This is a genomic window from Streptomyces sp. NPDC047971 (genome assembly GCF_040653355.1).
GTDB lineage: Bacteria > Actinomycetota > Actinomycetes > Streptomycetales > Streptomycetaceae > Streptomyces.
The window spans coordinates 56751-112981 of record NZ_JBEZNW010000023.1; the positions used below are offsets into that span (position 1 = coordinate 56751).

A 56231-nucleotide genomic window follows, 5' to 3' on the forward strand; every position below is an offset into this window, starting at 1 on the left:
CCACGAAGAGACCCACCGCACCCAGTTCACCGCCGTCCCCTGGCTTCGCGACCACCTCCAGGGCGAGATCCAGTCCTTCCTCGGCGCCACCGAGGTCGACCCCTCCACCGTCGTCGAACGACTGCGCGAAGCCGCCCAGGCCCTCGCCGGCGGCCGCCCCGAGGGCGAGGAGGGCGAGCCCGGCCCCTCCCTCGTCGAACTCGTGCAGACCCCCGAACAGCGCGAGATCCTCGGCCGCCTCACCGCCGTCATGTCCCTCCTCGAAGGCCACGCCGACTACGTCATGGACGGCGTCGGCCCCCAGGTCGTGCCCTCCGTCGCCGAGATCCGCGAGAAGTTCCAGCAGCGCCGCGCCCGCGGCGCCTCCCGCCTCGACCTCGCCCTGCGCAAGCTCCTCGGCCTCGACGCCAAACTCCGCCAGTACCGCGACGGCGAACGCTTCGTCCGCGCCGTCGTCGACGAGGTCGGCATGGACGGCTTCAACCGCGTCTGGACCTCGCCGAACACACTTCCCACCAAGGCCGAGATCGCCAAGCCCGCCGACTGGGTCGCGAGGGTGCACCGTAGGGCAGACTCGTGAGACGGGTGCGGCGTACGACGGAAGAACACACCACCAATCACCCATCCGAGGGACCCTAGGCAACGGGTGGGGCGTGCAATGCTCGGGTAACGGCCAGGTTCTGTCACCATCGACGCACTCTGAGTGACCGAAACCCCTCTTCCGACCGTTAAGACTCCGACCGAGGCACCCCACCCCATCACGAAGGGCACCGGACATGGGTCCCCATCCTGCGGTCGCGGCGATACGCCTGGCGGTCCGCCGCGTACTCCACGACGTCATCACCGAGCACCGGACAGACCCCGCCGCGACACCCGGCGAGCACCCCCTCGTGCTCGTCGCCTGCTCCGGCGGCGCCGACTCCATGGCGCTCGCCTCCGCACTCGCCTTCGAGGCCCGCAAACTCGCCGTCCGCGCCGGCGGCGTCACCGTCGACCACGGCCTCCAGGACGGCTCCGACCAGCGCGCCGCCGAGGTCACCGGACGCATGGCCGCACTCGGCCTCGACCCCGTCGAAGCCGTCGCCGTCACCGTCGGCCGCGAAGGCGGACCCGAGGCCGCCGCCCGCGACGCCCGCTACGCAGCCCTCGACGCCGCCGCCGAACGCCACGGCGCCACCGCCGTCCTGCTCGGCCACACCCGCGACGACCAGGCCGAAACCGTCCTGCTCGGCCTCGCCCGCGGCTCGGGCATCCGCTCCCTGTCCGGCATGGCCGCCGTCTCCGGCGCCGCCGGCCGCTACCGCCGCCCCTTCCTGGAGCTCGACCGGCAGACCGTCCGCAAGGCCTGTGTCGCCCAGGAACTGGCCGTCTGGGACGACCCCCACAACACGGACCCCGCCTACACGCGCTCCCGGCTCCGCCACGAGGGACTCCCCGCCCTGGAGAAGGCCCTCGGCAAAGGCGTCGTCGAAGCCCTCGCCCGGACGGCCCAGCTCTCCCGCGACGACGCCGACGCCCTCGACTCCTGGGCCGCCGACGCCGAGACCGCCGTACGCGACGAATCCGGCCGGCTCGAATGCGCCAAGCTCTACGGACTCCCGCCCGCCGTCCGCCGCCGCATCCTGCGCCGCGCCATGATCGCCGAAGGCGCGCCCGCCGGATCCCTCTTCGCCCGCCACATCGAAGAGGTCGACCGGCTCATCACCGGCTGGCGCGGCCAGGGAGCCATCAATCTGCCCGGCCGCGTCGAGGCACGACGGCAGGGTGGCAGACTGGTCATTCGGCAAGGCTGACGCAAGCTGCAACGAAAGTGACCCGGGTGAACGAGAAGGACATGGGCACCGACCTCAAGTCGGTGCTCATCACCAAGGAAGAGATCGACGCGAAGCTGGCCGAGCTGGCCGCGAAGATCGACGCGGAGTACGCGGGCAAGGACCTGCTCCTCGTCGGCGTCCTCAAGGGCGCCGTGATGGTGATGGCGGACCTGGCGCGTGCGCTGTCCACCCCCGTCACCATGGACTGGATGGCCGTCTCCTCCTACGGCGCCGGCACCCAGTCCTCCGGGGTCGTCCGCATCCTCAAGGACCTCGACACCGACATCAAGGGCAAGCACGTCCTGATCGTCGAGGACATCATCGACTCCGGCCTGACCCTGTCGTGGCTGCTGTCGAACCTCGGCTCGCGCGAGCCGGCCTCCCTGGAGGTCTGCACCCTCCTGCGCAAGCCGGACGCCGCCAAGGTCGCGATCGACGTGAAGTGGATCGGCTTCGACATTCCCAACGAGTTCGTCGTCGGCTACGGCCTCGACTACGCCGAGAAGTACCGCAACCTCCCCTTCGTCGGCACGCTCGCGCCGCACGTCTACGGGGGCTGACACACGGGAACCCGTACCGCCCTCCCGCCGTTGGAGCAAGGGAAGGCGGTCACGGGTCCCCGTGCTGAGGTACCTTCCGAAGAACAGCTTTTTTCTCACAGCAGCTCTCACAGCAGCATTTACCTACGGGCAGGAGGGACGGAGCGTTCTCGCTCCGTATGGATGGACGTGAAGCGATACTTCCGTGGGCCGGTCATGTGGATCGTGCTGGCCGTCCTCGCCGTGGTCGTGCTGATGCAGGTCGTCGGCTCGTCCGAGGGCTACAAGACGGTGGACACCAGCAAGGTCGTCCAGGCGATCAATGACAAGCAGGCCAACCAGGTCAAGCTGACGACCGGCGACGAGCAGGTCATCAAGGTCGAGCTCAAGAACGGCGCCGACAAGAACAAGTACGGCGGCAGCACCAAGATCCAGGCCAGCTACATCGGTGACCAGGGTGCCAACCTGACCACCACGCTCCAGGCGCAGGCCGCCTCCGGCGACCTCGACAAGGGCTACACCGTCTCCCCGGAGCGGCAGAGCCCGTTCCTGTCGGTGCTGCTCTCGCTGCTGCCCTTCGTCCTCATCGTGGTCGTCTTCCTGTTCCTGATGAACCAGATGCAGGGCGGCGGCTCCCGAGTCATGAACTTCGGGAAGTCCAAGGCCAAGCTGATCACCAAGGACACCCCGAAGACCACCTTCGCCGACGTGGCGGGCTCCGACGAGGCCGTCGAGGAACTCCACGAGATCAAGGAGTTCCTCCAGGAGCCGGCGAAGTTCCAGGCCGTCGGTGCCAAGATCCCCAAGGGCGTGCTGCTGTACGGCCCGCCCGGAACCGGCAAGACCCTCCTCGCGCGCGCCGTCGCGGGCGAGGCCGGCGTGCCGTTCTACTCGATCTCCGGTTCCGACTTCGTCGAGATGTTCGTCGGTGTCGGTGCCTCCCGGGTCCGCGACCTCTTCGAGCAGGCCAAGGCGAACGCCCCGGCGATCGTCTTCGTCGACGAGATCGACGCCGTCGGCCGACACCGCGGTGCCGGACTCGGCGGTGGCCACGACGAGCGCGAGCAGACGCTCAACCAGCTCCTCGTCGAGATGGACGGCTTCGACGTGAAGGGCGGCGTCATCCTGATCGCCGCCACGAACCGCCCCGACATCCTCGACCCGGCGCTCCTGCGCCCCGGCCGCTTCGACCGGCAGATCGCGGTCGACCGCCCGGACATGCAGGGCCGTCTGGAGATCCTCAAGGTCCACCAGAAGGGCAAGCCGGTCGCCCCGGACGTCGACCTCGGCGCCGTCGCCCGACGCACCCCCGGCTTCACCGGTGCCGATCTCTCCAACGTCCTCAACGAGGCGGCGCTCCTCACCGCCCGCTCGGACAAGAAGCTGATCGACAACCACTCCCTGGACGAGGCGATCGACCGTGTGGTCGCGGGCCCGCAGAAGCGGACCCGGATCATGTCGGACAAGGAGAAGAAGATCACCGCGTACCACGAGGGCGGTCACGCCCTGGTCGCGGCGGCCTCGCCGAACTCCGACCCCGTCCACAAGATCACGATCCTGTCCCGCGGCCGCGCCCTGGGCTACACGATGGTGCTCCCGGACGAGGACAAGTACTCGACCACCCGCAACGAGATGCTCGACCAGCTCGCGTACATGCTGGGCGGGCGCGCGGCCGAGGAGCTCGTCTTCCACGACCCGACCACGGGCGCGGCGAACGACATCGAGAAGGCCACGGCCACCGCACGCGCGATGGTCACGCAGTACGGCATGACCGAGCGGCTCGGCGCGATCAAGTTCGGTGGCGACAACACCGAACCGTTCCTCGGCCGTGAGATGGCGCACCAGCGCGACTACTCGGAAGAGGTCGCCGCGCTGGTCGACGAAGAGGTCAAGAAGCTCATCGAGACCGCGCACAACGAGGCGTGGGAGATCCTCGTCGAGAACCGTGACGTCCTCGACAACCTGGTCCTGCAGCTCCTGGAGAAGGAGACGCTGGGCAAGGAGGAGATCGCCGAGATCTTCGCCCCGATCGTCAAGCGCCCGGCCCGCCCGGCCTGGACCGGCTCCTCCCGCCGCACGCCCTCGACCCGTCCGCCGGTGCTCTCCCCCAAGGAGCTGGCACTGACGAACGGCGCGAACGGCAGCGCGCCGGTGGACACCACGAAGGCGATCGAGGTCGCTCCCGAGGAGGCCCCGGAGGCCTGACCTCCGACCACCCGGAATGGATGCCGCGCCCCCACAGGTTCTAGCCTGTGGGGGCGCGGCACTTTTCGCGCCAAGGCTCAGACGGAACGAGGCACAGATGACCGACCCGGTGACGCTGGACGGCGAGGGCACGATCGGCGAGTTCGACGAGAAGCGCGCCGAGAACGCCGTACGGGAGCTCCTCATCGCCGTCGGCGAGGACCCCGACCGCGAGGGGTTGCTGGAGACCCCTGCGCGCGTTGCACGTGCATATAGGGAACTATTGTCAGGGATGCGTCAGGAGCCTGAGGATGTTCTGACCACGACTTTTGACATCGGGCACGATGAAATGGTCCTCGTGAAGGACATTGAACTCGTAAGCTTCTGTGAACATCATTTGCTCCCATTTCATGGTGTGGCACATGTGGGCTACATCCCGGCCGAGAGCGGGAAGATCACGGGGCTCTCGAAGCTGGCGCGCTTGGTCGACGTCTTCGCTCGGCGTCCACAGGTGCAGGAGCGGCTGACGACGCAGATCGCCGATTCGCTGATGAAGATCCTTGACGCGCGGGGCGCGATCGTCGTGATCGAGGCCGAGCACATGTGCATGTCGCTGCGCGGCATCCGTAAGCCGGGCGCGAAGACGACGACCTCGGCGGTACGTGGGCAACTTCGTGACGCTACTACACGAGCCGAGGCTATGTCCCTGATATTGGCTCGTTAGTGGCGAGCTGTCCGCCTTGCTCCATACCGTCCCCGATCAGTGGAGTTGATCGCTGATCAAGGGGGATCGGTATGGGGTACGGGCTTTCCAGCAAGCAGCTGGTGAATCTGGTCGGCGGCAGCGTCCAGGCGAAGCGCGTGGCGCCCGGCAGCGTGATGTGGACGCTGGACGGCGACCGGACCGTGCAGACCACGGTCGTCGGGGTCACCGCAGTGAAGGCGCGCACGGCTGTCGAGGTGGTCACCGACCACATGGCTTTCGTCAGCAGCCCGGATCTGCTGCTGGCCACGCCGGACGGGTGGACGCACGCCGCGGACGCGGCGGGGACGACGATCGCCTGGACGCATGCACGGAAGCTGTGCCGGGAGCGGCTGACGATCAGGGCGGGCTATGAGTTCGGCTACTTCGTCGGTGCCACGTGCGCCGATGGCACGGTCGGCAAGAACTACGTCTCGCTGGTCGTCAACGAGGAGCACTTCGCGACCCGGTACGCGACCGCGCTGACGGCCTGTACGGGGCTTCCCGCACGCCTCGAGGCGGTGACCCGGCCGTCCGGCTATCTGAAGCGGGATCTGCCGGGCTTCCGTGTGCGGGTGGTCTCCTCGTACCTCTCCGACGCGATGCGGCACTACGTGGGCGGCGATGCCCACCACATGCGGCAGCGCTTTCCGCGGGTGGTGCTGCGGGACATCGACACTTTCAACGGGTTCCTCGATGGATACATCGCCGGTGACGGTTGCCGCATCAAGCGCTGGCCGGCGAACATGATCGCGAGTGCCAACGTCCCATTCCTCGCGGAGCTGGCGCGGCTCATCGGCGCGCGGTTCACCCCTTCGAAGCGCGGACCGGCCTCGCAGCTTGTCGTGAGCGATCGCTGGCAGAGTCGCGGCACCTTCGTCTCCGAGCACCACCCCATCGACCCTCCGGAGTCCTCCTGGATCCAGGTCCACGAAATCCGCCCCCGCCCCGCCCTCGGTACCAAGCCCTTCACGTTCTACAGCTACCGACTCGAACCCCACCCCACCTTCCTCGTGAACGGCCACCTCGTGCGGGAGCCCTGGTAGGCCGGGGTGTCAGTGGGGGTCGTTAGCCTGCGCTCATGATCGAGACGACCGGCGACGACCGCCGATTTCCTGCCGCGTTGGCCGATGTCGCCCGGGCGGAGTTCGACTACGACGAGGGGCAGGGCGTCGACTTCGAGCCGTACGACGCCTTCGACTCCGCCGAGGAGACGACGGACTGGCTGCGGCACTGGACCGGCAACCACGAGCTCGACGGCGGTGACTACCGGGTCTTCGGGCAGGACGGGACCGGTGGGCTCGCCGCGATCTGGTGTGTGCGGGTGGGTCGGCCGCTCACGGAGCAGCCCGTGGTGTTCATGGGCTCGGAGGGTGAGCGGGGCGTCGTGGCCGGGAATCTGTCGGACTTCCTGTGGGTCCTGGCCGACGGCTTCGGGCCGATGGAGGCCGCTCTGTACGCGGAGCGCGAGGCGCGGCCCGATGGGGCGCTGGCCGAGCTGGCGGGGCGGCATGCCGTCACCCCGCGCCGGGCGGGCCGGGACATCGTCATCGAGGCTCAGGCGGAGTTTCCGAGCTTCTCCGACGACATCGACGAGCTCTGCCGCTGAGCCTCACGCGACCGGCGCCGCGCCCTTGCCGTTGTGGTCCTCGTCCTCGGGGAGTTTGCAGACGCGCTCCAGGAAGAGGGCCGCCGCGATCACGGCGATGCCGGCCAGGACGGAGAAGCCGGCGTAGATCGCCTGGTCGCGGCGGGCCGGGATGTCCAGGGAGCCGAGGAGGAAGACGCCCGTGCCGCCGTACATGCCGGCGACCAGGGCGGCGACGAGGGCGCTCGCCTGGCCGAAGACCACCGCGCGGGCCGCCATCAGCGGCTCGACGCCCTTCGCGCCGGGGCGGCGCTCCCGCTGGGCCTTCAGGCGGGCGCGGATGGAGAGGGCCGTCGCGGTCAGGACGACCGCGATGGCGGCGAGCACGATGGGGGCGGCGAGCGGCACGCTCGGCAGGGTGCCCACCGCGTCCCAGAGGCGTGCCGCGCCCCAGGACAGGACTCCGGCGACGACGAACAGTCCGGCGAGAACCTTGAGCCGCAGTTGTTTCACCGGGTGTCCTTCGTGTCGTCGTGGGGGCGATGTTCCACGAGCGTAACGACTACTCGGGCAGACGGAGTTCCAGGTCGGCGCGCGGCACGACGCCCTCGCTGCCGACGGCGGTGAGCAGGTCGGCGACGGAGCCGTGCCCGGCGAGGCTGGCCTCGGGGTCGACGTCGTGCCAGGGGGCGAGGACGAAGGCGCGCTGGTGGGCGCGGGGGTGGGGGAGGGTGAGGACCGGGTCGTCGGAGACCACGTCGGCGTAGGCCACGATGTCGACGTCGATGGTGCGGGCGCCCCAGTGCTCCTCGCGGACGCGGTGGAAGGCTTCCTCGACGGCGTGTGCCCGCTCCAGGAGGGAGCTGGGCGGCAGGGTCGTCTTCACGAGGGCGACCGCGTTGAGGTACGAGGGCTGGGAGCCGGGCTCGACGCCCCAGGGCTCCGTCTCGTAGACGGGGGAGACGGCCTTGACCCGGAGGCCCGGCGTGTCCTCCAGGGCGTCGACGGCCCCCTGGAGCGTCTCCAGGCGGTTGCCGAGGTTGGAGCCCAGGGCGATGACGGCCCACTTGGGGTTGGAGAGCGTCACGTCGGCGGCGTCGACCGCTTCGACGACCGAGGCGGGTACGGGCTGCACGGTGGGGTCGCTGTGCGTGCTTTTCATACTCGGCTCCGGGTGATGGTGATGGTCACGTCGTCGAAGGGGACCGTGATCGGCGCGTCCGGCTTGTGGACGACGACCTCGACCTCCTGGACGCCCGCGTGCTTGAGGCACTGCTGGGCGATGCGCTCGGCGAGCGTCTCGATCAGGTCCACGGGCTCGCCCTGGACGACATCGACGACTTCCTCCGCGACGACGCCGTAGTGCACGGTCTTCGTCAGGTCGTCGTCGGCTGCCGCGGGTCGGGTGTCCAGGCTCAGGACGAGGTCCACGATGAAGGTCTGGCCTTCCTCGCGTTCCTTGGGGAAGACGCCATGGTGTCCTCGGGCCTTGAGGCCGCGCAGCGCGACACGATCCACGCGAATCACTCCTGCTGTCGTAGTTCTTGTGGCCACGCAGCCGGGTGCGGACGGCCGGGTGTCCAGCATCGAATCTACCTGCGAGCACCGACAGCGCTTGCCCATGGGGGGTTGCGGCGACGGCCACAGGGGCTGGGAGCGGCCCCTACCCAGAGCGCTGGATTCCAATCCACCGGGTCACCCGAAAGGACGGTGGAGCCCGTCAGGAGCCGGGTTCCTCGTCCTCCTCGTCGTCCGTTTCGGTGAGGACGGGGGAGCCGTGGTGGGACCAGATGCGCCAGCCGTCGAATGTGCGGCGGAACACATTGGTGGCGACGACGAGCTGGCCCACGAGGGGTCCGAGTTCGGCGCCGTCCTCGGCGGGTCCGCCGCTGAGGATGTTCTCGGTGCAGGTGACGACGGCCACATCGCCGGCGAGGGAGATCTTCACGTCGGTCAGGAAGAACTGGATGTACTCGGTGTTCGCCATGATCAGGGCGTACGAGCGCAGGACCTCGCCGCGTCCGGTGAGGACGGGCCAGCCCGGGTGGACGCAGCTGATCGGGGTGGCGCCGTCGTCGAGCCAGAGTTCGGAGATCTCCTCGAAGTCGCCGCGCTCCATCGCCTCGTAGAAGGCGGTGTTGGCGGCCTCGACCGCTTCTGTGTCGGTCTGGTGGGTCACACGGCTCCTTCGACGGCTCGGGCGACCCGGACGGCGTCGGCGGTGGCCCGGACCTCGTGGACGCGGACGGCCCAGGCGCCCTCGTGGGCGGCGATGGCGGAGACGGCGGCGGTGGCGGCGTCGCGTTCGCGGGCGGGGGGCGGGGTGGCGCCTTCGCGGGTGAGGACGTGGCCGAGGAAGCGCTTGCGGGAGGCGGCGACGAGCAGTGGCCTGCCGAGGGCGCGCAGCTCGGGGAGGTGGGCGACGAGGGCCAGGTCGTGGGGGGCGAGTTTGGCGAAGCCGAGTCCGGGGTCGATGACGATCCGCTCGGGGGCGACCCCGCCTTCGACCACGGCCTCCATGCGGTGGCGCAGTTCGGTGACGACCTCGCCGACGACGTCGTCGTAGACGGCGAGGCTGTTCATGTCCTGGCTGAAGCCGCGCCAGTGCATGACGACGAAGGGGACTTCGGCGGCGGCGACGGCGGGGACCATCCCGGGGTCGGCGAGTCCGCCGCTGACGTCGTTGACGAGGGTGGCGCCGGCCGCGACGGCGGCGTGGGCGACGGAGGCGCGCATGGTGTCGACGGAGACGGTGACGCCTTCGGCGGCGAGGCCGCGGACGACGGGGACGACCCGGCGCAGCTCTTCCTCCTCGTCGACGCGGCTGGCGCCGGGGCGGGTGGATTCGCCGCCGACGTCGATGAGGTCGGCGCCTTCGGCGACGAGGTGGAGCCCGTGTTTGACGGCGGCCGTGGTGTCGAACCAGCGGCCGCCGTCGGAGAAGGAGTCCGGGGTCACGTTCACGACGCCCATGACCGCGCAGCGGTCCCACTCCGGCAGGCCCCGGGCCGTGCCCCGGCCGATCAACGTACTCATATGTCCAGACTAGGGGCTGGCCGCGTCGGGGGTGCCCGGGTCGGGGGCGCGTCCGGGTGGGGTGGCGTGGTCGTCGTGGTCAGGCGGCGCGGATCTCGCGGTCCGGCTGCGGGGCGACGATGTGGGCGCAGGGGCGGGGTTCGGCGGTGGTCCTGCGGCGGGCGAAGGGGCGGGGCAGCGCGAGGTTGACGAAGCCCTCGGCCTGCATGGCGGCGAAGCCGATGCGGGGCAGGTCACGGCTCTTGCGGTACACGACGAAGCGGGGTTCCCAGCGGGGCCGGAACTTCGCGTTGAACTTGTACAGGGACTCGATCTGGAACCAGCGGGAGAGGAAGACGAGCAGGCCGCGCCAGAGGCGGAGGACGGGGCCGGCGCCGATCTTCTCGCCGCGGGCGAGCGCGGAGCGGAACATGGCGAAGTTGAGTGAGACGCGTTCGATGCCGAGGCGCGGGGAGTCCTGGAGGGCGGCGACGATGAGCAGTTCGTTCATGCCGGGGTCGGCGGAGCGGTCGCGGCGCATGAGTTCGAGGGACATGCCGTCGGTGCCCCAGGGCACGAAGTGGATGATCGCCTTGAGGTCGCCGTAGGGGGAGTCGGGGTCGTCCTTGTGGGCGGTGGCTATGACGGCGTCTCCGTCACCGGGGTCGCCGATGCGGCCGAGCGCCATGGAGAAGCCGCGTTCGGTGTCGGTGCCGCGCCAGTCGGCGGCGGCGCGGCGGATGCGGGCCAGTTCGCCGTCGGAGAGGTCACGGACCCGGCGGACCTTGGTGGTGTAGCCGTTCCGTTCGATCCGCTTCACCATCTGGCGCACGTTGCGCATGGCGCGCCCGGCCAGGGAGAAATCCGCGACGTCCACCACCGCCTCGTCGCCGAGTTCGAGGGCGTCGAGGCCGGTCTCGCGGGTCCAGACCTCGCCGCCGGTCTCGGAGCAGCCCATGACGGCGGGGGTCCAGGAGTGGGCCTTGGCCTCGTCCATGAAGCGGTCGATGGCGCCGGGCCAGGCTTCGACGTCGCCGATGGGGTCGCCGCTGGCGAGCATGACGCCGGAGACGACGCGGTAGCAGACGGCGGCCTTGCCGCTGGGGGAGAAGACGACGCCCTTGTCGCGGCGGAGGGCGAAGTGGCCGAGGGAGTCGCGGCGGCCGTGCTTGTCGAGGAGGGCGCGCAGCTTGGTCTCGTCGTCCTCGGTGAGCCGCGCGGCGGGGTGTTCGGGGCGGAAGGCGAGGTAGATGGTGGTGAGGGCGGTGAGCATGCCGAGGGCGCCGAGGGAGTAGCCGACGGTCCAGTCGACGCTGCCGGTGTAGCCGACGGGGCCCTCGAAGCCGAAGAGTCCGTAGAGGACGTGTTCGAGGCGGTCGGTGAGGCCGGGGCTGCCGATGACGCGGCGGGGGTGGGCGCTGACGATGACCAGGCCGAGGGCGATGGATCCGGCGCCCATGAGGACGAAGTTGGCGAGGGCCTTCCAGCGGCTGCGGGGGTCGGGCAGGGCGGCGAACTGGCTCCGGTGGCGCAGCAGCAGGGCGAGCAGCGCGAGGGAGAGCACGGCGCCGAGGATCGAGTGGCGCCAGACGAACTGGGCGGCGGCGCCGAGCGGCAGCAGGACGACGGCCGCGCGCCAGGCGCGGCGCTTGTGGCGCTTGAGGCCGTGGGCGAGGAGCAGGAGCAGGACGCCGGCGCTGAGGGAGAGGGCCGCGGAGAGCGGTCCGAGGGTGCCGGGCAGGACCTCGGCGACGGCGTGCATCCGGCTGGCCCGGAAGCGCGGGAAGACGCCCGCGGCGATGTCGATCAGGCCGACGAGGGTGCAGGCCGTACCGACGAGGGAGGGGACCTTCTCGGGTCGAGGTCCGCGCAGAATCCGGCGTACCCGATCCGGAACCGATCCTGATTTGTCCCCATCTACCGTGACAGACATCGCTTCCCGTGCTTCCCGTGGCTCCGCGAAAGATTGACTTCCGGCGGCCGCGCGGTGGTCAGGGGCGGGCCGGGCCGGAGGTTTTGCGCCCTCTAGGACGGCATCGTGGCGGAGCGGGTTCATTCGGGCACGGGAAATTCTCGGCAAGCAGGATCAGGAAGAGGGCTCGGGGCGTCTCATGGGTCTCACCAGCAACAAGGTTCTGGCGCTGGCCGTCGTCGTGGCGGTGGTGCTGTTCGTGGCCACGGTCTGGCTGTGGCCACGGCTGGCGCGCGGCGGCGTGCGGTCGGTCGTCGGCCGGATCGGACTGCTGCTCGCCACCCAGCTGGCGCTGTTCGCCTCGGTCGGTCTGGCGGCGAACAACTCCTTCCTGTTCTACGGCTCCTGGGCGGACCTCTTCGGGCAGGAGCAGGACCTGGGGGTGGTCGTCGACCACTCGGCCGGGTCCAAGGACATCAAGGTCGTCGGGACGCAGGCGATGGACGTGCCCGGCGGTGGCCGTCCGGAGGTCGGCGGACAGATCCAGAAGATCGTCGTCGCCGGCGAGAAGTCGAAGATCGACTCTCCCGCCTACGTGTATCTGCCGCCGGAGTACTTCCAGAAGGAGTACGCGAAGAGCACCTTTCCCGCCGCGGTGGTGCTGACGGGCTACCCGGGCACGGCCGAGAACCTCCTCAAGGGGCTGAAGTACCCGAAGACGGCCTTCCTCCAGGCCAAGGAGAAGAAGATGCGGCCGATGATCCTGGTGATGCTGCGGCCGACCGTGGCGCCGCCCCGGGACACGGAGTGCGTGGACATCCCCGGTGGGCCGCAGACCGAGACGTTCTTCGCCGAGGACCTGCCGAAGGCGGTCTCGGAGACGTACCGGGTGGGGACGAAGGCGCGGAACTGGGGCTTCATGGGGAACTCGACCGGCGGCTACTGCGCCCTGAAGATCGCGCTGCATCACCCGGACCGGTTCGCGGCGGGCGCCGGTTTCTCGGCGTACTACAAGGCCGCGGAGGACGTGACGACCGGCGATCTCTTCCATGGCGACGACGCGGCGCGCAAGCGGGCCGACCTGCTGTGGAGCCTCGACCACGCGCCGCAGGGGAAGTCGTCGTTCCTGGTGACGACGTCGAAGGAGGGGGAGGGGAACCGCGGGCCGACCCTCGCGTTCGTCAATAAGGTGAAGGCGCCGGCGCGGGTCTCCTCGATCACGCTCGACAGCGGCGGGCACAACTTCAACACGTGGAACCGCGAGATCCCGCCGGGTCTGGTGTGGATGAGCGGTCGGCTCAGCGCGAACTGACCGACGGGCCCGCCGGTCGGGCTCGGCGCGCGCTGACCGAGGAGCCCGCGGCGAGGCTCGGCACGAACTGACCGAGGAGCCCGCGGCCGGGCTCAGCGTGAGCCGACCGGCAGGTCCCCGGCCGCCTCGGTGGCCGCGCGCAGCGCCCGGTGGACGCCCGCCGGGGTGAGGACGCCGGCGAACCGGCCGCCGTCGGCGGGGTCGGTGACGGGGAGCCAGCCGGTGTCGTGCTGGAGAAGCGCGGCCAGCGCCTCCCGCAGGGAGGCGCCGAGGGGGACCGGTTCGGGCGTGGGGCGCGTGCGGCCGGGCTCGTCCGCCGACACCCAGCCGAGCGGCCGGCCGTCGGCGTCGAGGACGACGGACCAGGGCGCGTCGGGCGCGGTGTCGCCGGGCCGCGTGACGGGGGCCTCGTCCAGGGCGGCGGAGTCGACGGGGGTGACCGAGAGCCGCTTGAGGCCGCGGTCGGCGCCGACGAACTCGGCGACGTACGGGGTGGCCGGGGCGCCGAGCACCCGGGCCGGGGTGTCGAGCTGTTCGATCGTGCCCTGTCCGTAGACGGCGATCCGATCGCCGAGGCGGACGGCCTCCTCCAGGTCGTGGGTGACCAGCAGGACGGTCTTGCGGACCTGCGACTGGAGCCGGAGGAACTCGCTCTGCAGCCGCTCGCGGACGACGGGGTCGACCGCGCCGAAGGGCTCGTCCATCAGGAGCACGGGCGGGTCGGCGGCGAGCGCGCGGGCCACACCGACGCGCTGGCGCTGTCCGCCGGAGAGCTGTTCGGGGTAGCGGTCGCCGTACGTCTTCGGGTCGAGGCCGACGAGGTCGAGGAGTTCGGCGGCGCGGGCGCGGGCCCGGGCGCGCGGGGCGCCGAGGAGGTGGGGGACGGTCGCGGTGTTGTCGAGGACCGTTCGGTGCGGGAAGAGCCCGACCTGCTGGATGACGTAGCCGATGCGGCGCCGGAGTCGGACCGGGTCGATCGTGGATATGTCCTCGCCGTCGAGGAGGATGCGCCCCTCGGTCGGCTCGATGAGCCGGTTCACCATCTTCATGGTGGTGGTCTTGCCGCAGCCGGACGGGCCGACGAGCGTGACCAGTTCTCCCTCGGCGACCTCGAAGGAGAGGCTGTCGACGGCCGTCGTTCCGTCCGCGTACCGCTTGGTCACCTGTTCGAACCGGATCATGTCCCCATTCTTACGTCCGGCGGCGGGGTCCGTGTGAAGGGGGTGTTGCCGCATTGTGGCGGTCTTCGGAGATTGTCGGTGGCGGGGGTTAGGGTCGCTGGACATACGTTCGGCAGGGCGGGCGACCGGGGGGAGGACGGATGAGCGCGGCGAACTGTCTGGTGACGAACGACTGGATCTGCGGGGAGTATCTGCGCACGCGCAGCGAGGAGTTGACGAGCGCGCTGCTCCAGCACGTGGGGATCACGGCCGTGTCCGTCCTGATCGGACTCGCCGTCGCCTTCCCCCTGGCGCTGCTGGTGCGGGCCCGTCCCCGCCTCGCCGGGCCGGTCCTCGGTCTGACGACGCTGCTCTACACGATCCCGTCGCTGGCGATGTTCTCGCTGCTGCTCCCGTTCCTCGGGCTCTCCGCCGCGCTCGTGGTGACGGGACTCGTGCTGTATTCGCTGACGATCCTGGTACGGAACATCCTGGCGGGCCTCCAGGCGGTGCCGGCCGAGACGCGAGAGGCCGCGCTCGGCATGGGGTACGGCTCGGGAAGGCTGCTGTGGGAGGTCGAACTGCCGCTCGCGCTCCCGGCCCTGATGGCCGGCGTGCGCATGGCGACGGTCTCCACGATCGCGCTGACCACGGTCGGCTCGATCGTCGGCCGCGGTGGCCTGGGCAATCTCATCGAGGACGCGCTGCCGACCTTCTTCAAGGCGCAGGTGCTCGCCGCCTCCGTGCTGTGCGTGCTCCTGGCGGTCGCCGCGGACCTGCTGCTCCTGGGCGTGCAGCGGCTGCTCACGCCGTGGACCCGCATACGCGCCGTGAGCGGGGGCGAGTGACATGAGGGTGATGGCGGACGCCTGGAGCTGGCTGACGACCGGAGCCAACTGGGCCGGTGACGGCGGGGTGTGGCACCGGCTCGGTGAGCATGTGTACGTGAGCGGGTTGGCGCTGCTGCTCGCCTGCGCCGTCGCGCTGCCGCTGGGACTCGGGCTCGGACACCTCGGCAAGGGCGGCGCGGTCGCCGTCAACGTCTCCAACGCCGGACGGGCGATCCCGGTCTTCGCGGTGCTCGCGCTCTTCATGGTGTCGCCGCTGCGCAACGCGGGGTACGTCCCGACGGTGATCGCGCTGGTGCTCTTCGCGGTGCCCCCGCTGCTCACCAACGCGTACGTGGGGATGCGCGAGGTGGACCGGGCGGTGGTCGAGGCGGCCCGGGGGATGGGGATGTCGGGCGGACAGCTCTTCCTCAGGGTCGAACTGCCCCTCGCCCGCCCGCTGGTCATGACCGGGCTGCGGTCGGCCGCCGTGCAGGTGGTCGCCACGGCGACCATCGCGGCGATGGTCGGCCAGGGCGGTCTCGGCCGGATCATCACCGCCGGGTTCAACACGTACAACACCCCGCAGGTGGTCGCGGGCGCGCTTCTCGTGGCGCTGCTCGCCCTCCTGGTGGAGGCCGTGCTCGTGGGGGCGGACAGGCTGCTCGGCCGCCGGCCGCTGTGACTTCGGAACGACGAATGGAATGGGTGATCTCGTGAGCAGGATCTCGCGCACCGCGGGTGCCGTGCTGGGCGTGGCGGCGCTGACCGCCGGCCTCGCCGCGTGCGGCGGTGACAGCCTGGAGCAGAGCAACGCGCCGTCGACGGGTTCGGGCAAGGGCAAGGGCTCGCTCGTCGTGGGCGCCGCCGCCTTCACCGAGTCCAAGGTGCTCGCCGAACTGTACGCACAGGTGCTGAACGACGCCGGATACTCCGCGAGCGTCACCACGGTGAAGAACCGCGAGCTGTACGAACCCTCGCTGGAGAAGGGCGAGATCGACGTCGTACCCGAATACGCGGCGACCATCGCGGAATTCCTCAATGCCAAGGTGAACGGTCCGAAGGCGCCCGAGGAGAAGCCGGTCGCCTCCGGAGACGCCGTGGCCACGGTGGAGGCGCTGAAGAAGCTCGCGGAGCCGCGCGGACTGAAGGTTCTCGCGGTCGGCGAGGCGGTCGACCAGAACGCCTTCGCGGTCTCGAAGGAATTCGCCGAGAAGAACAAGCTGAAGACGCTTTCGGATCTCGGCGCCGCGAAGCTGAAGGTGAGGATCGCGGCGGGCGACGAATGCGAGATACGGCCCTTCTGCGCGCCGGGTCTGAAGAAGACCTACGGGATCGACGTGACCGGGATCGACCCCAAGGGTGTCGGTACGCCGCAGTCCAAGCAGGCGGTCAAGGACGGCGTGGACCAGTTGGTGCTGACCACCACGACGGACGCGACGATCGACAGCTTCGGTCTGGTCTTCCTGACCGACGACAAGAAGCTGCAGAACGCCGACAATGTGCTGCCCGTCGTCAATGCCGAGGACGCGGGATCGCCGGAGATCGCCGCCGCCCTCGACAAGATCACAAAGGTCCTCACGACGGCCGATCTCGCCGAACTGAACCGCAAGGTGGACGCGGAGCGGGCCAAGCCCGAGGACGTCGCGAAGACCTATCTGGAGTCGAAGGGGCTGGTCAAGAAGTAGGGGCCCGGTAAGGGGAGTCGGCCCGGTCCGGCGGGGGCGCGGGCCCGGCGTCGAGAACGACGGCGAGAAGTGGCCAAGAGATTGCCGGGCCGACACCCCATACAGCGCCTACGCACGGTAAATTTCAGGCCATGCCACGTGGACGCCACCGCCATTCACCTCCTCTGCACAAGCTCCTGCCGCCCTCGGCGGTCGCCGGAGCGTCGGTCGTCTGTGCCGCGGGCGCCTGGCTGCTCGCCGATCCCGTGGCGCTTCGGCTGCTCGTGGCGGCCGCCGCGGCGGCCGCGGTCACCGGCGGTGTGATCATGCGCAGTTGGGACCGGAGCGCCGGCCGGCAGGTCGCCGAGCTGACCCGGGCCCGGACCGCGGACGAGTGGAAGACCGAGGAGCGGATAGCCGAGCTGGAGGCCGACCTCGACGAGTCCCGCGAGCTGCGCGCGAGGCTCGACGCGAAGCTGCGCGCCAAGCGGGTCGAGCTCGCCGGGCTGCGCGGTGAACACGCGGCGCTGCTACGCCGGTACGCCACCGCCGAGACGGAGCGCGCCAGCGCCCTGGAGGGCCGCCGGCAGCTCGCCCTGGAGTCCGCGGCGCCCGCCAAGGAACTCCCGACCGCGGGATCCGCGCCCACCCCGGCCGCGTACCGCCAGGCCGCCGAGGCCCTGCGCAACCTGGCGCGCAACGCCGCCGCCCAGGAGGCCCGGCGTACGGCCGAGGCGGCCCGTAGCCGCGATCTCGCCGAGCGCGCCCGGGAGACGGAGGAGCCGCAGGGGAAGCACGCGGCGGCCGCCGGCGCCGAGCAGCACGCTCGCCCGTCGACCGCCGTGGTTCCCGCCCTCGCCCCCGCCGCCCTGCCCGCCGTCCGGGCCGTCCCGGTCGCGTCCGCGATCGTCCCCCACGCCTCGCGCCGCGCCCCCCGCCCCGAGGGAGGCTTCGACTTCTTCGGCATGCAGAAGGCGGCGGCCGCCATCGAGGCCGTGCAGGACGCCGACCTCGCGGACGTGGTGGGCGAGGAGGTCCTGGCGTCGGTCGCCCGCCGCACCCCGGAACAGCGCGCGATCGGCCAGGTCATCGATCTGACCGCACACGACGAGACCGAACAGATCGACGTCGTCGAGCTCCGCGGGGCCGTCAACTCGTGACGCTCCGGGCGCTCGCCGCGGAGGAAGTGACGTCGCTGCGGGACGAGTTGATCGCCCTGTGCGCGCAGGCGTTCTGCGGTCCGCCCTGGCACGAGCCGCCGCGCGGAGCGCTGCGGACGGTGGAACGGCTGCTCGGCATGGCGTCCGGACCCCAGCCCGGCTTCCGTTTCGTCGCCTCGTTCGACCCGGACGGCGCACTGACCGGGTTCGCCGCGGGCTGGCTCGACAACGCGCTCTCGGGCGAGGACGTGACGTTCGAACTCGCCGAACTCGTCGTCGCCCCCGCCCACCAGGGGAAGCGCCTGGGCCGCGCCCTGCACGACACCCTTCTCGCCCGGGCGCCCGCCCCGGGTCTGCTGATGACGCTCGACGTGCCCGAGCTGCGCGAACGCTACGAGCGGTGGGGCTGGAGCGTGGTGGAGCGGCGGTGGCCGGAGAAGGACCCGAGGGAGTTCGTGGTCATGGGCCGAAAGGACTGACCCGGCCTGCGGCGACCGCCCTACTTGTCGATGTCGCCGACGACGAAGAACAGCGAACCCAGGATCGCCACCATGTCGGCGACCAGCGTCCCCGGCAGCAGCTCGGTCAGCGCCTGGATGTTGTTGAAGGACGCCGAGCGCAGCTTGAGGCGGTACGGCGTCTTCTCGCCCTTGGAGACCAGGTAGTAGCCGTTGATGCCGAGCGGGTTCTCGGTCCAGGCGTACGTGTGGCCCTCCGGCGCCTTGAGCACCTTCGGCAGCCGCTGGTTGATCGGCCCCGGCGGGAGGTCGTCGATCCGGTCGAGGCAGGCGTCGGCGAGGTCCAGGGAGTTGTGGGTCTGCTCCAGGAGGCACTCGAAGCGGGCGAGGCAGTCGCCCTCCTGCCGCGTGACGACCCTCAGCGTGTCCTGAAGCTCCCCGTAGGCGAGGTACGGCTCGTCGCGGCGCAGGTCGAAGTCGACGCCCGAGGCGCGCGCGATGGGCCCGGAGACGCCGTACGCGTGCGCCGTCTCCGCGGTCAGGACGCCGACGCGCCGGGTGCGGCCGCGGAAGATCTCGTTGCCGAGGACCAGCTTGTCGTACACGTCCATCCGCGACCGCACGTCGGCGACGGCGGCGCGGGCCCGGCCGAGCCATCCGGCGGGGAGGTCCTCCTTGAGGCCGCCGACCCGGTTGAACATGTAGTGCATCCGGCCGCCGGAGACCTCCTCCATCACGGCCTGCAGCTCCTCGCGCTCCCGGAACGCGTGGAAGACCGGGGTGATACCGCCCAGTTCGAGGGGGTACGACCCCAGGAACATCAGGTGGTTGAGCACCCGGTTCAGCTCGGCGAGCAGCGTGCGGGTCCACACGGCCCGCTCGGGAACCTCCATGCCGAGCATCCGCTCGACGGCCATGACGACACCGAGCTCGTTGGAGAACGCCGACAGCCAGTCATGGCGGTTGGCGAGCATGATGATCTGCCGGTAGTCGCGCGCCTCGAAGAGCTTCTCCGCGCCGCGGTGCATGTACCCGATGACCGGCTCGGCGTGCTGGATGACCTCGCCGTCGAGGACGAGACGGAGGCGGAGCACACCATGGGTGGAGGGATGCTGCGGCCCGATGTTCAGCACCATGTCGGTGCTCTCCGCCGCGCCGCCGATTCCGACCGTCGTCTCCGTCATGGGCCCAGTATCCCTGCCGGGCCCGTCGGCCCGGGAACCCGTCCACAGGACGGCGGGACCCAGCGCGTGTGCCAGGCGTCGCGGGGCAGGCGGGACGTTCGATACACGCCCTACCGCCCCCGAACCCTCCGCGTCAGCCACAGGAAGTCCCCCAGCCCGCCACGCGCCGTCAGCTCGGCCGCCTCGCCCGCGCCGGCCAGCGCCCGCACGTAGGCGCCCGGATCGCTGGACGCCAGCGAGAGCGGCGGCCGCTCCCCGCGCACCCCGAGCCCCGTCAGCGTCTCCCGCTGCGTCGTCACGTCCCCGCCCCCCACGGCGCACGCGTCCATCGCCACGTGTGCCGTGATGTCGCGGGACCCGTCCGGCACCGCCGCCACCTCCCGCCCCGCCCGGAACCCCGTCAGCGTCCCGAAGGGCGGCCTGGACTCCCGTACGTGCCCGTAGTCCACCGCCACCGCCGTCCCCTCCGCGAGCGCTCCGACCGCCGCCGCCCACGCCTCGTCCCGGGGCCACCCGATCTCCGCCCGCTCGCCGGGCTCCGCGAGCGGCCACCACCGCTCCAGCCACTGCGCGTCCCGGCCCGCCACGACCCTCCCCAGCCGCTCGGCCCCGTCCGCCGCCCGCACCTCGACGTACCGGACCGCACCCGACTCGTCGACGGCCGCGACGTCCACCGGCACGTTGTCGAGCCATTCGTTGGCGAAGAGCAGTCCGCGGAGCCCGTCGGGGACCCGGTCCGTCCACTCCACCCGGGGGTCGAGCCCCGGCGGCCGGTCCGCCCGCTCGACGCCGTACGCCCGTACCGACAGCCCCGCGGGCGCGGCCGCCAGCACGCCCGTCAGCAGTTCGCCCCGCCCCGCGCCGACGTCCACGAACGCGACCTCGTCCGTCCCCAGCTCCTCCGCCACCCCCGCCAGGAGCCGGGCGACGGCCCGGGCGAAGAGCGGCGAGGCATGCACCGACGTGCGGAAGTGGCCTGCCGGGCCCTCGGGGCGCAGGAAGAAACCCCCCGGGCCGTACAGCGCCCGCTCCGTGGCCTCGCGCCACCCCTGCCACTGACACGTCTCATCCGTCACAGGGCACAGTCTCCACCTTGCGGAGTACGGTCCTCCCGTCAAGGATCGACCCCACGGTTGACCCCTGCACCTATCCGCCTTCCCTACGCTGGGTGACGTGCAGCGCCTCTACGACTTCATCCGCAGACACCCGACGGGCGTCGACAGCTTCTGGGCCGTCGTCCTGCTCGGGTTCTCCGTGCTGTGGGTGGGCACCTCCTACCCGGCGGTCGGCAACGCCGCCGCGTACGGCGTGGTCGGCGCGCTGTTCTCCCTCGTCGTCGCGTTGCGCCGGCGCGCGCCCGAGAAGATGCTGCTGCTCGCCGTCGCGCTGGGCCTGGTCCAGCTCGCGTTCGGGCTGCAGCCGTTCTTCGCGGACTTCGCCATGCTGGTGATCATCTACACCGTGGCGGCGCACGACGGACCGCGCTGGGCGTCCCGTCTCGCGCTCGCCGGCGGTCTCAGCGCCGCGACGCTCTCGATGCTGAGATGGCCCGCCGAGACCAGCCCCGGCTCCACGCTGGCGCACGTCTTCTTCACGGTGATCATGACCGTGCCGTTCGCCCTCGCCTGGGTGCTCGGCGACTCCCTGCGCACCCGCCGCGCCTACTTCGCGCAGCTGGAGGAGCGCGCCTCCCGCCTGGAGCAGGAGCGCGAGGCGCAGGCCAAGGTCGCGGTCGCCGCCGAGCGTGCCCGGATCGCCCGTGAACTGCACGACGTCGTCGCGCACAACGTGTCGGTGATGGTGGTCCAGGCCGACGGCGCCGCCTATGTCCTGGACTCCTCCCCGGAGACGGCCAAGCAGGCCCTGGAGACGATCTCCTCCACCGGCCGCCAGGCGCTCGCCGAGATGCGCCGGCTGCTCGGCATCCTGCGCACGGGCGAGCACAAGGAGGCGGGGGAGTACGTGCCCCAGCCCGACGTGGAGCAGATCGAGGAGCTCGTCGAGCAGGTCCGCGGGGCCGGTCTGACCGTCGACTTCCGGATCGAGGGGACGCCACGGCCGCTGCCCAGCGGCGTCGAGCTCACCGCCTACCGGATCGTGCAGGAAGCCCTCACCAACACGCGCAAGCACGGCGGTCCGGACGTCGGGGCCAGCGTCCGCCTGGTCTACTTCGACGACGGCCTCGGGCTGCTCGTCGAGGACGACGGCCGGGGCGCGACGCACGAGATGTACGAGGACGGGGGCGCCGACGGCCGGGGCCACGGCCTGATCGGCATGCGCGAGCGGGTCGGCATGGTCGGCGGCACCCTGGACGCGGGACCGCGTCCGGGCGGCGGCTTCCGCATCAGCGCCCTGCTCCCCCTGAAGCCCGCCCACTGACGACACGAAGGAACCCCACATGTCCATCCGCGTGATGCTCGTCGACGACCAGGTGCTGCTGCGCACCGGCTTCCGCATGGTGCTCGCCGCCCAGCCGGACATGGACGTCGTCGCCGAGGCGGGCGACGGCGTGGAGGCGCTGGAGGTGCTGCGCTCCACGGCCGTGGACGTCGTGCTGATGGACGTACGGATGCCCAAGCTCGACGGTGTCGAGACGACCCGGCGGATCTGCTCGGAGCCCGACGCCCCCAAGGTGCTGATCCTGACCACCTTCGACCTGGACGAGTACGCCTTCTCCGGGCTGAAGGCGGGCGCGAGCGGCTTCATGCTGAAGGACGTGCCGCCGAGCGAGCTGCTCGGCGCGATCCGCTCGGTGCACAGCGGCGACGCGGTCGTGGCCCCGTCGACCACGCGCCGGCTGCTCGACCGTTTCTCGCCGATGCTGCCGTCGTCGGGGAAGGAGCCGCAGCACAAGGAGCTCGACCGGCTGACCGACCGGGAGCGCGAGGTGATGATGCTGGTCGCGCAGGGGCTGTCGAACGGCGAGATCGCCGCCCGGCTGGTGCTCTCGGAGGCGACGGTGAAGACGCACGTCGGCCGGATCCTGACCAAGCTGGACCTGCGCGACCGGGTCCAGGTGGTGGTCCTCGCGTACGAGACGGGCCTGGTGCGGGCGGGCGGCGGGACGGTCTGAACCGTGCCGCTGCTGTGGATCAACGGACCCTTCGGGGGCGGCAAGACGCAGACGGCTCACGAGCTGCTGCGGCGGCTGCCCGGCAGTGTGGTGTGCGATCCGGAGCATGTCGGCTTCGGCCTCCACCGTGCCCTGCCGCCGGCCCTCCGAGGCGACTTCCAGGACCTGCGGGCGTGGCGTCGGGGCGTGTACGACGTCCTGGACCTGGCTCTGCGGGAGCACACGGCCGGTCCGGTGATCGTGCCGATGACGCTGGTGGAGCCCGCGTACTTCGAGGAGGTCGTCGGCCGGCTGCGCGCGGCGCACGGCGCCGACCGGGTGCACCACGTGGCGCTGCTCGCGCGGCGCGAGACGGTGCTGAAGCGGCTGACGGAGCGGGGGCTCGGGCGCGGACTGAAGCGGGAGAGCTTCGCGGTGGGCAGGCTGGACGGCTGCCTGGAGCGGCTGAACGGACCCGAGTTCGCGCACCACATCCGTACGGACCGGCTGACCGTCCCGCAGGTCGCGGACGAGGTGGCGCGCACGGCGGGGCTGCGGCTCGCGCCGAACACGGACGGGCCGCTGCGGCACCGGCTGCGCCGACTGCGGGTCGGGCTCGCCCACATCCGCTTCGACTGAGTCCGCTTCGGCCGAGGGCGGGCGGGTCCGCGCGGGTCGGGCACGCCACCGCCCTCGGGCCGAGGGCGCCTCACCGCCCTAGCGCAGGACCGCTTCGAGGAAGTCGCTGCCCAGGCGGGCGACGACGCTCACGTCCAGCTGGTGCAGGACGTAGCGGCCACGGCGCTGGGTGGTGAGCAGCCCGGCCTTCTTCAGGACGGCGAGGTGGCGCGAGACCTCCGGCGCGGTGATGCCGTACGCGTCGGCCAGCTCGCTCGTCGTGTAGGAGGCCCGGGCGAGGTTGCGGCACATCCGCATCCGCATCGGGTGGGCGACGGCCTCCAGACGGAGCTTGACCGTCTCCACGGGGGCGGTGCCGGCGAGCTCGCGGGTGGAGACGGGGTACTGGATCACCGGCTGCCAGCCCCGTGCGTGCAGGGCGATCAGGTGGGGCGAGCCGAAGGCGGTCGGCACGAGGGTGAGCGCCGAGCCCTGGGTGTGCGTACGGCCGTGGACCAGCTTGTCGATGACGATCCGGGAACCGTGGGCGTCCACTTCGAGGCTCATCGCGCCGGAGACCGCGGTGACGGCGTCGGCGAGGCCCTTGCGGTGCAGGAGGTCGGTCTTGTGCCGGGCGTCGGCGGCGAGCTGCACCCGGACCCGGCGCCAGGTGTCGGCGAAGAACGCGTCGTCGCAGTCCTCCAGGAGCCGGCGGATCCACGCGCGCGTGCCGGTGGGATCGGCGAGCATCCGCTCCACGAACGCGTACTGGCGCGGGCCGCGCGCCGCCGCCAGGTCGAGGGCGCGGCGCCGGGAGTGCGCGTCGACGAGCGGCGAGGGCAGTCCGTCGGCGTACTGCGTGCTGCAGGAGATCTCCAGCGCCGCCCCCACGTAGGTCTCGTCGTCCATCCGGTCGAGGTCGTCGAGCTCCTCCGCGAGCGTCTCGCGCGGCTGTGCGGGCAGCAGGAAGTCGGACCGGGTGGACCGCCACATGAAGTCGGCCTCGTGCAGCCGGTCGGCGAGCTCGGGCTTGAGCGCGGCGGCCGTGGTCGTGGCCCAGCCGTGCAGCCCCGCGTGGTGCGCCGGCTCGGACAGCGCGTGCAGCGCGGCGCCGAGTTCGGCCAGCGGTGAGGGGCAGAAGGAGATGCGCTCGTGCGGCAGTCCGGTGATGTCGATGGTCAGGCTCACCCCCCTATGGTGCGGGTCGGGCCGGGCACCGCGCCGCCCGTTTGACGGTGGCCGTCAATCGGCGCGACCGCGCACCCCGCCCGGCGCATGGTGAAGGCATGAACGCACTCCACCAGTACCTTCTCGACAGCTACCGGGCCGAGCAGCGCGGCGAGCGGATGCCCCCCGTGCCCGGGACGCACGACATCGAGACCCTCCGCGCGGTCCGCGACGCCCGCCGCTTCGAGGCCGTCGTCGCCGGGCGCCCCGCCCGAGGGCGGCTGCGCGCGGCGCTCGCCCGGTGGCTGCATCCCCGGGCGCGGGCGTGCTGAGACGGGAGCCGTGCGGGGGCCCGGTTTCCCCGCGGGCGCGCCGAGGCGGGGCCGGTTTTCCCCGCGGCGCGAGCGGGGGGTGTCCGCCCTTCCCGCGAGCCGGGTCCGCCCTTCCCGCGCGCGCCGAGGCGGGCCGCCGGCTCCCCGGGGGGCTCACGCCAGGCGCGACAGGAACTCCCGCACCGCCTCCCGGACGTCGTCCTCCGTCCAGCCCAGACCGGGCTCGGCCACGGTCACCTCCGTCACCGCCACCCCCGGCGGTCCCCCCGCGCCCGGACCGCGCCACCGGCGGAAGAGGACCGTGTCCGTCTCCTCCGCCTGCGCCACCGACGCGGCCGTCAGCGCCTCGGGGTCGTACGGGAGCCACACCTGGAACTGATGGGTGTGCGGGGTCGCGGGGTGGATCCGGAACCACGGCACGGCCGCCTCCTCGAAGCCTGTCCGCAGCCCCTCGGCCACCACGCGCGCGTGCGCCACGTACGAGGGCAGTCGCGGGAGTTCCACGGCGAGCCCCCGCAGCGCCGACACCGCGGCCGGGAACTGCTGGAAGAGCAGCCCTCCGTACCGGTGACGCCACACCCGGGCCTCCTCCATCACCTCCTCGGGGCCCGCCAGCGCCGCCCCCGACAGACCGCCCAGGGACTTGTAGAAGGACACGTACACGCTGTCCGCGAGCCCCGCGATCTCCCGCAGGTCCCGGCCGAAGTGAGGGGCGCACTCCCACAGCCGCGCGCCGTCGACGTGCACCACCGCTTCACGTTCGCGCGCGGCCTCCACCACGGCCACCAGCTCCTCCCAGGAGGGCAGCACGAACCCCGCGTCCCGCAGCGGGAGCTCCAGCATCAGCGTCCCGAACGGCTCCGGATGGTTCCGTACCTCCTCGGCCGTCGGCAGCCGCGGCTCGTCCGTCGGATGAACGGTGCGCAGCCCGCTCACCACACCCAGCGCGCCGCCCTCGTGGACCTCCGGGTGCGCCAGCGGATGCAGGGCCACGACGGGGCTGCCGGTCCGTCCCGACCAGCAGCGCAGCGCCACCTGCTGGGCCATCGTCCCGGTCGGGAAGAACACCGCCGCCGGGAGGCCGAGCGCGTCGGCGACCCGGCGCTCGACCTCCTCGACGAGACCGTCGCCGTACACATCGAGCCGGCCCCCGTCGTCCTCGCTCTCGGCCGCCCAGTCGGCGAGCTGCCGCAGACGTTCCCCGACCGTGCCCTCCACCGGCGAGTGCCACAGCCTCCGCCGGGCCGCGCCCCACGCCTTCGCCTGGATCAGCCGCGCTTCCGTTTCGTCCATGGGCCGATCATCACACCACCACCCACACCCTGTGGACAGCCACGGAGGAGCGCGAAACGCTGGCGTAGCATGACCAGAAATCGTCCGGTACCCCCCGCGGACTGGAACGGAAGGCCGTTGCCGCGTGAACCAACCAGCAGAACCCCGAGCGGAAGACCGACCCGCGCGACTCACCGTCGGAGTCGTCGGAGCCGGCCGGGTGGGACCCGCCCTCGCCGCCGCGCTCCAGCTCGCGGGTCACCGCCCCGTCGCGGTCTCCGCCGTCTCGGACGCGTCCGTACGCCGCGCCGCGAACCTGCTCCCCGACGTGCCGATCATGGCGCCCGCGCAGGTGCTCGCCCACGCCGACCTGGTGCTCCTGACCGTCCCCGACGACGCCCTGCCCGGCCTGGTCGAGGGCCTCGCGGAGACCGGGGCCGTACGGTCCGGTCAGCTGCTCGTGCACACCTCGGGGCGGTACGGCGTGCAGGTCCTGGACCCCGCGCGGCGGGCCGGCGCGCTGCCGCTCGCCCTGCACCCGGCCATGACCTTCACCGGGACCTCCGTCGACGTCCAGCGGCTGGCCGGCTGCTCCTTCGGGGTGACCGCGCCCGTGGAGCTGCGGCTCGCGGCCGAGGCCCTGGTCATCGAGATGGGCGGCGAACCCGAGTGGATCGAGGAGCAGGCCCGCCCGCTCTACCACGCGGCCCTCGCCCTCGGCGCGAACCACCTGGTCACGCTGGTCGCCCAGTCGATGGAGCTGCTCCGCACGGCCGGGGTCGCCGCCCCGGACCGGATGCTCGGCCCCCTCCTGGGCGCCGCCCTGGACAACGCCCTGCGCTCGGGCGACGCGGCCCTGACCGGCCCCGTCGCGCGCGGAGACGCGGGCACGGTCGCCGCGCACGTCGCCGAACTGCGCAAGCACGCGCCGGGCACCGTCGCCGGCTATCTGGCGATGGCGCGCACGACCGCGGACCGGGCGCTCGCCCACGGTCTGCTCAAGCCCGAGCTGGCCGAGGATCTGCTCGGTGTGCTCGCAGAGGGGGAGACCCGATGAGGTCCACGTCGTCCGCGACGTTCGCACTGGTCCGCACCGCGGACGAACTGCACGCGCTGGTGGCGGGCCGGACGGGCGCCGGCCGGACCTCCGTCGCGGCCCCGGGAGCGGCCGAAAACAGCCGTACCGCTGTTGTCATGACCATGGGCGCCCTCCACGAGGGGCACGCGACGCTCGTCCGCACCGCCCGCGAGTACGTCGGACCCGACGGATTCGTCGTCGTCACCGTCTTCGTCAACCCGCTCCAGTTCGGCGCGGGAGAGGACCTCGACCGCTACCCGCGCACGCTGGACGCCGACCTCGCGACCGCCGAGGCGGCCGGCGCCGACACGGTCTTCGCGCCCGCCGTCGACGAGGTCTACCCGGGCGGGGAGCCCCAGGTCCGGATCAGCGCGGGACCCATGGGCGAGCGCCTCGAAGGCTCCTCCCGGCCCGGCCACTTCGACGGGATGCTCACCGTCGTCGCCAAGCTGCTCCACCTCACCCGCCCGGACCTGGCCCTGTTCGGCCAGAAGGACGCCCAGCAGCTGGCCCTGATCCGCCGGATGGCCCGCGACCTGAACTTCCCGGTCGAGATCGTCGGCGTGCCGACCGTCCGCGAGGCCGACGGCCTCGCCCTGTCCAGCCGCAACCGCTACCTGTCCCACGGCGAGCGCCGCACCGCCCTCGCCCTCTCCCGCGCCCTGTTCGCCGCGAGCGACCGGCTCTCCGCCCAGCACGCGCTGCGCGCGCGTGCCGACTCGCTCCCCGGGGCGCAGAACCGCGCCGAGACCCGGGCCGAGGCGCTCTCCCGGCTCGGTGAGGCCCGTGCCGCGGCCGACGCCCACGCGGTGGCCCAGGCGACCGAGGGCAACGGAGCGGAAGCCGTACGGGCCGCGGCCCGCGCGGTCCTCGACGAGGCCGCGAAGACCGAGCCGCCGCTCACCCTGGACTATCTGGCCCTGGTCGACCCGGCCGACTTCACCGAGGTCGCCGACGACCACGAGGGCGAGGCGATCCTCGCCGTCGCCGCGCGCGTGGGCAGCACGCGGCTGATCGACAACATCCCGCTGACGTTCGGAGCCTCCAAGTGACCGGAATACGGCTGCAAGCGCCCGCGCCGGGCTGGTCCATCGACGCCGATGTCGTCGTGGTCGGCTCCGGTGTCGCGGGACTGACCGCGGCCCTGCGCTGCACCGCGGCCGGACTGCGCACCGTCGTCGTCACCAAGGCCCGCATGGACGACGGCTCCACCCGCTGGGCGCAGGGCGGCATCGCCGCGGCGCTCGGCGACGGCGACACCCCCGAGCAGCACCTCGACGACACCCTGGTGGCCGGCGCCGGGCTCTGCGACACCGACGCGGTACGGCTCCTCGTCACCGAGGGACCGGACGCCGTCCGCCGGCTGATCGCCACCGGCGCGGACTTCGACAAGACCGCCGACGGCGAGATCGCGCTGACCCGCGAGGGCGGCCACCACCGCCGCCGCATCGCGCACGCCGGCGGCGACGCCACCGGCCTGGAGATCTCCCGCGCCCTCGTCGAGGCGATACGGGACCGTGGCCTGCGCACCATCGAGCACGCCCTGGTCCTGGACCTCCTCACCGACGACGAGGGCCGCACGGCGGGCGTGACCCTGCACGTCATGGGCGAGGGCCAGCACGACGGCGTCGGCGCCGTCCACGCCCCCGCCGTGGTCCTCGCCACCGGCGGCATGGGCCAGGTCTTCTCGGCCACCACCAACCCGGCCGTCTCCACCGGCGACGGCGTCGCGCTCGCCCTGCGCGCCGGTGCCGAGGTCTCCGACCTGGAGTTCGTCCAGTTCCACCCCACCGTGCTCTTCCTCGGCGCGGACTCCGAGGGCCAGCAGCCGCTGGTCTCCGAGGCGGTACGGGGAGAGGGCGCCCATCTCGTCGACGCCGACGGGGTCCGGTTCATGGTCGGGCAGCACGAGCTGGCCGAACTCGCCCCCCGCGACATCGTCGCCAAGGCGATCATGCGCCGGATGCAGGAGCAGGGCGCCGAGCACATGTACCTGGACGCCCGCCACTTCGGCGCCGAGATGTGGGAGAACCGGTTCCCCACGATCCTCGCCGCCTGCCGGGCCCACGGCATCGACCCGGTCACCGAGCCGATCCCGGTGGCGCCGGCGGCCCACTACGCCTCGGGCGGCGTCCGCACCGACCTGACGGGCCGGACCACCGTCCCGGGCCTCTACGCGTGCGGTGAGGTGGCCTGCACGGGCGTCCACGGCGCCAATCGGCTCGCCTCGAACTCGCTCCTGGAGGGCCTGGTCTTCGCCGAGCGCATCGCCGAGGACATCGCCACGAACGGCCCGCACCGCGAGGGCCTGCCCCTCGTGTCCCCCACCGCCTCGGTGCTGCCGCTGCTCGCCCCGGAGACCCGGACCCGCGTCCAGCGGGTCATGAGCGCGAACGCCGGAGTGCTCCGCTCCGCCGAGAGCCTCACGGCCGCCGCCGAAGCCCTGGAGGCGCTGAGCCTCCCGGCGGCCGAGGGCCGGCCGGGCAAGGCGGCCGAGCCGGGCGTGGAGTCCTGGGAGACGACGAACCTCCTCTGCGTCGCCCGTGTGCTGGTGGCCGCCGCCCGGGAGCGCGAGGAGACGCGCGGCTGCCACTGGCGCGAGGACCACCCCGAGCGCGACGAGGGCTGGCAGCGCCATCTGATCGTGCGCCTCACCTCGGACCGGCGGCTCGTGGTCCGCCGTACCGCCACCGCAGACTTTCCCTCCGTAACCCCCGAAGCCCCCAGGGAGCCGCAACCGTGAGCACGCCAGAGGAACGCCGTCCCGAGCCCGTGGACGTACCCCTGATCCAGATCAGCGCCCCCTCCGAGGACGCGGGCGGCTGCGGTGACGGCTGCGGCTGCGCCGGGGGCGACGAGGTCTACGAGTGCGGCCTCGACCCCGCGCTCGCCCAGCTGCTCGCCGACGCCGGGCTCGACCCGGTCCAGGTCGAGGACATCGCCCACCTGGCCATCGAGGAGGACCTCGACGGCGGTGTGGACGTCACGACCGTCGCGACCGTCCCCGAGGACGCGATCGCCACGGCCGACTTCACCGCCCGCGAGGCGGGCGTCGTCGCCGGTCTGCGGGTCGCCGAGGCGGTGCTGTCCATCGTCTGCACGGAGACCTTCGAGGTCGAGCGGCACGTCGAGGACGGCGAGCGCGTCGAGGCCGGCCAGAAGCTGCTCTCGGTCACCACCCGCACCCGCGACCTGCTCACCGGCGAGCGCAGCGCGCTGAACATCCTGTGCCGCCTCTCCGGCATCGCCACCGCCACGCGCGCGTGGGCGGACGCGCTGGAGGGCACCGAGGCCCGGGTCCGTGACACCCGCAAGACGACGCCGGGCCTGCGGGCGCTGGAGAAGTACGCGGTGCGGTGCGGCGGTGGGGTCAACCACCGCATGTCGCTGTCCGACGCGGCCCTGGTCAAGGACAACCACGTGGTGGCGGCCGGCGGGGTGGCGCAGGCGTTCAAGGCCGTGCGGGAGCAGTTCCCGGACGTGCCGATCGAGGTCGAGGTCGACACGCTGCACCAGGTCCGCGAGGTCCTCGACGCCGGGGCCGACCTGATCCTGCTCGACAACTTCACGCCCCTGGAGACCGAGGAGGCCGTCGCGCTGGTCGCCGGGCGGGCCGTCCTGGAGTCCTCGGGCCGCCTCACGCTCGACAACGCGGCGGCGTACGCGGCGACCGGCGTGGACTACCTCGCGGTGGGCGGGCTCACCCACTCGTCCCCGATCCTCGACATCGGCCTCGACCTGCGCGACGCCTCCGAGGCGGCGGTCTGATGCTCCTCACCATCGACGTCGGCAACACGCAGACCGTCCTCGGGCTCTTCGACGGCGAGGAGATCGTCGAGCACTGGCGCATCTCCACGGACCCGCGTCGCACCGCCGACGAGCTGGCGGTCCTGCTCCAGGGCCTGATGGGCATGCACCCCCTGCTGGGTGTGGAGCTCGGTGACGGCATCGGCGGCATCGCGATCTGCTCGACCGTCCCGTCGGTGCTGCACGAGCTGCGCGAGGTGACGCGGCGGTACTACGGCGACGTCCCCGCGGTCCTGGTGGAGCCCGGCATCAAGACGGGCGTACCGGTCCTCACGGACAACCCCAAGGAGGTCGGCGCGGACCGCATCGTCAACTCGGCGGCGGCGGTCGAGCTCTACGGGGGCCCGGCGATCGTGGTCGACTTCGGCACGGCGACGACGTACGACGCGGTCACGGCACGCGGCGAGTACGCGGGCGGGGCGATCGCGCCGGGCATCGAGATCTCGGTGGACGCCCTGGGCGTCAAGGGCGCGATGCTCCGCAAGATCGAGCTGGCCCGCCCGCGCAGTGTGATCGGCAAGAACACGGTCGAGGCGATGCAGTCGGGCATCGTCTACGGGTACGCGGGCCAGGTCGACGGCGTGGTGTCCCGGATGAAGCGCGAACTGGTCGGCCCGGACGGTGACCCCTCCGACGTCACGGTGATCGCGACGGGCGGCCTCGCCCCGATGGTCCTCGCCGACTCCAAGGAGATCGACGAGCACGAGCCCTGGCTGACCCTGATCGGCCTCCGGCTCGTCTACGAACGCAACATGTCCCGCCTGTAGCCGCTCCCGGGCCGGGGCCCACCACCCCGGCCCGCGGCCGTCCGCCCCACCGGCGGTCCCGCCTCCGAGGGCAACGCGCCGAAATGATCGGTAAACGAAATTTGTCCGATTAGCGCGTATCGTCACCCCATGCCCACGCCATACGGATCCCGCGGCGGCATGGCGTTCAGTGCGGACGAGCTGCGTGTGCTCCGACGCGCCCTTGCCACCGCCCTCAACCCCGCCCCCCTTCAGGACGAGGACGTCCAGGACTGCCTGCGCCTCGCCGAATCCGTGGACGACGCCGTCCGCGAGGCCGGCCGGCTGCGCGCCTTCCTCGTCGCCGATCTGGCCCGTTACCGCGAGGCCCTTCCCGGCTCGCGCCCGGGCTATCTGGAGCTCCTCCAGGACGCCCTCGCCGACGGCTACGAACCCGTCGCCGACGACCTCTCCGCGCTGCGCACCCTGCGGGCGCACCCCCGGGCCGCCCACCTCCTGGAGCGCTGCCAGATCCTCGTCGAGCGCTCCGTGCGCGCCCGCCTCGCCCGGGTCTCCCAGGCCGTGGCCACCGCGCCCCGCGCCCGGCTGCTCGCCCTCGCCGGCGGGCGCGCCGCCGACGAGCCCAAGCCGTCCACCCCGAAGCCGCCCGCCCCCGTCAAGCGACCGGCGCCCAAGCCCTCCGAGGTGTTCCCGCCGCGCCGACGCCCCGTACCCCCGCCCCCGCCCGAGGAACGCGTCGCCGGATAGCTACTCTGGTCGGCATGGACTACGTATCCGCGCTCCTGCCCCCCATCGTGATGGCCACGTTCTTCATCTGCCTCGTCGTCACGATCGTGAAGAGCCAGGGCGGCCCGAACAAGGCCAAGGAGGACGCGGCCGTGGACGCGGCCCTCGCCCGCGCCGAGGCCACCCGCCAGGTGGACGGCGGCAGCGCCTCCTAGTCCCGCCCGCATCGAGGACGTACGACGGTTTCCCCGTCGTGCGTCCTTTTTGTTGCGTTTCCTCCGCCAATAACCAGCCATTCCCGGTTCGCTTGACTAAGGTGGCAGTTGTGCCCCGCCAATTGGGAGAGCTGGAAGACGCCGTCATGACACGCGTCTGGCAATGGAACCGCCCGGTGACCGTCCGGGAAGTCCTGGAGGATCTCCAGCAGGAACGGTCCATCGCCTACACCACCGTCATGACGGTAATGGACAATCTCCATCAGAAGGGCTGGGTGCGCAGGGAAGTCGACGGCCGCGCCTATCGATATACCGCGGTCTCCACCCGCGCCGCCTACTCGGCCGCACTGATGAACGAAGCGTGGTCCCAGAGCGACAACCCGGCCTCCGCGCTCGTCGCCTTCTTCGGGATGATGTCCAGCGAGCAGCGGGAAGCCCTCAGCGACGCGATCCGCATCGTCGGGTACAACGTCCCCGAGACCCCCGCCCCGACCCCGGAGGGCGGCGGCGACCGGACCGCGGGCGAGGGCGGCGCCGGTACGGCCGGCGAGGGGCGATAACGTCCCCCCATGTCGTCGTCCTCCACCGCTTCAAAAGCCGTCACCGTTCGCCGTGCACGCACCAGTGATGTCGCCGCGGTCCGCCGCCTTGTCGACCCGTACGTCCGCCGCGGCATCCTGCTCGACAAAGCGACCGTGACGCTTTACGAGGACATCCAGGAGTTCTGGGTCGCCGAACGCGACGAGGACGCCGTCGTGGTCGGCTGCGGCGCACTCCACGTGATGTGGGAAGACCTCGCGGAAGTCCGCACTCTCGCGGTCGATCCGGAGTTCAAGGGCGGGGGCGTCGGACATCACGTGCTCGACAAGTTGCTGCACACCGCCCGATGGCTCGGGGTGCGCCGGGTATTCTGCCTCACCTTCGAAGTCGACTTCTTCGCGAAGCACGGCTTCGTCGAGATCGGCGAGACCCCCGTCGACGGAGATGTCTACAGCGAGCTCCTGCGTTCCTATGACGAGGGTGTCGCCGAGTTCCTCGGTCTCGAACGAGTGAAGCCGAACACCTTGGGCAACAGCCGGATGCTTCTGCATCTGTGATCCTGCCGAGCGCGCGCGGAACCCTATGTCCGAATCGCGCACGTTTCCCGCGTTGCCGGGCTTCTGAACCTCTCCCAGGGGTTTGTGTTTTTCCGGGAAAAGCGGTTTCCTTTCCGCGTACTGCATTTTCGATGAAAGGAAATCCGGTGGCACAGAAGGTTCAGGTCCTTCTTGTCGATGACCTCGACGGTGTCGAGGCGGACGAGACCGTGACGTTCGCGCTGGACGGCAAGACCTACGAGATCGACCTCACCACCGCCAACGCGGACAAGCTCCGTGGCCTGCTCGAGCCGTACACCAAGAGCGGCCGTCGCACCGGTGGCCGCAGCGCCGGTACGCGTGGCAAGGGCCGCGTCGCCACGGGTGGCAGCCCGGACACCGCGAAGATCCGCGCGTGGGCGAAGGAGAACGGATACAACGTGAACGACCGCGGCCGTGTCCCCGCGGAGATCAAGGCGGCCTACGAGGACGCGAACCGCTGAGGCGTCAGCTGCTGAGGCGCCGATCCGTGAGGGCGCGCACTCAGCAGCCGCACCCGATGGCACTCCGCGGCCGCGACGGCGACGAGCCGTGCGAGACAGGGGGCGCCCGCATCGCCCCGCCTGGCGGTCCGCAGCGCGGGAAGCGAGCCCTCCCAGGCCCCGCCGGGCTCGGGGGCCCGCAGCCACACCGCGGCGCCCGGCGCGCCGGAACCGCTCCGTCCTGGGGGAATGGGAGCGGTCATCCGGCCGCCCGCGCCCAGGGCGACGAGATCCAGTGAGATCCCGCCCCATTCGAGCCAGTCGAGCAGCCCCGGCAGCTCCTCCGCGCTCCCCGCGGCCGTGAGCAGCCGCATCCTGCGCCCCATGAGGGCCACCGGTCCGGTGGCGGGGCCCATCCTGCGCAGCACCGCGCGACCGGCCGTCGCCGGCAGCTCGAGGACGTCGAAGCGCACCCCGGTGACCAGCTGCGCCGGCGGCCCGTCCACGGCCGCCCAGCCGAGCTCCCGCTCGTACCACCGCGCCACGCCGTCGTCGATCGGCGAACGGGGGAGCGGGACGGTGAGGGCCATGTCCGGGGAACTCCCGAGAGCGCCGGTTGGTTACGCCGGTGATGACACAGTGTCCTCGATCCGATGCGCAGAGTGTCCGTGATGGGTGCGTACGGGCGCATTCGGCAGCGCAAGGATGTTCGCCCGTAGCGGAGGGAACGGGGGTGTGCCGCATGGAGTGTCAGTGCTTACGGGTAAGACATTCCTAGTGAGGAGGGACGACTTGCGGGCTTTGGCGTCTCACGTTCGCCATCGGCGTACAGATGGCGGGGGTAACTGCTTGGCCTGCGGGAACATCGTCTCGCACCATCGGGTTGGAGCATTTGTCGGCTGTTCGGCAGCAGGTCTCCCCGCTTGAGAGGGGGTGATCCGGACGGATGTCGGCAGTTGGAATGAGCGGTCCCCGCTTGCGGGACTAAGCTGCGGAAGGACAGGGAGGGGATCGACCCCTAACTGACTGACCGCTCTGAGGAGCGATTAACGATGTTCGAGAGGTTCACCGACCGCGCGCGGCGGGTTGTCGTCCTGGCTCAGGAAGAAGCCCGGATGCTCAACCACAACTACATCGGCACCGAGCACATCCTCCTGGGCCTTATCCACGAGGGTGAGGGTGTCGCCGCTAAGGCCCTGGAGAGCCTCGGGATTTCGCTCGAGGCGGTCCGCCAGCAGGTTGAGGAGATCATCGGCCAGGGGCAGCAGGCCCCGTCCGGTCACATCCCCTTCACCCCGCGTGCCAAGAAGGTCCTGGAGCTGTCGCTCCGAGAGGCCCTCCAGCTCGGCCACAACTACATCGGCACCGAGCACATCCTGCTCGGCCTGATCCGCGAGGGCGAGGGCGTCGCCGCCCAGGTCCTCGTGAAGCTGGGCGCCGATCTCAACCGGGTGCGGCAGCAGGTCATCCAGCTGCTCTCCGGCTACCAGGGCAAGGAAGCCGCCACGGCCGGCGGTCCTGCCGAGGGCACGCCCTCGACGTCCCTGGTCCTCGACCAGTTCGGCCGCAACCTCACCCAGGCGGCCCGCGAATCCAAGCTCGACCCGGTCATCGGGCGCGAGAAGGAGATCGAGCGGGTCATGCAGGTGCTGTCCCGCCGTACGAAGAACAACCCGGTCCTCATCGGCGAGCCCGGCGTCGGCAAGACCGCCGTCGTCGAGGGCCTGGCGCAGGCCATCGTCAAGGGCGAGGTGCCCGAGACCCTCAAGGACAAGCACCTCTACACCCTGGACCTCGGCGCGCTGGTCGCCGGCTCCCGCTACCGCGGTGACTTCGAGGAGCGCCTGAAGAAGGTCCTCAAGGAGATCCGCACCCGCGGCGACATCATCCTGTTCATCGACGAGCTCCACACCCTGGTGGGTGCGGGTGCCGCCGAGGGCGCGATCGACGCCGCCAGCATCCTCAAGCCGATGCTGGCCCGCGGTGAGCTCCAGACCATCGGTGCGACCACGCTGGACGAGTACCGCAAGTACCTGGAGAAGGACGCCGCTCTCGAGCGCCGCTTCCAGCCCATCCAGGTCGCGGAGCCGTCCCTGCCGCACACGATCGAGATCCTCAAGGGTCTGCGCGACCGGTACGAGGCCCACCACCGGGTCTCCATCACCGACGAGGCCCTCGTCCAGGCCGCGACCCTGGCCGACCGGTACATCTCGGACCGCTTCCTCCCGGACAAGGCGATCGACCTGATCGACGAGGCCGGCTCCCGGATGCGCATCCGCCGGATGACCGCGCCGCCGGACCTCCGCGAGTTCGACGAGAAGATCGCCGGCGTCCGCCGGGACAAGGAGTCCGCGATCGACTCCCAGGACTTCGAGAAGGCGGCGTCTCTCCGCGACAAGGAGAAGCAGCTGCTGGCGGCGAAGGCCAAGCGGGAGAAGGAGTGGAAGGCCGGCGACATGGACGTCGTCGCCGAGGTCGACGGCGAGCTGATCGCCGAGGTCCTCGCGACCGCCACCGGCATCCCGGTCTTCAAGCTGACCGAGGAGGAGTCCTCGCGTCTGCTCCGCATGGAGGACGAGCTCCACAAGCGCGTCATCGGGCAGAAGGACGCCGTCATCGGCCTTTCGCGGGCGATCCGTCGTACGCGAGCCGGTCTGAAGGACCCGAAGCGTCCTGGTGGCTCGTTCATCTTCGCCGGCCCGTCCGGTGTCGGTAAGACCGAGCTGTCCAAGGCTCTCGCCGAATTCCTCTTCGGCGACGAGGACGCGATGATCTCCCTCGACATGTCGGAGTTCAGCGAGAAGCACACGGTTTCCCGTCTCTTCGGTTCTCCCCCCGGATACGTGGGCTACGAAGAGGGCGGCCAGCTCACCGAGAAGGTGCGCCGCAAGCCGTTCTCCGTCGTCCTCTTCGACGAGGTCGAGAAGGCCCACCCCGATATCTTCAATTCCCTTCTCCAGATCCTGGAGGACGGTCGACTGACCGACTCCCAGGGCCGGGTCGTGGACTTCAAGAACACGGTCATCATCATGACGACCAACCTCGGGACCCGGGACATCTCGAAGGGCTTCAACCTGGGCTTCGCGGCCCAGGGCGACACGAAGTCCAACTACGAGCGGATGAAGGCCAAGGTCAGCGACGAGCTGAAGCAGCACTTCCGCCCGGAGTTCCTGAACCGTGTGGACGACATCATCGTCTTCCCGCAGCTCACCCAGGACGACATCCTGCAGATCGTCGACCTGATGATCAGCCGGGTGGACGAGCGCCTGAAGGACCGGGACATGGGCATCGAGCTCTCCCAGTCCGCGAAGGAGCTGCTCGCCAAGAAGGGTTACGACCCCGTCATGGGCGCCCGGCCGCTGCGCCGGACGATCCAGCGCGAGGTCGAGGACTCGCTCTCCGAGAAGATCCTCTTCGGCGAGCTGCGCCCCGGCCACATCGTGGTCGTGGACACCGAGGGCGAGGGTGAGGAGAAGAAGTTCACCTTCCGCGGCGAGGAGAAGTCGGCCCTGCCCGACGTCCCGCCGATCGAGCAGGCCACGGGCGGAGCGGGCCCGAACCTCTCGAAGGACGCGTAACACCGCCGAGCGGTGGAAGCACAGGGGCTGCCCCCGACCTGCAAGGGTCGGGGGCAGCCCCTTGTCGTCAGCCCCCCTCGTTGTCGAAGAAGAGACGGTCGCCCAGGGCGGACCGGCCGTGGATCTTCTTCGCCGAGACGTCGACGACACACACCCTGAGGTCGGGGGCTCCCACGAGCGGGGTGAGGTCCAGCCGGTCGTCGTCGAGCCGGGGCGTGTCCAGCGTCAGCAGCCGCAGGGCCGGCATCCGGGCCACCGTCTCCAGCGCGGAAGGGGCGACCCGCAGGGAGCCCAGACGCAGGCGCTCCAGCGCTTCCAGGCCGGTGAGCGCGCCGAGATCCGTCAGTTTCGGGGTCGACGTCACCATGAGCTCGCGGAGAACCGTCGTGTTCAGCGCGCGCAGCACGCTCAGATCGGTCAGGAGGGTGCTGCGCGCGAGCGCCAGATACTCCAGCGGGCGCCCGCCGATCACCTCGACGAGTTCGTCGGGTGCGACATCGCCGGAGACGAACAGTCGGGTCTGGGGCAGGTGCCGTACGTGCCGGAGCTGGTCCCCGCCGTGCACGGCGAGGATCTCGTGGCGTCCGAGGTACGGGAGGACCCGACGCGCGAACCCCTCGGTGGGGAAGCCGCTCCAGTGCTGCTGGAGCGGGGCCGCGTCCCCCGCCCGGGCCAAGGACTCCGCGTAGGGGAGGGCCTGCGGCCCGCCGATCGCGGCGATCAACTCGATCACGCGGGCCTTGGCCTCGGCGGGAATCCGGTCCGGCGCCGGCAGCAGCGGCAGCACGAACGAGCCCAGTCGCGCGAGCTGCCCCACCTGGGTGTGGTTCATGGGGGGTGTCACCGAGCCGACGGCCGCCTCGACCCTGCCGTGCAGGTGCTGGTCCAGCCAGGCCGCGTGCTGGGCGCACAGGGCCGCCAGGACGTACAGGCTCGTCTTCTGGTCTCGTCTCCGCGTGGCGGAGCCCGCGGCGAGGATGCCCTCCACGAGGACCGGGAGCTCCCGGCGGGAGCAGTGGCCCGCCGCCAGCAGGAGGACGTCGTGCCACTGCTGCTCCCGCGCGTGCCGCAGCAGCTCCGGTACGAGGTCGTCCTCCACGAACTCCTTGGCGGCCAGGAAGTCCTGGAAGGTGCGGTGCGCGAACTGGAAGACGTCGTCCCTCCGCTCCTGGAGGAGGCCGCTGCGGTTGAGGAGATGGGTGAGGATCTCCTCGGGCGTGCCCTGCCCGGCGACCCTCGGCATTCCCGGCAGCGCCCGGTTCAGCCGGTGCAGGGCCTGGTCGCGGGTGAACTCCGTCTGGCCGCCCCGGACCAGCCAGGCCGCCAGCCGCTGGAGGAGCTGCCGGCTCTCCTCCACCGACATGCGGATGCCGTCGGGGGCGTCGATCCGGCGCCGGTCGTCGCGGGCGCCGAGGAGCATCTGCAGCGCGGAGTCGTAGAGCGCCCAGCGGGTCTCGGGCAGGAACCCCTCCCGTAACCGGTGCAGGGCGCAGATCACCCCGCACAGGAGCGGGGTGCGGGCGAGGTCGGACAGGGTCGGGTTGTGGCGGAACTGCTGGAGCAGATCCTGTGCGAGCTCCTTGAGGACGTCCGCGTCCTCGCCGTCGAGGCCCGCAGCGTCGTGCCAGGCGGTGACGAACGCCTGGATGTCCGGGTCCCGCATGGGCAGGAGGGTCAGCTCCTCGAAGCCCTCCGCGGCCAGCCACGCGGGCTCCACCGCGAGCGGTCGTACGGTCGCCACGCAGCGGGTACGGGGGTAGCGGGCGAGGAGCCCCGAGAGCCAGGCGTAGGCGGCTTCCCGGTCCTCCTGGGGCACCTCGTCGAGTCCGTCGACGAGCAGCAGCCCCCGGCCGCCGGCCAGCACCCGGCCCGCCCAGCCGTCGGGCGCGGGGTCGACCATCAGCCCGGCGACGGCGGGGAGTTCGGCGGGGGAGGGGAAGCCGGAGCCGCGGGCCCGGAGGGTCCGGAGCGGGACGACGAACGGTACGAGTCCGTTCAGCTCGGCGAGTCGGGGGCCGAGGGTGCCGGCGGCGGCGTGGGCGGCGAGCCACCAGACCAGGGTGGTCTTGCCGGCGCCGGCGTCTCCCCGGAGGAGGACGCGGGGGCGGGCGGCGAGGAGTTCGTCGATGCGGTGGGGGACGGGCGGGGACCCGGGCTCCTCGGAGGCGGCCTCCAGGGAGAGGTAGGCGGTGTCGAGGTCCCACTCGGACGCCCGCCGGCCGAGCTCGTCGAGCCCGAAGATCCTGGTGCGGCGGTACGCGGCGGCGAGGGCTTCGGCGTACTCCTGCTCGTGCGAGGAGTCGACCGAGGTGTGGCGCGTCTGGGCGGCCGGCTCGGGCGGCAGGCTGCCGGTCGCCTTGGCGTACGCGCCTCTGAACCCGTCGGCGGCCATGATCATGGCCAGAGGGACGCATTCGACCCGCCGGTGGCCGCGGCCGCGCGGGACCCCCTTGACGATCCCGAGCAGCCCGCTGCCCGCGAACACCGGCGCTCCGGACAGCCCCGCGAGAGGGGAGCCGCCGTCGGCCCGTTCGGTCGCCGGGGCCCGGTCCAGTTCGAGGACCATGGTGCGGCGGATCAGTCCGGCGAGGGGGAGGACCGTGCCCGTGTACTGGTCGCACTCCAGTCTGCGGCCCTCGTCGTACCGCTGGATCCGTGGAAAGCCGACGATCTCGCAGTCGGGCAGGGGGCGTTCGGTGGCGACTTCGGCGAGTCGGAGGGCGGTCGCGCCCACCAGGGTGGTGACGAGTCCGGCGACGAGGCTCTCCGGCGCCTGGAGCAGCGCGGCGTCGAGCTGCGGATCCGCCCAGATCACCCGGCACAGGGCCCGGTCACGGAGCCCGGGCACGGACACCCAGGCCGAGTAGCCGGCCTCCAGCACATGGGCGCAGGTGAGGACGGTGTCGTCGGTGAGCAGCACGCCGCTGCCCTGCCGTCCGGAGTGCTGGGAGTGGACGGCGACCGCACGCCGACCGGGCGGCAGCCCCATCAGTCACCGAATCCCGAGGTGTCACCGGCGTCGTCGTTGCCGACGAGCCAGGGACCGTTCGTCGTCGCGTCGCGGGGCTTGAGGGTGAAGCAGACGCGATGGGTCTCGCCGCGGGTCCGGGAGGCGTCGGCCCCGGCCTCGACGACCCATGCCTTGACCTTGGTGCCGCCCTTCACCTCCTTGCGGAGTTCGATCGTGAACTCCATCTCGATGTCGCCCACTTCGAAGGCGAGGGGCTTTCCGGTGGCGCGGGTGGCGGCGTCGACGAGCTGGTCGCGCACGGACTCGATGGCGTCGGCGAGTTCGATGTCGGTCATGGGCGGGACCCTTCCGGGCTGGTGGGGGTGCGGCTCACGAGGAGCTCGACAGCGGGGCGGAGGTGTTCGGTTCCGGTGAACTCCGCGCCCAGGGCGGTGACGTGGGTGAGGTGCTCCAGCGGGGCGAGGGGCGTGAGGTCGTGCACCGTGCCCACGGCGAGGAAATCTCTGATGCTCAGGGTCTCCAGGCGGGGGAAGGCGCGGCCGACCGTCTTCAGGAGCGTGTCGGTGCCCCGGCCGGTCAGGTGCAGGGCCCGCACCGGAAGTCTCAGCGAGCCCGGCATCCCCCGCAGGGCCAGGGCGGGTGCGGAGAGCGTCGCCAGCGATCGGAGATCGGCCAGTGCCTCCCAGTCCGCCGGGGCCATCGGGAGGTCGGAGGAGAACGAGAGATGCCTGAGGCCGGTCAGGCGACGGAGCACGCCGAGTCCTCCGTCGGGGTACGTGTCCAGGCTGAGGGTCTCCAGCTCGTTCTCGGCCGGGACGGACTCCAGGACCTGGGCGACGACCCCGCTCAGGCGAAGCAGCCTGACCTCCCCGAGCGAGGCGCCGAGCAGGGCGACCCCCTCGGCGGTGAGGCCGCCGCGGAGGTCGAGCCGCTCCGGTCGCAGCCCGAGGCGCGCGAGCTGGGCCGCGTGCTCGTCGGTCGTCACCGTGACGTCGAGTCCCGTCAGGTCCAGCCGGGCGATGATCTCGTCGGCGTACGTGGCCGGGTCGAACCGGCTCCAGCCCCACATGAGTTGGGAGCGGACCGTCAGATCGCCATGGCGGGCGAACCGGGCGAGGTAGGGCAGCGCCGTGTCGTCGACGACGTGGGTCGCCGTGATCACCACGTTCCGCGCCGCCTCGGCGTCCAGGTCCTCGGGCCCCGGCAGCAGGCCGAGGACCGCCCGGCCCACCGACGCGAGCTCCCGTGCCTCCTCCACCCCGCTCGGCGGAATCACCGCCGCCGTCCTCGCCAGGATCCGTTCCCGGATCTCCGGTGCCACCTCCGTCGCGTGGTCCAGCGCCGTCGCCGCCACCACGAGGACGCGGAGCCGCGTACCGCGGTCCGGCGCCGCGTCCGCCGCCTTCAGCAACTCCTCGAAGATCTCCGCGCATTCGCGTGGCCGCGCGTGGCCGACGGCCATGCGGATGACGTCCTCCCACTGGTCGTCCGCCGCGTGCCGGACGAGGACGCCGATGTCCCAGCGGTCCACCAGGGCCTTCGCGGCGAGGTAGTCCTGGAAGGTGCGGTGGACGAAGTCGACGGTCTCCGCGGTGGGCTCGCGGAGCAGGCCGCTGCGGTGGAGGAGGTGGGTGAAGACGGTGTCGGGGTCGTGGCCGGCCGCCTCCGTGATCGCGGGCACCGCCTCCCGCACGACCGACTCGGCGCGGGAACGGTCCATCGTCGTACGCCCGTTGAGCGTGAGCCAGTACGCGATCCGCTGGATCAGCTGGATCTGGGGGGCCTCGCTCAGCTCGATCCCGTACGGCGTCCCCATGTCCCGCTCGCGGTCCCGGCGGGTGAGCAGCATCGAGAGCGCGGCCTCGTACAGCGCCTTGCGGCCGCGGGGCAGGAAGCCGCGGCGGCCGCGGTGCAGGGCGCAGATCAGACCGCACATCAGGGGGTTGGTGGCGAGCTGGGCGACGTCGGAGGTGGTCCGCAGGGCGTCGAGGAGGGGCTGCTCGTACGGCGCCGCCTCCGGCCCCGCGGCCGTGTGCCAGCGGCGGACGAAGGTGCCGACCTCGGTGGTGGACATGGGGGCGAGGCGGAGCTCGGTGAAGCCGTCCGACGCCAGCCAGTCGTCGCGTACGGCGGTGGGGCGGGAGGTCACGAGCCAGCGGTTGCCGTCGTAGGTGTCGAGGAGGTCGCGGAGCCAGCGGCGGGCGCGGTCGCGTTCGGCTTCGGGGATCTCGTCGATGCCGTCGACCAGGACGAGGCCGCGACCGGCCGCGAGGACGCGGTCGGCCCAGCCGTCGGGCGGGGTGAGGGGGCAGCCGACGGCGGTGAGGAAGCGGTCGGGGGCGGGGAGCCGCTCGCCGTGACGGGTGAGGGTACGGAGCGGGAGGACGAAGGGGATCCGGTCGCGGAGGTACGCCATGTCGTCGGCGAACTCCTCTCGCGTGGCCGAGACGGCCAGCCACTGGACGAGCGTCGTCTTTCCCGAGCCGGCCGTTCCGCGCAGGAGCACGCGGGCGTGGCGGGCGAGGGCCTGGTCGGCGGGGCCGCCCGCGTCCAGGGCGTGGAGCAGGGCCTCCTCCGTGAGCCTCGTCCCCGTCGCCTCCAGCGACAGGTACGCGACGTCCAGCGGCCACTTCTCCTGCGCGCCCTCCAGGTCCACCCCGTAGATCGTGAGGCTGCCGTGCTTCCTCGCCACGTAGGCCAGGTAGCGCCGCTCGAACTCCGCGTCCCGCGCGTCCACCCGGGGCGTCCGGCGGATCACCTCGTCGACCTTGGCGGTCAGCTCCTGCCGGCCGCGGCTCTGCTCCACGAGCGTGCGGGCCACGAACGTGGACCGCTGGGTGAAGAACTCCAGGATGTGCAGGCAGGCCCACTCGGTGAGCGAGCCGAGGAAGTGGACGGAGTCCGCGGAGAGGCCGTCCGGGGCCGGGGCCGCCGTGCGCAGGCTGCGGGCGAGGGCCGGGGCGCCGAGGTGGACGGCCTGGACGTCGTCCATGTCGAGGTCGCCGAGGGCGAGGAGCGTGGCGGCCAGGGTGTCGGTGAGCGCCTCGGTCTCGTCGGCGGGGAACGGCGGCTCCCCGGGGCCCGCGGCGGCTCGTTCGACGAGGGTGGCGGCGAGCTTGCGGACGTCCTTCTCCGTGAGCGTGCGCTTCTCGCCGCGGAAGGAGACGAGCCCGGAGAGCCGGATGCGCCGGGCCGAGCCCGGTATGCCGGCCCCTGGACCGTCGCTGACCAGCAGTCTCTTCAGGAGCGGTCCCATCGCCGACGAGGCGAGACGGGTGCCCACGAGTAACGGATCCATTGGTGTCCCCCCGGTGGTTCGCGACGTCGTCAGCGTAGTGCGGGACGTGATCGAAAAGCCCGTGGTTGCGTGACCCAGGTCGCAATGGGGGCGGGCGCGCCGTGACAAGGCGCACAGGCGTTTTCAGGGGTACTAACGGGATTAGTGCCGGCGTTTGGTGTCGTTTCGGGACGTTCAGGGCCGGGGCGTCGGGACTTTGGTCCCAGGGGTGCGCGAACCGTGCGAGAAGCGGCCTGTCGGTCCGATCCGGGCAGGTCCGACGTGCGCATAAACCGTTTCTCTTGTGCCGGTATGTCCGATTTCAAGGAGGGGTGTCCGGGGTCGTCAAGACCCGAACATCCCTGGAGATCGCTACGACGCAATGTCGTAGATGGGGCGGTTTACGCCGAATGGGGGTCCGGGTTACCAAGGATGAGCAACAGCCCGCCCGGCGCAGCGAACGCGTCGGGTCCCGTTCTGTCCGGAGGTTTTCCCCCGTATGTCGAAGCGCGTCATGAACCCCGCCCGTATCACCGCCGTCGCCCTTGCCACCGCCGGTCTGGGAGCGTCGCTGGTGGCCGGAGCCGGGTCCGCCTTCGCCGCCGAGGGCAAGGCCGCCACCATCGCGACTGCCGCGACCGGTGCGTCCGCTGCCGTCGCCGCGCAGGCCGATGCCCAGGCGCTCGCCGCCACCAAGGCCGTCGCCGCTCAGGCCGCCGCCAAGAAGGCCGCCGTCGCCAAGGCCGTCAAGGCCGCCCCCGCCGCCGCCAAGAAGGCTCCCGCCTGGGTCAAGCCGGTCGGTGGCTACACCCTGACCGCCAGCTACAACCAGGGCGGCGCCATGTGGGCCCACAAGCACTCCGGCCAGGACTTCGCCGTCCCGGTCGGCACCCCGGTCAAGGCCGCCGGCGCCGGTACCGTCGTGAAGGCCGGCCCGAACGGCGGCGGCGACGGTCCCGCGTACGGCAACGCCATCGTCGTCAAGCACGCCAACGGCAAGTACTCGCAGTACGCCCACCTGTCGAAGATCAACGTGCACATCGGCCAGAAGGTCGGCGCCGGCCAGAAGATCGCGCTGTCGGGCAACACCGGCAACTCCTCCGGCCCGCACCTGCACTTCGAGATCCGTACGACCCCGAACTACGGCTCGGCCCTGAACCCGGCCGCGTTCCTGCGCTCCGTCGGCGTCACCATCTGACCCGAGGAACGCCTCACGGCGCGCTGTGCGCCTGCGTGATCAGATCGAGGGCGACCTCGAGGACGGCTTCGTGCTTCTCCTCGACGTCGCCCTCGACGTTGTCCATGAAGAACATCCCCGCGTGCAGGGTGAAGATCGCGCTGACGCAGCGCACCCGGTCGATCACGGCGAAGTCCGGCTCCTGGATCAGACCGCTCAGTTCGAGCATCCGCTCCTTGAAGGTCAGGCCGATGCTGAGATCGCGGACGGCCGCCTGGTTCTCCTGCATGAAGCGGAACAGCGGCGCCGCGCCGAGCAGGGACTGCTGGTAGCGGCGCAGGATCTCCTCCCTGACCTCCAGCGTGCGCGGCTGCTCGCGCGCCCATGCGATCAGCTCGTCCATGGGCCGGGTGAGGTCCTGGAAGATGCCGATGATGATGTCTTCCTTGGTCTTGAAGTGGTAGTACAGCGCGGCCTTGGTGACATCGAGGTGCTCGGCGATCTCGCGCAGTGAGGTCTTCTCGTAGCCCTGCTCCGCGAAGAGTTCGAGGGCCACGTCCTGGATGCGCTGCCGGGTGTTGCCTCTGGCCATGGTCCGCTCCCACACACTCTTACTTACTTGACGACCGGCTAGTTACGGGTCTACCGTCCCCAGTGTAGTAACTAGCCGGGCGGCAAGTAAGTGCCCGAAGGGCTTATGGGGAGCGGGACATGGCGACGACCGAAGCAGTCAGAACATCCGGGGAGGAAGAGGCGAAGCAGCCGCGCAGCGTCCGCGTCGTTCTCCTCGCCCTCATGATCGCGATGCTGCTCGCGATGCTCGACAACATGATCATCGGCACCGCGATGCCGACGATCGTCGGCGAGCTCGGCGGTCTGGAGCACCTCTCCTGGGTCGTCACCGCCTACACCCTCGCCACCGCCGCCTCCACCCCCATCTGGGGCAAGCTCGGCGACATGTACGGCCGCAAGGGCGTCTTCCTCACCTCGATCGTGATCTTCGTGATCGGCTCGGCGCTCAGCGGCATGGCCCAGGACATGGGCCAGCTCATCGGCTTCCGCGCCGTCCAGGGCCTGGGTGCCGGCGGTCTGATGGTCGGCGTCATGGCGATCATCGGCGATCTGATCCCGCCCCGTGAGCGCGGCAAGTACCAGGGCATGATGGCCGGCGTGATGGCCCTCGCCATGATCGGCGGACCACTGGTCGGCGGAACCATCACCGACCACTGGGGCTGGCGCTGGTCCTTCTACATCAACCTGCCGCTCGGCGCCGTCGCCCTCGCGATGGTCACCGCCGTGCTCCACCTGCCCAGGAAGGAGCGCGACCGCTCCACCAGGATCGACTTCCTCGGCGCCGCGCTGCTGACCGTCGGCATCACCGCGATCGTCCTGGTCACCACCTGGGGCGGTACGGAGTACGCCTGGGGCTCCGCGACCATCGTCGGCCTCGCGGTCGCCGGTGTCGCCGCGCTCGCCGCCTTCCTCTGGGCCGAGAGCCGTGCGAGCGACCCGGTCGTGCCGCTCCACATCTTCCGCAGCCGCAACTTCACCCTCATGTCGGTGATCGGCTTCCTCACCGGCTTCGTGATGTTCGGCGCGGTCCTCTTCCTGCCGCTGTTCCAGCAGTCCGTGCAGGGCGCCTCGGCCACCAACTCCGGCCTGCTGCTCCTGCCGATGCTGCTGTCGATGATGGTCGTCTCGCTGATCTCCGGCCGGATCACCACCACCAGCGGCAAGTACAAGATCTTCCCGATCATCGGCACGGCCCTGATGGTGATCGGCCTGTTCCTGCTCGCGCAGATGGACACCGGCACCTCCCGCCTCGTCTCCGGCGTCTACATGGCGGTGCTCGGCGCCGGCATGGGCTTCCTGATGCAGATCACGATGCTCGTCGCGCAGAACAGCGTCGAGATGAAGGACATGGGCGTCGCCTCCAGCTCGACCACCCTCTTCCGCACCCTCGGCTCCTCCTTCGGCGTCGCGATCATGGGCGCGCTCTTCACGAGCCGCGTCCAGGACGAGATGGCGGCGCGCGGCGGCTCGGCACTGACCCAGCAGTCCGCCCAGCTCGACGCGGCCTCCCTGGCGAAGCTGCCCGAGGCGCTGCGCGAGGCGTACCAGCACGCGGTCGCCGCCGGCACGCACTCCGCCTTCCTGGTCGCGTCCGCCGTCGCCGTCCTCGGTTTCGTGCTGGCCTTCCTCGTCAAGGAGGTGGCGCTGCGGGGCGCCGGACCCGAGGCGAAGCCGAAGGACGCCTGAGAGCGGCCGACGGCCGCCGAGACCGTCCGACCTCGCGCCCGCACGTGAGAGGGCCCCGGCACACCAGGTGTGCCGGGGCCCTCTCCGTACGCCCTACTCCGCGAACTTGATCATCGGGAAGCTGCCGGTGTTCGTCGGCGCGTGGTCCGGCAGCCAGAGCACCGCGATCGAGCCGCCCGCCCCCTGCGGCGTCCCCTCCGGCGCGGCGTTGCGGAACGTCAGCCGCGCCCCGAGGACCCGGGCCTGCCCCGCCGCGATCGTCAGCCCCAGCCCGTGGCCCTGCCCCGCGCGGTCGCTCGCGCCGGTACGGAAGCGGCTCGGGCCCTCGCGCAGCAGCGCCTCGGGGAAACCGGGCCCGTGGTCCCGCACCCGGACGACCCTGCCCTCGACCGTCACCTCCACCGGCGGCTTGCCGTGCTTGGCCGCGTTCGCGAGGAGGTTGCCCAGGATCCGCTCCAGCCGCCGCGGGTCGGTGTTCACCCAGGACTCGTGGACGACGTGCACGACCGCGTCCGGGTCGAGCGCCCGCACCCGGCGCTCCACGAACTCGCCGAGCGCGATCTCCTGGAGCTCGGCCCGCTCCGATGCGCTGTCGAGCCGGGCCACCTCCAGCACGTCCTCGACCAGCGTCCGCAGGGCCTGCGCCCGGTCCCGTACGAGCTCGCTGGGGCGCCCCGGCGGCAGCAGCTCGGCCGCGGTGAGCAGGCCGGTCACCGGGGTGCGCAGTTCGTGCGCGATGTCGGCGGTGACCCGCCGCTCCGCCTCGATCCGCTCCTGCAGGGCGTCGGTCAGGGCGTCCACCGCGCGCGCCAGCTCGTCGGTCTCGTCGCGGACGACTCCCCCGATCGCCTTCCGCACCCGTACGTCCGTGTTGCCCTGCGCGACCCTGCCTGCCGCCGCGGCGGCCTTCCGCAGCCGGCGCGAGAGCTGGCCGCCGATGAGCACGCCGAGCGCGCAGCCGCCGAACACCACCGACACCGAGCCGATGACCAGGGCCCGGTCGAGATCCTTCATGATCGCCGTGGAACGGTCGGCGAACGGGATGTGCAGCGACAGCACGTCCCCGTTGGCCAGCGGTACGGCCGCCCAGACGTCCGGCGGACCGCCGTGACGGTGCTCCTGGACGTACGTACCGCGCCGCTTGTCCCGCATCAGCTGGTCCAGCTGCGGCGGCAGCATCGGGTCGTTGATCTTGGTGCCGAAGCGGGGCTCCTTCGGCTTGGAGCTCTCGTACATCCGCTGGGCGAAGAGGAGCCGCTCCATCTGCACCTCGCGCGCGTTGTCGAGCATCGAGACGCGCGCCGAGTTGTGGACGACGAGGCTGAGGGTGACCGCGATCAGCGCGCCCACGGCGGCGATGGCGACGGCGATCTTCCAGCGGACCCCCGTACGGAGGGCGAGCGGCCTCACCTGCTGCCCCGCTTCACCGGCTGACCTGCTTCATCCCGCTGACCCGCTTCATCCCTTGAGCTTGTAGCCGAAGCCGCGGACCGTCTCGATCCGGTCCTGGCCGATCTTGGTGCGCAGCCGCTGGACATGGACGTCCACCACCCGGGTGTCGCCGCCCCAGCCGTAGTCCCACACCCGCTCCAGGAGCTTGTCCCGGGACAGAACGGTGCCCGGCGCGGAGGAGAACTCGAGGAGCAGCCGCATCTCCGTCGGGGTCAGCCCGACCGGCGCGCCGTCCCTGCGGACCTCCATGCCGTCGGTGTCGACCTCCAGGTCGCCGAAGACCAGCACCCCGCCCGTCGGCCCCCGGTCGTGCCCGGGGTCGCCGGGCGCGGGGCCGCCGGCGTGCCCGAAGCGGCGCAGCACGGCACGGATCCGGGCCACGAGCACCGCACCGTCGAAGGGCTTGGTCACATAGTCGTCGGCCCCGGCCTCCAGGCCCAGGACGACGTCGATGGAGTCGGCGCGCGCGGACAGCATGATCACGGGCACGGTCGACTCGTCACGGATCCGTCGGCACAGGCTGACGCCGTCCATGCCCGGCAGCATCACGTCGAGCAGCGCGATGTCGGGCCGGTCCGCCCGGAACGCCTCGAGCCCGGACAGCCCGTCGGGCATGGCGGTCACCGTGAAGCCGTCCCGCTCCAGCGCCAGCTGGGTGGCCTCACGGATCACGTCGTCGTCCTCGACGAACAGCACATGGGTCTCGGCCATGGTGCGCCTTCCTGCCTTCCGTTCCTTCTCGTTCCGCTCGATCGCCGGCCGCCCGGCGATCAGCCCGCGCTCGGCTCGGCGGTCGTGGGGCCGTCGATGCCTCCGTCGCCGACCGCGCGGCTGTAGTCGTTGTGGACCCAGTCGTGCTGGCTGAACCGGCTCACCGCCCAGCGGTACGTGATCACGTCCTCGCCCGAGGGGTAGGCCACCGGGTCGCCCTTGGCGTACACCTGCTTCGTCACGACCAGGTCGCCCCGGTCGATCGTCGCGTAGACGGCGGCGTCCTCGGCCATGAACACGTTCTTGTACTCGCCGCCCTCCTCGCGGTACACGTACGTGCCGATGCCGACGGCGTCACCGCAGGTCATCACGTTGACGACGACGTCGGGCGAGGCTCCGCCGGTCAGATTCCCGTAGGAGGTGTCCACCGGGTACGCGTCCGCGACGCACGGCTTCAGATCGGCCTTCAGACGTTCGCCGATCTTCGGGTCGGCCTTGATGAGGGCGATCGGGTCGACGCGCTTGGCGGGCATCTGCCCGGAGGAGGCCGACGGGGACGGTGCCGGCGCGACCGATCCCACCTCGTCGGCGCGGGCGGCGCCCTCGTCGCGCGAACCGGTGCCGCCGGTGGAACAGGCGGTCATGAACAGCCCGATGGCGACGAGCCCGGCCAGTGCCGTCGTGCTCGTCGCCCGGATGATCCGGCGACGCCGTGGGCCGCAGGACCCGTCGTCGTCGCCGTCGTGTCTGGCGCCTAGGCCGCGCACCGGTGCTGCCCCCGTTCGTCGGGTCGTACGGTCGACCGCTCCAGAGCACGGGCGTCCTCGACGCCGCGGCTCTCCAGTTCCTGACGCAGTCGGGCCAGTGCGCGGTGGAGCGTGGACTTCACCGTACCCGTCGACATGCCGAGCGCCGCCGCGGTCTCCTCCGTGCTCATCTGCTCCCAGTGCCGCAGGACGACCACGCTGCGCTGCTTCGGGGCGAGCACCTTCAGGATGTCCATGAGCAGGGCGCGGTCCGCGTGCTGCTCGGTGGCGTCGTCGACGGACGCGTCGGGCAGCTGCTCGGTGGGCACCTCGTCGAGCTTGCGGGCGCGCCACCACTCGGTGCGGGTGTTGATCATGACACGGCGCAGATACGCGTCGGCGAGCGACTTGTCGGCGATGCCGTCCCAGCGGCCGTACGTCCGCACCAGCGCCGTCTGCAGGAGGTCCTGCGCGTCGACCGGATCGGGGACGAGACGGCGGGCGCTGCGCAGCAGCGCGTCCTGCCGAGTGCGGACGTACTCCTCGAAGTCGAGCACCTCTCCGTGCGACATCTGAAACCGCCTCCGATCCCCGTGACCAGCCTGTTTGGCTTACGTCGACGAAGTTACGGAGCAGTTGTCACGAGGCTGTCCGGGGCAGCCGTCGGAGGATGCACGGCTGCCCATCGGTTGTGTAACAGGGCGCGGGGATGGGTAGGAACCTGAATTCGGCCCGTGACGGCGCGTGCACCCGCCAGGAGAGCGGGCGATCGGGGAACGCTGCGACCCCGCCCTTCCGGGACCGTGAACGGGGCCGCCCCTGCCGGCCGGTCAGGACTGCGGCAGGCGGTACAGACCGTCGTCGAGGGGTTCGACCAGGCCGTCGGCGACCAGGCCGTCCAGCGCGCGGGCCCGCTGCACCGGCTCGTCCCACACCGCGTCCAGGGCTGACTGCGGCACGGCGCCCGACGTCTCCCGGAGCACGGCGAGGAGCCGGCCGCGGACCTGCCGGTCCGTGCCCGCGTACGTCTGGCCGCGCCGCGCCGGCCCCTCGTGGGCCGGCTTCCCCGACAACCGCCAGACGCAGCTCCCGGCGATCGGGCAACGCCCGCAGTCCTCGTTCCTCGCCGTGCAGACCAGCGCCCCGAGCTCCATCGACGCGGCCGCCCAACGGGCCGCCGTCGCCTCGTCCTCGGGCAGCAGCTCCCGGGCCAGCCGCCGCTCGGCGGCGGTCGTGGCGTTCGGCGGGTACTGCACACCCGAGGCGGCCCTGGCGAACACCCGGCGGACGTTGGTGTCGAGCACCGGATGCCGCTGCCCGTACGCGAACGAGGCCACGGCGGCCGCCGTGTACTCCCCGATCCCGGGGAGCGCGAGCAGCGCGGCGTGCTCGCTCGGCACGTCGCCGCCGTGCCGCTCCGTTATGGCCACGGCCGCCGCGTGCAGCCGCAGGGCACGACGCGGATAGCCGAGTCTGCCCCAGGCGCGCACGGCCTCACCGGGCGCGTCGGCCGCGAGGTCGGCGGGACGAGGCCAGCGGGCCAGCCACTGCTCGAACACGGGCAGGACCCGCACGACCGGCGTCTGCTGGAGCATGAACTCGCTGACCATCACGCCCCACGCCCCCGCCTCTGGGCGGCGCCAGGGCAGGTCGCGGGCGTGCCGGTCGAACCAGGCGAGGACGGGCCCGTGCAGCTCGGCCGGGGCCGGGGCGGGAGCGTCGTCGAACACGGGGGTGGAGGCATCGGTGGAAGTCATGGCACCTCCGATCCTGGCACGTTCAGCGCGCGCCGTGGCGCACGCCCTCGGGGCGCGTGGAGGCGCGCGGGCGCGGCCCGCGCCCGGCGCACCACACCACCGCGCCGGTACGGCTGGACCGGCCCGTCTCCACCAGCACCCGGACCGGCCGGGTCGCCGCCTTGACGGCCAGGAACGCGACCGCGCCTCCGAGCAGCAGCCCGACCGTCACGTCGTGCGGATAGTGGACGCCGACGAAGACCCGGGAGGAGGCCATGAGCAGGGCCATCGGCACGGTCAGCCACACGATCCCGCGCCAGGCCAGGGCGAGCGCGACCGCCGCCGCACCCGCGATGGCCGCGTGGTTGCTGGGGAAGGACCAGTCGCCGGTCGGCGGGCAGGCAACGAGCGAGGCGGGGGCGCCCGCGACCGCCCGGCAGGGACGCTCCTCGTCCACCAGGGACTTGAGCGACTCGCTCACCACATAGCCGAACGCGGTCGCGAGCGGGGCGAGCAGCGCGAGGGCCATCGCGTCGCTCGTCCCGGACCTGGCCCGCCACCAGCCGGCCACGAACAGCACGCCGAAGAGCAGCAGTCCGGCCTCGGTCCACACCTCGGCGAGCTGCTGGAACCAGTGCGGCGTGGAGTGGGCGAAGCCGGTGACATCGAGATAGAGACCGTCGGAGAGGCCGGGGAGGTTATCCATGATCATGACGCTAACCGGCGGCAGAGGCGGGCACCCGTGCCGAAGGACCACGACGACCCCCGACGAAAGTGGGGGTGAGCGGGGACATTCCGGAGTTCCGGATGTGATCATCGGCAAAACTTGATGCCTGGGGCGGCGGGTGGGGCGGGAGTTGGCGCCGATCTCTCGTAAGGTTCGTGCCGTGGGATCACTGCGCAATCCGGTCGGGCCGCTTCCCTCCTCCATCTACTGGCGACGGAGGGCGGTCGCGCTGTGCCTGATCGCGCTTCTCGCGCTGATCACCCTCTGGGCCGTCACGTCCGGCGGAGGCGGCGGGAAGAAGCCGGACGACTCCGCCAACGGCTCCTCCCCGGCACCCTCGATCACCCCCGGGCCCTCCGGTTCCGGTCCCGCGATCAGTGAACAGCCGGGCGGACGGGACGAGTCGGGAGACTCCGGCGAGAACTCCGGCGGAGACGCCGGCACCGGCGGCACCGGCGGCACCGAGGGCGCCGACGCCGGCGCCGAGTCCGGCGGCAAGAACGGGGACACGGACGGAGCGGGCGGCGACGGCGGCGCGAGCACGGGCGCCGGGCAGCAGGTTCCGGCCGATTCCCCGCTGCCGAACTGCGCGCCCGGATCCCTGCAGTTGACCCTCCGCAGCACCCAGGTCTCGTACGCTCCCGGCGAGAAGCCCCGCTTCCACCTGGTCGCCAAGAACACCTCGGCCGCCGACTGCAAGGCCGATCTCGGCCCCAGGAGCGCCGTTCTGACGATCAGTGACAACAAGGACGAGGCGGTCTGGTCCTCCCAGGACTGCCCCCGTCCGGCCGGTGGCGTACTGCTCCGCGTCCCGGCGGGCTCGACGGTCACGCACAGCGTGGACTGGGACCGCGGCCGGAGCGCCCCGCGGTGCGCCACTCCTCCGGCGGGCCCGGTGGGTCCCGGGACGTACCTGGTGGAGGCGGTGATGCCGGGAGTGAAGGTCCTCCCGGCCTCGTTCACGCTGGCCAAGGACTGACAGGCGAGAACAGGAAGGGGCCGTACGGAATCTCCGTACGGCCCTTCTTCGCGTCCGCGCGTGCCAGGCGTCGCGGGGCAGGCGGGACTTTCGCCACCCGTCCTAGACGTACCGCTCCAGGATCGAGGACTCCGCCAGCCGGGACAGGCCCTCGCGGACGCTGCGCGCCCTGGCCTCGCCGACGCCGTCGACGGTCTGGAGGTCGTCGACGCTGGCCGCGAGCAGCTTCTGCAGCCCGCCGAAGTGCTCCACGAGCCGTTCGATGATCGCGCCGGGCAGCCGCGGGACCTTGGCCAGGAGCCGGTAGCCGCGCGGGGAGACCGCGGAGTCGAGGGTCTCGGGAGAGCCGCTGTAGCCCAGGGCACGCGCCACGATGGGCAGTTCGAGGAGCTCGGCGTGGGTGAGCGCGTCGAGCTCGGTGAGCGCCTCGGCGACCGTACGGGAGCGCTTGGCCGTCGGCTCGGGCACGTAGTCGCGGATGACGAGCTCGCGCTCGGGCTCGACCCCCGCGATCAGCTCGTCGAGCTGGAGCGAGAGGAGCCGGCCGTCGGTGCCCAGCTCGACGACGTACTCGGCGATCTCGGTGGCGATCCTGCGGACCATCTCCAGGCGCTGGGCCACGGCCGTGACGTCCCGGACGGTCACCAGGTCCTCGATCTCCAAGGCGGAGAGCGTGCCGGCGACCTCGTCGAGCCGGAGCTTGTACCGCTCCAGGGTCGCGAGTGCCTGGTTGGCCCGGGAGAGGATCGCGGCGGACTCCTCCAGGACGCGGCGCTCACCGTTCACGTAGATCGCGATGAGCCGCATCGACTGGGAGACGGAGACGACCGGGAAGTTGCACTGCTTGGAGACCCGGTCCGCGGTGCGGTGGCGGGTGCCGGTCTCCTCGGTGTGGATGGACGCGTCCGGGACGAGCTGGACACCCGCCCGGTGGATCTTGGAGATGTCCTTGTCGAGGACGAGCCCGCCGTCGAGCTTGCACAGCTCGCGCAGCCGGGTCGCGGTGAACTCCACGTCCAGCACGAAGCCGCCGGTGCACATCGAGTCCACCGTCTTGTCCATGCCGAGCACGATCAGACCACCGGTGTTTCCGCGCAGAACACGCTCGAGGCCGTCGCGCAGTGCGGTGCCGGGAGCGACCGCGCTGAGGGCCGCGCGCATCAGCGCTTCGTTCCCGTCCTTGGCTGCCACTGCTCTCCTCCGGCTCGTACGGATGGGCGAGACCAGGGCAAAGTCTAGCGACACCGCCCCGCGGCCCTCCGCCGCGCGCCGGATCGTCCCCTTCTTCCCACCCGGTCCGCACCTCCGGAGACCACCCGCGCGCGGGCCGTCCCGACCCCCCGGCGGCCACCTGCCCCGCCCGGGCGCCGTCGGAACCCGGCCTCCGAAGGACGGGCCCGCGAGCCGCCCGCCCCCTACGCGTCCGCGCCCTTGGGGGCGGCCGCCCGGCGGCTGCGGGGCAGGACGCGCAGGGCGTCGCCCATGTCCGCCACCTCCGTGACCTTCATGCCCGCCGGCACCTTCCCCGGGTCCGAGGGGACCAGGGCGTGGGTGAAGCCGAGACGGTGCGCCTCGGCCAGGCGCCGCTGGACGCCCGTGACCCGGCGGACCTCGCCCGCGAGCCCGACCTCGCCGATCGCGACCAGGTTCTTCGGCAGCGGGGTGTCGCTGGCGGCGGAGGCGAGGGCGAGCGCGATCGCCAGGTCGGCGGCGGGCTCGGACAGCTTCACACCGCCCACCGTCGCCGAATAGATGTCCCGCTTGCCGAGCGCCGTGATCCGGCCGCGCTGCTCCAGGACGGCCAGCATCATCGACACCCGGGACGTCTCCAGACCGGAGGTGGTCCGGCGCGGGGACGGGATCTGGGAGTCGACCGTGAGCGCCTGGACCTCCGCCACGAGCGGCCGGCGGCCCTCCAGGGTGACGGTCAGACAGGTGCCCGGCACGGCGACGTCGCGGCGGGTCAGGAACAGTCCGGAGGGGTCGGCGAGACCCGTGATCCCCTCGTCGTGCAGCTCGAAGCAGCCGACCTCATCCGTCGCCCCGTACCGGTTCTTCACACCGCGGACGAGCCGCAGACGGGCATGCCGGTCGCCCTCGAAGCTCAGGACGACGTCGACCAGGTGCTCGAGGAGCCGGGGGCCGGCGATCGCGCCGTCCTTGGTGACGTGGCCGACGAGGAGCGTGGACATGCCCCGCTCCTTGGAGGCGCGGATCAGCGCGCCGGCGACCTCGCGCACCTGCGCCATGCCGCCGGGCGCGCCGTCGATCTCGGGGGAGGCGACGGTCTGCACCGAGTCCATGATCAGCAGCGAGGGCTTGACCGCGTCGAGGTGGCCGAGGACGGCGGAGAGGTCGGTCTCGGCCGCCAGGTACAGATGGTCGTTCAGCGCGTTGATCCGGTCGGCCCGCAGCCGGACCTGGCTCGCGGACTCCTCGCCCGTGACGTACAGCGTGCGGTGCTCGTCGCTCGCCGCCTTCGCGG

The 56231-nt window shown here is 71.7% G+C and carries 55 protein-coding genes (2 of these 55 cut by a window edge); 31 read left to right on the forward strand and 24 right to left on the reverse strand.

The window, feature by feature from the left end; all coding sequences use genetic code 11:
* The 7 genes from AB0D99_RS21840 to AB0D99_RS21870 all read left to right on the forward strand — a co-directional run.
* A protein-coding gene (locus tag AB0D99_RS21840; RefSeq protein WP_362364488.1) for a zinc-dependent metalloprotease crosses the window boundary here: on the forward strand, positions 1–580 show its 3' portion. The gene continues 551 nt to the left of window position 1, outside the view; 580 of the gene's 1131 nt are visible here — the last part of the coding sequence; its start codon lies beyond the left edge, outside the window; its stop codon occupies positions 578–580.
* 196 nt (positions 581–776) lie between these two features.
* Positions 777–1793 carry a tRNA lysidine(34) synthetase TilS gene (gene tilS / locus AB0D99_RS21845; RefSeq protein WP_362364491.1) on the forward strand — a complete coding sequence of 339 codons (1017 nt, stop codon included), beginning with the start codon at positions 777–779 and terminating at the stop codon, positions 1791–1793.
* A gap of 41 nt (positions 1794–1834) precedes the next feature.
* Complete coding sequence (gene hpt, locus AB0D99_RS21850; RefSeq protein WP_362364648.1) at positions 1835–2374, forward strand: hypoxanthine phosphoribosyltransferase; 540 nt, start codon at positions 1835–1837, stop codon at positions 2372–2374.
* A gap of 162 nt (positions 2375–2536) precedes the next feature.
* Positions 2537–4558 carry an ATP-dependent zinc metalloprotease FtsH gene (ftsH, locus tag AB0D99_RS21855; RefSeq protein ID WP_362364493.1) on the forward strand — a complete coding sequence of 674 codons (2022 nt, stop codon included), beginning with the start codon at positions 2537–2539 and terminating at the stop codon, positions 4556–4558.
* A 97-nt stretch (positions 4559–4655) separates the two neighbouring features.
* Positions 4656–5261, forward strand: coding sequence for a GTP cyclohydrolase I FolE (gene folE, locus AB0D99_RS21860; protein WP_362364495.1), 606 nt, complete (start codon positions 4656–4658; stop codon positions 5259–5261).
* A gap of 71 nt (positions 5262–5332) precedes the next feature.
* The gene (locus AB0D99_RS21865) at positions 5333–6325 is read left to right on the forward strand and encodes a hypothetical protein (RefSeq protein WP_362364497.1); all 993 of its coding nucleotides are present in this window, start codon (positions 5333–5335) and stop codon (positions 6323–6325) included.
* A 35-nt stretch (positions 6326–6360) separates the two neighbouring features.
* Positions 6361–6888, forward strand: coding sequence for an SMI1/KNR4 family protein (locus AB0D99_RS21870; protein WP_362364500.1), 528 nt, complete (start codon positions 6361–6363; stop codon positions 6886–6888).
* Between the two features lie 3 nt (positions 6889–6891).
* On the opposite strand, the gene AB0D99_RS21875 is transcribed toward AB0D99_RS21870, so the two are convergent.
* From AB0D99_RS21875 to AB0D99_RS21900, 6 genes are all read right to left on the reverse strand, one after another.
* A complete protein-coding gene (locus AB0D99_RS21875) occupies positions 6892–7380 on the reverse strand; it encodes a DUF3180 domain-containing protein (RefSeq protein ID WP_362364503.1) in 489 nt (162 codons plus the stop codon).
* Between the two features lie 49 nt (positions 7381–7429).
* Positions 7430–8029: a 2-amino-4-hydroxy-6-hydroxymethyldihydropteridine diphosphokinase gene (gene folK / locus AB0D99_RS21880; RefSeq protein ID WP_362364506.1), complete on the reverse strand. Its 600-nt coding sequence runs from the start codon at positions 8027–8029 to the stop codon at positions 7430–7432.
* Positions 8026–8385 carry a dihydroneopterin aldolase gene (gene folB, locus AB0D99_RS21885; RefSeq protein WP_362364509.1) on the reverse strand — a complete coding sequence of 120 codons (360 nt, stop codon included), beginning with the start codon at positions 8383–8385 and terminating at the stop codon, positions 8026–8028. The genes folK and folB overlap by 4 nt, the downstream gene beginning before the upstream one ends.
* Positions 8386–8587: 202 nt before the next feature.
* Positions 8588–9046, reverse strand: a complete 459-nt coding sequence (locus AB0D99_RS21890) for a nuclear transport factor 2 family protein (protein ID WP_362364512.1) — start codon at positions 9044–9046, stop codon at positions 8588–8590.
* On the reverse strand, positions 9043–9903 hold the full coding sequence (gene folP, locus AB0D99_RS21895; RefSeq protein ID WP_362364515.1) for a dihydropteroate synthase: 861 nt from the start codon (positions 9901–9903) through the stop codon (positions 9043–9045). Before folP ends, AB0D99_RS21890 begins: the two co-directional genes overlap by 4 nt.
* Before the next feature lie 79 nt (positions 9904–9982).
* On the reverse strand, positions 9983–11815 hold the full coding sequence (locus tag AB0D99_RS21900) for a phosphatidylglycerol lysyltransferase domain-containing protein (RefSeq protein WP_362364518.1): 1833 nt from the start codon (positions 11813–11815) through the stop codon (positions 9983–9985).
* Between the two features lie 178 nt (positions 11816–11993).
* Between AB0D99_RS21900 and AB0D99_RS21905 the strand changes: the two genes are divergently transcribed.
* Positions 11994–13106: an alpha/beta hydrolase-fold protein gene (locus AB0D99_RS21905; protein WP_362364521.1), complete on the forward strand. Its 1113-nt coding sequence runs from the start codon at positions 11994–11996 to the stop codon at positions 13104–13106.
* Between the two features lie 92 nt (positions 13107–13198).
* On the opposite strand, the gene AB0D99_RS21910 is transcribed toward AB0D99_RS21905, so the two are convergent.
* On the reverse strand, positions 13199–14287 hold the full coding sequence (locus AB0D99_RS21910) for an ATP-binding cassette domain-containing protein (protein WP_362364524.1): 1089 nt from the start codon (positions 14285–14287) through the stop codon (positions 13199–13201).
* 140 nt (positions 14288–14427) lie between these two features.
* Here AB0D99_RS21910 and AB0D99_RS21915 point away from each other — a divergent pair, with 140 nt between their 5' ends.
* The 5 genes from AB0D99_RS21915 (at position 14428) to AB0D99_RS21935 (ending at position 18399) form a co-directional block, all read left to right on the forward strand.
* Entirely contained in the window at positions 14428–15114 is a 687-nt protein-coding gene (locus AB0D99_RS21915) for an ABC transporter permease (RefSeq protein ID WP_362364527.1), read from the forward strand.
* Between the two features lies 1 nt (position 15115).
* Complete coding sequence (locus AB0D99_RS21920) at positions 15116–15778, forward strand: ABC transporter permease (RefSeq protein ID WP_362364530.1); 663 nt, start codon at positions 15116–15118, stop codon at positions 15776–15778.
* 31 nt (positions 15779–15809) lie between these two features.
* Positions 15810–16781 (forward strand): ABC transporter substrate-binding protein, encoded by a 972-nt coding sequence (locus AB0D99_RS21925; protein ID WP_362364533.1) that lies wholly within the window; start codon positions 15810–15812, stop codon positions 16779–16781.
* Positions 16782–16912: 131 nt separating this feature from the next.
* Positions 16913–17920, forward strand: a complete 1008-nt coding sequence (locus AB0D99_RS21930) for a hypothetical protein (protein WP_362364536.1) — start codon at positions 16913–16915, stop codon at positions 17918–17920.
* On the forward strand, positions 17917–18399 hold the full coding sequence (locus AB0D99_RS21935) for a GNAT family N-acetyltransferase (protein ID WP_362364539.1): 483 nt from the start codon (positions 17917–17919) through the stop codon (positions 18397–18399). Before AB0D99_RS21930 ends, AB0D99_RS21935 begins: the two co-directional genes overlap by 4 nt.
* Before the next feature lie 20 nt (positions 18400–18419).
* Here the strand turns inward: AB0D99_RS21935 and AB0D99_RS21940 are convergent, their stop codons facing one another.
* Positions 18420–19562 (reverse strand): NADH-quinone oxidoreductase subunit D, encoded by a 1143-nt coding sequence (locus AB0D99_RS21940; protein WP_362364542.1) that lies wholly within the window; start codon positions 19560–19562, stop codon positions 18420–18422.
* Positions 19563–19672: 110 nt separating this feature from the next.
* Positions 19673–20638 carry an SAM-dependent methyltransferase gene (locus AB0D99_RS21945; protein ID WP_362364544.1) on the reverse strand — a complete coding sequence of 322 codons (966 nt, stop codon included), beginning with the start codon at positions 20636–20638 and terminating at the stop codon, positions 19673–19675.
* Positions 20639–20735: 97 nt separating this feature from the next.
* On the opposite strand from AB0D99_RS21945, the gene AB0D99_RS21950 reads away from it, so the two are divergent.
* Genes AB0D99_RS21950 through AB0D99_RS21960 form a run of 3 tightly spaced genes read left to right on the forward strand, consistent with a single transcriptional unit; the run spans position 20736 to position 23253 of the window.
* Complete coding sequence (locus tag AB0D99_RS21950) at positions 20736–21941, forward strand: sensor histidine kinase (protein ID WP_362364547.1); 1206 nt, start codon at positions 20736–20738, stop codon at positions 21939–21941.
* Positions 21942–21960: 19 nt separating this feature from the next.
* On the forward strand, positions 21961–22635 hold the full coding sequence (locus tag AB0D99_RS21955; protein ID WP_362364550.1) for a response regulator transcription factor: 675 nt from the start codon (positions 21961–21963) through the stop codon (positions 22633–22635).
* Between the two features lie 3 nt (positions 22636–22638).
* Positions 22639–23253 (forward strand): AAA family ATPase, encoded by a 615-nt coding sequence (locus AB0D99_RS21960; RefSeq protein WP_362364553.1) that lies wholly within the window; start codon positions 22639–22641, stop codon positions 23251–23253.
* A gap of 78 nt (positions 23254–23331) precedes the next feature.
* Here AB0D99_RS21960 and AB0D99_RS21965 read toward each other — a convergent pair whose 3' ends face one another.
* Positions 23332–24420 (reverse strand): DUF5937 family protein, encoded by a 1089-nt coding sequence (locus tag AB0D99_RS21965; RefSeq protein WP_362364556.1) that lies wholly within the window; start codon positions 24418–24420, stop codon positions 23332–23334.
* 98 nt (positions 24421–24518) lie between these two features.
* On the opposite strand from AB0D99_RS21965, the gene AB0D99_RS21970 reads away from it, so the two are divergent.
* Positions 24519–24731, forward strand: a complete 213-nt coding sequence (locus AB0D99_RS21970) for a hypothetical protein (protein WP_362364559.1) — start codon at positions 24519–24521, stop codon at positions 24729–24731.
* A gap of 153 nt (positions 24732–24884) precedes the next feature.
* On the opposite strand, the gene AB0D99_RS21975 is transcribed toward AB0D99_RS21970, so the two are convergent.
* A complete protein-coding gene (locus AB0D99_RS21975; RefSeq protein WP_362364562.1) occupies positions 24885–26024 on the reverse strand; it encodes a beta-eliminating lyase-related protein in 1140 nt (379 codons plus the stop codon).
* Positions 26025–26148: 124 nt separating this feature from the next.
* On the opposite strand from AB0D99_RS21975, the gene AB0D99_RS21980 reads away from it, so the two are divergent.
* The 10 genes from AB0D99_RS21980 to AB0D99_RS22025 all read left to right on the forward strand — a co-directional run bounded on the left by AB0D99_RS21980 (position 26149) and on the right by AB0D99_RS22025 (position 34154).
* Positions 26149–27060 carry a DUF2520 domain-containing protein gene (locus tag AB0D99_RS21980; protein ID WP_362364565.1) on the forward strand — a complete coding sequence of 304 codons (912 nt, stop codon included), beginning with the start codon at positions 26149–26151 and terminating at the stop codon, positions 27058–27060.
* Positions 27057–28133: a pantoate--beta-alanine ligase gene (panC, locus tag AB0D99_RS21985; protein ID WP_362364568.1), complete on the forward strand. Its 1077-nt coding sequence runs from the start codon at positions 27057–27059 to the stop codon at positions 28131–28133. Before AB0D99_RS21980 ends, panC begins: the two co-directional genes overlap by 4 nt.
* A complete protein-coding gene (locus AB0D99_RS21990; RefSeq protein WP_362364571.1) occupies positions 28130–29824 on the forward strand; it encodes an L-aspartate oxidase in 1695 nt (564 codons plus the stop codon). Before panC ends, AB0D99_RS21990 begins: the two co-directional genes overlap by 4 nt.
* On the forward strand, positions 29821–30849 hold the full coding sequence (gene nadC, locus AB0D99_RS21995; RefSeq protein WP_362364574.1) for a carboxylating nicotinate-nucleotide diphosphorylase: 1029 nt from the start codon (positions 29821–29823) through the stop codon (positions 30847–30849). Before AB0D99_RS21990 ends, nadC begins: the two co-directional genes overlap by 4 nt.
* Positions 30849–31655 carry a type III pantothenate kinase gene (locus tag AB0D99_RS22000; RefSeq protein WP_362364577.1) on the forward strand — a complete coding sequence of 269 codons (807 nt, stop codon included), beginning with the start codon at positions 30849–30851 and terminating at the stop codon, positions 31653–31655. The genes nadC and AB0D99_RS22000 overlap by 1 nt, the downstream gene beginning before the upstream one ends.
* A 159-nt stretch (positions 31656–31814) precedes the next feature.
* Positions 31815–32381 (forward strand): hypothetical protein, encoded by a 567-nt coding sequence (locus AB0D99_RS22005; RefSeq protein WP_362364651.1) that lies wholly within the window; start codon positions 31815–31817, stop codon positions 32379–32381.
* A gap of 14 nt (positions 32382–32395) precedes the next feature.
* The gene (locus tag AB0D99_RS22010) at positions 32396–32575 is read left to right on the forward strand and encodes a hypothetical protein (protein WP_362364580.1); all 180 of its coding nucleotides are present in this window, start codon (positions 32396–32398) and stop codon (positions 32573–32575) included.
* A gap of 110 nt (positions 32576–32685) precedes the next feature.
* Positions 32686–33135: a BlaI/MecI/CopY family transcriptional regulator gene (locus tag AB0D99_RS22015; protein WP_362364583.1), complete on the forward strand. Its 450-nt coding sequence runs from the start codon at positions 32686–32688 to the stop codon at positions 33133–33135.
* Positions 33136–33144: 9 nt separating this feature from the next.
* Positions 33145–33672, forward strand: coding sequence for an amino-acid N-acetyltransferase (locus AB0D99_RS22020; RefSeq protein ID WP_362364586.1), 528 nt, complete (start codon positions 33145–33147; stop codon positions 33670–33672).
* Positions 33673–33818: 146 nt separating this feature from the next.
* Positions 33819–34154 carry an Lsr2 family protein gene (locus AB0D99_RS22025; RefSeq protein ID WP_215072751.1) on the forward strand — a complete coding sequence of 112 codons (336 nt, stop codon included), beginning with the start codon at positions 33819–33821 and terminating at the stop codon, positions 34152–34154.
* On the opposite strand, the gene AB0D99_RS22030 is transcribed toward AB0D99_RS22025, so the two are convergent.
* Positions 34133–34723: an SCO3374 family protein gene (locus tag AB0D99_RS22030; protein WP_362364590.1), complete on the reverse strand. Its 591-nt coding sequence runs from the start codon at positions 34721–34723 to the stop codon at positions 34133–34135. The genes AB0D99_RS22025 and AB0D99_RS22030 overlap by 22 nt on opposite strands.
* Before the next feature lie 462 nt (positions 34724–35185).
* On the opposite strand from AB0D99_RS22030, the gene AB0D99_RS22035 reads away from it, so the two are divergent.
* The gene (locus tag AB0D99_RS22035; RefSeq protein ID WP_352187788.1) at positions 35186–37711 is read left to right on the forward strand and encodes an ATP-dependent Clp protease ATP-binding subunit; all 2526 of its coding nucleotides are present in this window, start codon (positions 35186–35188) and stop codon (positions 37709–37711) included.
* A 67-nt stretch (positions 37712–37778) separates the two neighbouring features.
* Here AB0D99_RS22035 and AB0D99_RS22040 read toward each other — a convergent pair whose 3' ends face one another.
* The 3 genes from AB0D99_RS22040 to AB0D99_RS22050 are packed head-to-tail and all read right to left on the reverse strand — an operon-like array spanning position 37779 to position 43965.
* Positions 37779–40700, reverse strand: coding sequence for an NACHT domain-containing protein (locus AB0D99_RS22040; protein ID WP_362364593.1), 2922 nt, complete (start codon positions 40698–40700; stop codon positions 37779–37781).
* Entirely contained in the window at positions 40700–41017 is a 318-nt protein-coding gene (locus AB0D99_RS22045) for a trypco2 family protein (protein WP_362364596.1), read from the reverse strand. Before AB0D99_RS22045 ends, AB0D99_RS22040 begins: the two co-directional genes overlap by 1 nt.
* Positions 41014–43965 carry an NACHT domain-containing protein gene (locus tag AB0D99_RS22050; protein ID WP_362364599.1) on the reverse strand — a complete coding sequence of 984 codons (2952 nt, stop codon included), beginning with the start codon at positions 43963–43965 and terminating at the stop codon, positions 41014–41016. The genes AB0D99_RS22045 and AB0D99_RS22050 overlap by 4 nt, the downstream gene beginning before the upstream one ends.
* Before the next feature lie 493 nt (positions 43966–44458).
* Here AB0D99_RS22050 and AB0D99_RS22055 point away from each other — a divergent pair, with 493 nt between their 5' ends.
* Positions 44459–45157, forward strand: coding sequence for a M23 family metallopeptidase (locus tag AB0D99_RS22055; RefSeq protein ID WP_362364602.1), 699 nt, complete (start codon positions 44459–44461; stop codon positions 45155–45157).
* A 13-nt stretch (positions 45158–45170) separates the two neighbouring features.
* Here the strand turns inward: AB0D99_RS22055 and AB0D99_RS22060 are convergent, their stop codons facing one another.
* Positions 45171–45728, reverse strand: a complete 558-nt coding sequence (locus AB0D99_RS22060; protein WP_362364605.1) for a helix-turn-helix domain-containing protein — start codon at positions 45726–45728, stop codon at positions 45171–45173.
* 119 nt (positions 45729–45847) lie between these two features.
* Between AB0D99_RS22060 and AB0D99_RS22065 the strand changes: the two genes are divergently transcribed.
* Positions 45848–47395: an MDR family MFS transporter gene (locus AB0D99_RS22065; protein ID WP_362364608.1), complete on the forward strand. Its 1548-nt coding sequence runs from the start codon at positions 45848–45850 to the stop codon at positions 47393–47395.
* 93 nt (positions 47396–47488) lie between these two features.
* On the opposite strand, the gene cseC is transcribed toward AB0D99_RS22065, so the two are convergent.
* The 6 genes from cseC to AB0D99_RS22095 all read right to left on the reverse strand — a co-directional run bounded on the left by cseC (position 47489) and on the right by AB0D99_RS22095 (position 52746).
* The gene (gene cseC, locus AB0D99_RS22070; protein WP_362364611.1) at positions 47489–48805 is read right to left on the reverse strand and encodes a two-component system sensor histidine kinase CseC; all 1317 of its coding nucleotides are present in this window, start codon (positions 48803–48805) and stop codon (positions 47489–47491) included.
* 48 nt (positions 48806–48853) lie between these two features.
* On the reverse strand, positions 48854–49558 hold the full coding sequence (gene cseB / locus AB0D99_RS22075; RefSeq protein ID WP_362364614.1) for a two-component system response regulator CseB: 705 nt from the start codon (positions 49556–49558) through the stop codon (positions 48854–48856).
* Between the two features lie 59 nt (positions 49559–49617).
* Complete coding sequence (locus AB0D99_RS22080; protein WP_362364617.1) at positions 49618–50202, reverse strand: hypothetical protein; 585 nt, start codon at positions 50200–50202, stop codon at positions 49618–49620.
* Between the two features lie 110 nt (positions 50203–50312).
* Positions 50313–50876 (reverse strand): SigE family RNA polymerase sigma factor, encoded by a 564-nt coding sequence (locus AB0D99_RS22085; RefSeq protein WP_362364620.1) that lies wholly within the window; start codon positions 50874–50876, stop codon positions 50313–50315.
* 258 nt (positions 50877–51134) lie between these two features.
* Positions 51135–52061 (reverse strand): A/G-specific adenine glycosylase, encoded by a 927-nt coding sequence (locus AB0D99_RS22090; protein WP_362364623.1) that lies wholly within the window; start codon positions 52059–52061, stop codon positions 51135–51137.
* A gap of 22 nt (positions 52062–52083) precedes the next feature.
* Positions 52084–52746: a phosphatase PAP2 family protein gene (locus tag AB0D99_RS22095; protein ID WP_362364626.1), complete on the reverse strand. Its 663-nt coding sequence runs from the start codon at positions 52744–52746 to the stop codon at positions 52084–52086.
* A gap of 181 nt (positions 52747–52927) precedes the next feature.
* Here AB0D99_RS22095 and AB0D99_RS22100 point away from each other — a divergent pair, with 181 nt between their 5' ends.
* Positions 52928–53746 carry a hypothetical protein gene (locus tag AB0D99_RS22100; RefSeq protein WP_362364629.1) on the forward strand — a complete coding sequence of 273 codons (819 nt, stop codon included), beginning with the start codon at positions 52928–52930 and terminating at the stop codon, positions 53744–53746.
* Between the two features lie 102 nt (positions 53747–53848).
* Here AB0D99_RS22100 and disA read toward each other — a convergent pair whose 3' ends face one another.
* Positions 53849–54907 (reverse strand): DNA integrity scanning diadenylate cyclase DisA, encoded by a 1059-nt coding sequence (disA, locus tag AB0D99_RS22105; RefSeq protein ID WP_329125588.1) that lies wholly within the window; start codon positions 54905–54907, stop codon positions 53849–53851.
* A 254-nt stretch (positions 54908–55161) separates the two neighbouring features.
* A protein-coding gene (gene radA, locus AB0D99_RS22110; protein ID WP_362364632.1) for a DNA repair protein RadA crosses the window boundary here: on the reverse strand, positions 55162–56231 show its 3' portion. 334 nt of this gene lie beyond the right edge of the window; the window shows 1070 of its 1404 coding nt (coding positions 335–1404); its start codon lies off the right edge, out of view — the gene reads right to left on this strand; its stop codon occupies positions 55162–55164.

Bases quoted from the DNA above. Each gene is read 5' to 3' on its own strand.
- AB0D99_RS22035 (WP_352187788.1), top strand. From the start codon at position 35,186: ATGTTCGAGAGGTTCACCGACCGCGCGCGGCGGGTTGTCGTCCTGGCT.
- AB0D99_RS22000 (WP_362364577.1), top strand. From the start codon at position 30,849: ATGCTCCTCACCATCGACGTCGGCAACACGCAGACCGTCCTCGGGCTC.
- AB0D99_RS22040 (WP_362364593.1), bottom strand. From the start codon at position 40,700: ATGGGGCTGCCGCCCGGTCGGCGTGCGGTCGCCGTCCACTCCCAGCAC.
- AB0D99_RS21940 (WP_362364542.1), bottom strand. From the start codon at position 19,562: ATGACGGAGACGACGGTCGGAATCGGCGGCGCGGCGGAGAGCACCGAC.
- AB0D99_RS22065 (WP_362364608.1), top strand. From the start codon at position 45,848: ATGGCGACGACCGAAGCAGTCAGAACATCCGGGGAGGAAGAGGCGAAG.
- AB0D99_RS22020 (WP_362364586.1), top strand. From the start codon at position 33,145: ATGTCGTCGTCCTCCACCGCTTCAAAAGCCGTCACCGTTCGCCGTGCA.
- AB0D99_RS21920 (WP_362364530.1), top strand. From the start codon at position 15,116: ATGAGGGTGATGGCGGACGCCTGGAGCTGGCTGACGACCGGAGCCAAC.
- AB0D99_RS22005 (WP_362364651.1), top strand. From the start codon at position 31,815: ATGGCGTTCAGTGCGGACGAGCTGCGTGTGCTCCGACGCGCCCTTGCC.
- ftsH (WP_362364493.1), top strand. From the start codon at position 2,537: ATGGACGTGAAGCGATACTTCCGTGGGCCGGTCATGTGGATCGTGCTG.
- AB0D99_RS22080 (WP_362364617.1), bottom strand. From the start codon at position 50,202: ATGACCGCCTGTTCCACCGGCGGCACCGGTTCGCGCGACGAGGGCGCC.
- AB0D99_RS21910 (WP_362364524.1), bottom strand. From the start codon at position 14,287: ATGATCCGGTTCGAACAGGTGACCAAGCGGTACGCGGACGGAACGACG.
- AB0D99_RS21930 (WP_362364536.1), top strand. From the start codon at position 16,913: ATGCCACGTGGACGCCACCGCCATTCACCTCCTCTGCACAAGCTCCTG.
- hpt (WP_362364648.1), top strand. From the start codon at position 1,835: ATGGGCACCGACCTCAAGTCGGTGCTCATCACCAAGGAAGAGATCGAC.
- folE (WP_362364495.1), top strand. From the start codon at position 4,656: ATGACCGACCCGGTGACGCTGGACGGCGAGGGCACGATCGGCGAGTTC.
- AB0D99_RS22085 (WP_362364620.1), bottom strand. From the start codon at position 50,876: ATGTCGCACGGAGAGGTGCTCGACTTCGAGGAGTACGTCCGCACTCGG.
- AB0D99_RS21955 (WP_362364550.1), top strand. From the start codon at position 21,961: ATGTCCATCCGCGTGATGCTCGTCGACGACCAGGTGCTGCTGCGCACC.
- AB0D99_RS21970 (WP_362364559.1), top strand. From the start codon at position 24,519: ATGAACGCACTCCACCAGTACCTTCTCGACAGCTACCGGGCCGAGCAG.
- AB0D99_RS21865 (WP_362364497.1), top strand. From the start codon at position 5,333: ATGGGGTACGGGCTTTCCAGCAAGCAGCTGGTGAATCTGGTCGGCGGC.
- AB0D99_RS21905 (WP_362364521.1), top strand. From the start codon at position 11,994: ATGGGTCTCACCAGCAACAAGGTTCTGGCGCTGGCCGTCGTCGTGGCG.
- folP (WP_362364515.1), bottom strand. From the start codon at position 9,903: ATGAGTACGTTGATCGGCCGGGGCACGGCCCGGGGCCTGCCGGAGTGG.
- tilS (WP_362364491.1), top strand. From the start codon at position 777: ATGGGTCCCCATCCTGCGGTCGCGGCGATACGCCTGGCGGTCCGCCGC.
- AB0D99_RS22010 (WP_362364580.1), top strand. From the start codon at position 32,396: ATGGACTACGTATCCGCGCTCCTGCCCCCCATCGTGATGGCCACGTTC.
- folK (WP_362364506.1), bottom strand. From the start codon at position 8,029: ATGAAAAGCACGCACAGCGACCCCACCGTGCAGCCCGTACCCGCCTCG.
- AB0D99_RS21900 (WP_362364518.1), bottom strand. From the start codon at position 11,815: ATGTCTGTCACGGTAGATGGGGACAAATCAGGATCGGTTCCGGATCGG.
- AB0D99_RS22045 (WP_362364596.1), bottom strand. From the start codon at position 41,017: ATGACCGACATCGAACTCGCCGACGCCATCGAGTCCGTGCGCGACCAG.
- AB0D99_RS22030 (WP_362364590.1), bottom strand. From the start codon at position 34,723: ATGGCCCTCACCGTCCCGCTCCCCCGTTCGCCGATCGACGACGGCGTG.
- panC (WP_362364568.1), top strand. From the start codon at position 27,057: ATGAGGTCCACGTCGTCCGCGACGTTCGCACTGGTCCGCACCGCGGAC.
- AB0D99_RS21975 (WP_362364562.1), bottom strand. From the start codon at position 26,024: ATGGACGAAACGGAAGCGCGGCTGATCCAGGCGAAGGCGTGGGGCGCG.
- AB0D99_RS21915 (WP_362364527.1), top strand. From the start codon at position 14,428: ATGAGCGCGGCGAACTGTCTGGTGACGAACGACTGGATCTGCGGGGAG.
- AB0D99_RS22090 (WP_362364623.1), bottom strand. From the start codon at position 52,061: ATGACTTCCACCGATGCCTCCACCCCCGTGTTCGACGACGCTCCCGCC.
- cseB (WP_362364614.1), bottom strand. From the start codon at position 49,558: ATGGCCGAGACCCATGTGCTGTTCGTCGAGGACGACGACGTGATCCGT.
- AB0D99_RS22060 (WP_362364605.1), bottom strand. From the start codon at position 45,728: ATGGCCAGAGGCAACACCCGGCAGCGCATCCAGGACGTGGCCCTCGAA.
- AB0D99_RS22095 (WP_362364626.1), bottom strand. From the start codon at position 52,746: ATGGATAACCTCCCCGGCCTCTCCGACGGTCTCTATCTCGATGTCACC.
- AB0D99_RS22055 (WP_362364602.1), top strand. From the start codon at position 44,459: ATGTCGAAGCGCGTCATGAACCCCGCCCGTATCACCGCCGTCGCCCTT.
- AB0D99_RS21870 (WP_362364500.1), top strand. From the start codon at position 6,361: ATGATCGAGACGACCGGCGACGACCGCCGATTTCCTGCCGCGTTGGCC.
- disA (WP_329125588.1), bottom strand. From the start codon at position 54,907: ATGCGCGCGGCCCTCAGCGCGGTCGCTCCCGGCACCGCACTGCGCGAC.